Raw genomic sequence first — 57671 nt, 5'->3', positions numbered from 1 at the left:
GCTCCAAAGAGGAATTTACTGGTCTTATATGGTATTCCCTTTTCCTTTGCCTCATCCTCAGTTATCCCAACCGTTGACATTTCTGGAAAAATGAATATACATCCAGGTACATATTCATTTTTATTTTCTTTTTTAAGCCCCATAATCTTCTCAACTGCTGCTATTCCCTGATGTGAGGCTGCATGTGCCAACATGCTGATACCATTAACATCTCCGATGGCATATATCCCTTCAATATTTGTCATGTAATTTTCATCAACCTTAATACCCCTTCTATCAAAGGAAACTCCGATACCCTTAAGGTTTATCTCATCAACAACAGGGGTTCTGCCAGCTGCAATTAAAACACAATCTCCTTCAAAGGATAACTCTCCTTTTTTACCTTCACAATAAATTCTGTATATTTCACTGTCCTTTTCTATTTTGTTTACCTTAGTTGATGTGTAAATATCAATTCCACGTTTTTTCAGGGATACTGAAAGCCTCTTAGTTAAATCGCTGTCTACCTGCGCCAGTATACTTGGCATATATTCAATTACTGTAACCTTTGTACCCATTGCATTGAAAATGCCCGCAAATTCCATTCCAATAACCCCTCCACCAATTATAAGGAGTTTTTCAGGAATTCTTTCAAAATCCAGTATCTCTTCACTTGTAAAAATTCCAGGTAAATCTGCTCCTTCTATTGGAGGCATTGATGGTTTTGAACCCGTTGCGATAATTATATTTTTTGTTTTTATTTCTAATTCCGATCCATCTACAAGGGAAACACCAACAGTTTTACTGTCTATTAACCTTCCCTTGCCATTAATAACCTCAACCCCATTTGCCTTTAATAATTGTGCTATTCCATCTGTAAGCTGTGTAATGACCTTTCTTTTTCTGTTTTGTATCTTATCAACATCTACATCATAACTTGAAACGCCTATTCCAAACTCATCTATATTTTTCAATGTGTTTAAAATTTCAGCATTTCTGTATAAAGTTTTAGTTGGAATACATCCCCTATTAAGACATGTACCACCCAGTTTATCCATTTCGATTAATGTAACCTTAGCTCCAAGTTGTGCTGCTCTTATTGCAGCAACATATCCCCCTGGTCCGCCTCCAATTACAACAATATCCTTTTCCATTGTTACCCCTCCATAAGCCCAGCTGTTTATTCCTTAGACCATTTTAAAATTGGATTTCTTGCTGCCTTTACTTCATCTAGTCTTCTTACAGGCGTATTATAAGGCGCTCCCTTTAGAATTTCTGGTTTTTCCTTTGCTTCAACAGAGATTTTAATCATTGCATCTATAAATCCATCTAATGTTTCCTTACTTTCTGTTTCAGTAGGCTCAACCATGATTGCACTATCAACAATTAAAGGGAAATAAATAGTTGGCGGATGATAACCGTAATCTAAAAGTCTCTTAGCTATATCTAAAGTAGTAACTTCATTAACTTCTTTACCTAACCCTCCTAAAACAAACTCATGTTTACAAATCTCGTTAATTGGAAGGTTATAGTGTTCCTTCAGATTTTTCATAAGATAGTTTGCATTTAATACAGCTATTTCACTGGCTTTCTTCAGGCCTTCAGCACCCATGCTCAATATATACGCATATGCCTTTATCATAACCCCAAAATTGCCGTAAAAGCTTTTTATTTTTCCAATAGAATCAGGCTTGTTATAATTTAAAATATATCTTTCACCATTTTTTTCAATTACAGGCACCGGAAGAAAATCTACTAAATCTTCTCTAACTCCAACCGGACCGCTTCCTGGTCCACCACCACCATGGGGTGTTGAAAAAGTCTTATGAAGATTTAAATGAACTACATCAAATCCCATATCCCCAGGTCTTGCAATTCCCATAATTGCATTCATATTGGCTCCATCGTAATATAACAGTCCTCCAGCTTCATGGACTAAATCAGCTATTTCCTTTATATTCTTTTCAAATAAACCAAGTGTACTAGGGTTAGTTAACATTAGCCCGGCAACTTCATCATCTAATACTGCCTTAAGATTTTCCAAATCTACTGCTCCATCTTTTGTGGATTTAATCTCTATAATTTCAAAACCAACAACAGCAGCACTTGCTGGATTTGTTCCATGGGCTGAATCAGGTACTATTATTTTTTTCCTCTTAAAATCTCCTCTTTTCTCATGGTACTTTTTAATTATCATAAGTCCTGTCATTTCTCCATGTGCTCCAGCAGCAGGTTGTAGGGTAACTGCCTTCATGCCTGAAATTTCTGCAAGCTTACCTGATAAATCATACATAAGCTCCAAAGCACCTTGAACAGTATCTTCACTTTGATATGGATGAAGATTTGTAAATTCAGTTAATGCTGCCATATCCTCATTTATCTTTGGATTATATTTCATTGTACAGGAGCCAAGTGGATAAAAACCATTATCAACACCGTAATTTTTGTTTGATAAAAGTGTAAAGTGTCTAACAACATCACCTTCACTTACCTCTGGAAGTTCAGGACTTTTATCTCTTAAAAATTCTTTAGGGATAAATTCTTCAAGATTTCTTTCTGCTACATCTATTTGAGGAAGGGAATATCCTACTCTGCCTTCCCTTGAAATTTCAAATATCAGCTTATTATACTCCTTCATCTTATCCCCTCCATCAACGCAACTAGTGTATCAATTTCATTCTTTGTACGTTTTTCTGTCACACAAAGCAACATGGAATTTGTATAATCAGGGTAATCCTTTCCTAAATCATAACCCCCGATTATATTATTTTTTAGCAGTTCCTGATTTATTTTTTCAATCTCTGAATTACACTTTACTGCAAATTCTTTAAAGAAGGGTTTATTGAACAAGGGCTTATAAATTCCTGTGTTATTTAATTTATTTAGTGCATAGTGAGCCTTTTGTGTACTCTGAACTGCAACTTCCCTGAGACCTTTTTTACCCATTGTTGTTAAGTAAATCGCTGCTGTCAGTGCATTTATTGCCTGGTTTGAACAGATATTTGAGGTTGCCTTCTGTCTTCTTATATGCTGCTCCCTTGCTTGGAGTGTCAAAACAAAAGCTCTTTTTCCATCTACATCCTCTGTTTGTCCTACAATTCTTCCAGGCAGCTTTCTCATAAGTTTTGATGTTGTAGCCATAAATCCAAGGTATGGTCCCCCGTAATTCAGGCTGCTTCCAAGACCTTGTCCTTCTCCAACAGCTATATCAGCTCCCTGTTCAGCTGGAGATTTTAATAATGCCAAGGAAACAGGATCAACGTTCATAATCAGCATTCCCTTATTTTCATGAACACACTTTTCAATCTCTGTAACATCCTCTATTATTCCAAAGAAATTTGGTGACTGAACAATAACCCCCGCTGTTTTATTGCTAACTACAGCTTTCAGTTTTTCAATATCAGTTACACCGTCATTATCCTCAACTTCAACATATTCAATTCCCCTGAAATATAAATATGTTTTTAATGTCCTTCTAATTTCTGGGTGAACAGTTTTAGAAACAACAATGGAATTCCTTCTTGTATTATCGCATGCCATAAAAGCAGCCTCTGCTGTTGCTGTAGCTCCATCATACATAGAAGCATTAGAAACATCCATGCCTGTCAGGCTACAAATCATGCTTTGATATTCAAAAATTACCTGAAGGGTTCCTTGGCTGATTTCAGGTTGATAAGGTGTATAGGCAGTATAAAACTCTGCCCTTGAAGTTATATGTTTTATTACTGAAGGAATATAATGATCATATGCACCTGCACCTAAAAAACAAATGAGTTCATCTGTTGATTTATTTTTCCTTGCTAAATTCTCTATATGATTTTTAACTTCAATCTCTGACATTGGTCTGTTTAAATTCAGCCTTCTATTGAGCTTGATTGATTCTGGAATATCTTCAAAAAGGTTTTCAATGGAATCTATTCCTATGTTACTTAAAAGTTCTCTCTCATCATCCTGTGTATTAGGAATATATGGATACATATTATTCCTCCTTACTGCAATGTTCTTCATAGTCTTTTGCAGTCATAAGATTGTCTAGTTCAGATTTATCTAACAGTTCAACCTTTATCATCCAGTTTTCAAAAGCATCTTTATTTACAAGTGATGGGTCATCTGAAATTTCTTCATTTACTTCAATGATTCTAGCGCTTACTGGAATATAAATATCAGCTGCAGCCTTTACAGATTCAATTACACCAAAGGCATCCCCTGCATTAAACTGGGCATCAACCTCAGGTAATTCAACAAATACTATATCTCCAAGTGCATGTTGTGCATAATCTGTAATCCCGATATAAGCTTCATTTCCTTCAACTCTTATCCATTCATGGTCATTGGTATAAAGTAAGTTTTCTAAAATTCTCATAAGAAACTCCCCCTTAATAATTTATTTTTTATAATTTTTTGTATAGAATTTTCTACTTACAACTTTAGCCCTTTGAGGCTTATTTCTGATAACTATTTCAACCTCACTCCCTAATTCAGAGTTTTCAATATCAACAATTGCAAGACCTATATTTTTCTTTAATGTTGGTGAAAAATATCCAGTTGTAACAAAGCCAGTTACCTTCCCATTTGCTAACACATCGTATCCATGTCTTGGTATTCCCTTATCTATCATCTCAAAGCCTACTATTTTTCTTTTTAATCCTTCTTCCTTCTGTTTCAACAATGCTCTTTTTCCAATGAAGTTTTCTTTATCTAACTTAACAAAAAAACCATAACCAGCCTCCAGTGGTGTTATTGTTTCTGAAATTTCATTACCATATAGAGGCAAATTAGCCTCAAAACGCAAGGTATCCCTGCATCCTAGACCTGCTGCTTTTAATCCCTCATTTTTGCCTGCATCCATTATTTTTTCCCATATCTTAACAGCATTGTCATTATCCATATATATCTCAAAACCATCTTCTCCTGTATATCCTGTTCTTGATACTAAACAATCAACACCATCAATCTTTACATTTCTTTTGCAGTAGAAAAATTTAATCTCTGATAAATCAAAATCAACTAATTTCTGAAGAATATCCTGTGCCTTAGGACCCTGAAGTGCAATTTCTGCTATATTTGATGAAATGTTATCAAGTTCTACGTTAAAACCCTTCTTATTTTGTACCATCCATTGGAAGTCCTTGTCTACATTGCTGGCATTAACTACCAGGAAATAATGCTCATCATTAAATTTATAAACAAGTAAATCATCTACAACTCCACCATTTTCATAGCACATCATACTGTAGATAACCTGTTGATTTTCTAATTTTGAAATGTCATTTGTTATAAGATTTTGAATGAAATCAAAGGCTTCCTTACCCTTAACCTCAATTTCTCCCATATGAGAAACATCAAAAATACCTGCAGAGTTCCTTACAGCTTCATGTTCTGGAATTATTCCATCGTATTGAACCGGAAGTTCCCACCCAGCAAAATCAATAACTTTGCCGCCATACTTTGAGTAGATTTCATATAGAGGTGTCCTTTTTAAATTTTCCATATTATCCCCCTCATTCCTTTATTTGTTATGTATACTTACAAAAAAGAGATATAATGGCAATAAAAAATAAAGTGCCATTATATCTCTGTATTTTTACCTGAGAGTTTTTACATTTACATGTATTGCTCCTACGGTGCGTAACGTCTTTCCAGAGTTCCATCAGATTACGATCCTTTTGCCTGAAAGCTTTTATAGAAACTTGGCGATTTCTATATTTCTCCATCGGCTATCCTTAAGGATATCTCTCGCAATCGTCATATGGTAATATTTATAACTACAATTAAATAATACCAAATTACTTTGGTCCATTTCAATAGTTAATTCAAAATATTTCTGAAATTTTGCAATTAATCTTTAAGGATTTGTGGAAATTTTGTTTGTTTTGTGATAATTTAGTAGTTGATTAACTTCACATTAGGGGGGCCTTATTATGTTGTATATTGATAGCCAAATTACAAATCCTTATTTTAACCTTGCCTTTGAAGAATATTTTTTAAAAAATTTTTCTGAGGAATGTTTCTTTCTTTGGAGAAACAAACCGGCAGTTATCTTAGGTAAAAATCAAAATGCATATTCTGAAATTAATCTTAATTATGTTAAAGAGAATAATATTCCAGTAGTTAGAAGGATTACCGGTGGCGGCGCCGTTTTTCATGATCTTGGAAACATAAATTTTACCTTTATATCAAATAATCCAACAAATACCTTTGCTGATTTCAGAAGATTTACAGCACCAATTATAGATGCATTAAAAGAACTGTCAATAAACGCTGAACTGTCAGGTAGAAATGACTTAACCATAGATGGACTTAAATTCTCTGGGAATGCCCAATGTAAATTCAAAAATAGAATTATGCACCATGGAACTCTGCTTTTTTCATCAAATATGAAAAATCTTTCTGAAGCTTTAAATCCTAGGCCAATTAAATTTCAAGGCAAAGGTGTTCAATCTGTTGCCAGCAGAATAACGAATATAGATAAGCATCTAAAAACCCCAATGGATGTAACTGAGTTTAAAAGTTTCTTAATGAAATTCGTTATGGCTTCAGATGAAAATGCGGCTCTTCATGAATTAACTGATGAGGAAATAAATAATATAAATAAGCTTATGACAGAAAAATATATGACATGGGAATGGAATTTCGGAAACTCACCTAAGTTTAATCTTACCAACGAAAAGAAGTTTGATGGCGGTATTGTAGAAGTTAACTTAAATGTAGACAAAGGATTCATAAAGAATATTAAATTCTTCGGTGATTTCTTTGGACAAAAGGACATAAAGGAAATAGAGGATGCACTTACTGGTGCTAAACATTCTGAGGAAGATGTCTATAAAATACTAGCAAACTTTGATATTAACAGCTATTTTTCAAATATTACAATTGATAACCTAATCCAGTTGATGTTTTAATCAGATAACCAGATACCAAAACAATAATGTTCATTAGAAAGTGCTTTTAACCTACTTGTTAAGTTAGTTAAAAACATTTTTATTATGTAATGGGACATTTCACTTTTATTTTTACATGTATAAAAAATCCTTATTTTGTCAATAATCTTAAAAAAACAAATAAGGAGTGAATTGAATGCCCAGAGTCGCAAGAGTTAAAGATAACTATTCTATCAATTATATCGTTGTAAAGGGTACCAGCGATGCCCCTCTTTTTAGAGATGAAAATGATATGGTTGAGTATTTGGAGTTATTAAAAAAATATAAGGATGTATACGGATTTAAAATCTATGCTTATTGTATAATGAGAGAATATGGTCATTTTATTATAAATCCCTGTGGAGCTGATATTTCAAACATAATGTCAAGTATCAATATAGGCTATTCAGGAAAATACAATAGAAAATATAACAGACATGGTCACGTATTTTATGAAAGATTCAGAAGTAAGATTGTGAAGGATGACCTTGAACTTAAAGCCTTAACATTATATATACATAACAGTCCCTCCCAGCTTGAAACATATGAGGAACATCCTGAAAAATATGAGTATTCAAGCCTTGGGCTTTATATAGGTGCAAGGGATGATTTTGATTTAGTAGATAAAGAATTTGTAATGGAGTTTATAGGAGAAAGTACAAAGGCTAGAAAAAAATATTTAGAACTTGTTTCCCAATATGATGCAGAAAAGATAATTCAGGAAATGGAAACTTTTAGCAAAATATCTAATGAAAGATATTATGCTAAGGAAGCCAGTGTTCAGATCAACATTGAGGATATTCTTGATTTTATATCAAATCATACAGGTGTCAGCAGATTAAGACTTCATTCTAAATATATTAAAGAATCTAAGGACATCAGAGCAATAACAGCATTTATACTAAAAAATTATTACCATTTAAAAAACGACGAAATATGCAAAATTTTAGGTGATATATCATCTTCAAAGGTTTCAAAAATGTTCTTAGAAGGGCTAAAACTTGTTGAAGAAAATAAAGAATATAACTATCTTGTTGAGGAATTAAGAAAAAAATTTATTATTTAACATAAAGATGTAGATTTTTCTACATCTTTATTTTTATCTCCTCCTGAATTTTTAGATATTTTCAAAAATTATATTAATAATGATTTTACAATTTGCTATAATGTTATAGAAATCAACTGTAAAGGAGTCGACATTATGGATGTTTTAATTGGTATGATATGTTCTTTTATATTGCTTATAACTTCAATTATTAAAGGTGTTTTCATCGGTTATCCACTAATTATCTGTTATTTAATTTTTTTTATCATATCCTACAAAAGAAAATATTCTTTAAAAGAAATAGCTATAATGTCCTATAATGGTGGGAAAAAATCCTTTGTTGTACTTAAAATTTTTGTGCTAATCGGTATCATAACTGCTATCTGGATGTCATCTGGAACTGTACCTGGAATAGTTTATTACGGCATTCGTCTTCTTAATCCCAAATTTTTTATCCTCTATGCTTTTTTAATAAGCTCCTTTGTTTCTTTCTTATTGGGTACATCTCTTGGAACTGTTAGTACTGTGGGTATTGCACTTATAGTTATGGCTAAAAGCGGAAACATAAATGAAAATATGGTAGCAGGTGCTATTATAGCAGGTGCATACTTTGGAGATAGATGCTCTCCAATGTCATCAAGTGCCAATTTAGTAAGTAACTTAACTGAAACAGATATTTTCAATAACATTAAAAATATGTTTAGAACTTCTTATATACCATTTGCAATATCTGTAATATTTTATGCTGTACTTTCATATTTTCAACCTTTAAATTTTTCAGGAAAAAGTATAGATACAGATATTGTTAAAATATTTACTATAAATTGGATTGTAATTCTTCCTGCAGTCGTTATTCTCCTTGCCTCTTTATTAAAAATCAATGTGAAAATATCAATGGTATTAAGTATATTTACTGCAATTATTATCAGTTTATATCTTCAAAATTACAAAATATCAGCCCTTATCAGTTATATGATTATGGGATTCAAATTAGATACAGCTACACCTCTTCAATCCATAATAAAAGGCGGAGGACTAATTTCTATGTGGAAAGCCTCCCTGGTTGTTTTTGTATCCTGCTCCCTTGCGGGAATTTTTGAAGGAACTGATATGCTTAAAAATGTTGAAAAACTTACTTCAAAATCAAGCACCCGTAAGGGTCTGTTTAAAGATACTTTACTTGTTAGTATTATGACTGCAGCCTTTGGTTGCAATCAATCAATTGCTGTAGTTCTTACAAATCAGATAATGGGAAGAACCTATACTAAAAAAAACATTGATAAATATGAACTTGCCCTTGATATAGAAAATACGGCAATAGTTTTAGCTGCACTTATACCTTGGAACATTGCAGCCTTTGTTCCAACATCAACCATGATGGTTGATACTGTCAGATACCTTCCATTTGCTTTTTATTTATATTTACTGCCGCTGACATATCTGATTAAATTGAAATCTCCTGATGAATTAAAAACTTCATACCCTCTATAACAATATATAAGGGCTGTTGCACTAACAGTTGAAATTACTAATGCAACAGCCCTTTTTTGGTGAGAATTCTCCTTTATAATCCAGCAATAATTAACTGTCCCCATATACATATACATTGCTTGTTGCTACTATATTGGCACCTGTATTAAGAATATTTTTATATATAATTTCACCAATTTTAATAGGAGCTTTAACCTTTATATTTTTTAAGACCCTAATACAATCAAAAATTTTATCCTTAGGTATATCCTTATCTGTTTTGACAGCCACCATTTCATCTTTTCCGCCAATAACCTCCAGGGTTGTTGTAATAATCCTGGTTGGGTTTGTACATTCCTTCATTGCATAATCTATTCCTCTTTTACACTGATTTCCTGATACTTTAACAACATTATTATGCTCTATATCAACCTCCAGGCTACAGCCTAAGGGACAGCCGATACAGATAAGTTCCCTTTTATCCATTTAAATCACCTTCTACTTTAATAGTAATATTTTTACACTGTGGATATTTGCTGAACACATCCTTTCTTATGGTTACTGTTTCCATTTCCCCTGGAGTTAAAATTCTCTTTTTAATTTTAATCTCCAACCTCTCATCAAAATAAACACATATATAACTGTCCCTATATAAATTTGATACCCTGAATCTAATATCAATATTATCCTTTACGTTTTCTGGATTTATATATTGAGGAACAGTATATCTGACCCCACATTGGGCATTTACAACAATAGCTTTTTTATTTTTTATCCTGCTACCCTTAATATATTCTGCAGCACTCTTTCCAGCTTTAATACTTTCCATTGTTACATAATCAACTAAATCATGAACATGCAAAACATTTCCGCAGGCAAATATTCCATCAGCTTCAGTTTCCATACTCTCATTTACCTCTGGCCCTGAAGTTACCTTAGAAAGCTTAATACCTGCACATTTTGTTAATTCGTTCTCAGGTATTAGTCCTACTGAAAGTAAGAGGGTATCACATGGAATAAATTCCTCAGTCCCTATTATAGGCTTTCTGTTTTCGTCTACCTTGGCAATCGTTACTCCCTGAAGCCTTTCTTTTCCCTTAATATTAACAACAGTATGACTGAATTTAAGTGGAATATTAAAATCATCCAGACATTGAACAATATTTCTCTTTAAACCTGTTGAATATGGCATAAGCTCAATTACACATTTAACCTTTGCTCCCTCCAGTGTCATTCTCCTTGCCATTATAAGCCCTATATCACCTGAACCTAAGATTACAACCTCTTTACCAGGCATATATCCTTTAATATTAACAAACTTTTGGGCTGTCCCTGCTGAATATATACCTGCACATCTTGAACCTGGTATATTTATGGCTCCTCTTGGTCTTTCCCTGCAACCCATTGCAAGTATTATTGATTTTGCCTTTATTTCAAGAACTCCATCAACACTGTTTACAGCTGTAACTATCTTTTCTTTATTGATATTAATGACCATTGTATTAAGTTTATATGGTATTTTATTTTCCTCTATCCTGTCTATAAATCTCTGGGCATATTCTGGGCCTGTCAGTTCTTCCTTAAATATGTGGAGTCCAAAACCATTGTGGATACACTGATTAAGTATCCCACCAAGTTTATCTTCTCTCTCAATTATCAATATATTATTAATTCCCTCCTCTTTTACACTTAGAGCTGCTGCAAGTCCTGCCGGGCCGCCACCAATTACTAAAACATCAACCTCCATCATAACTTCTCCACCACCTACTCAATTCCATCCTTATTTTTATTAGTTAATAGCCTTGACTCTCCACCAAATTTAGTAACATCAGTTATTGGTATATTCAACTCCCTTGCCAGTATATCAACTATTCTTGATGTACAAAAGCCACCCTGACATCTCCCCATACCACTTCTGGTTCTCCTCTTAACGCCATCCAAAGTTGATGCCCCAAGTGGTCTTTTGATAGAATCAATAACCTCCCCTTCTGTAATCATTTCACATCGACATACAATTTTTCCAAATGCAGGATTATTTTTAATTAAATTTTCCCTTTCCTCATTACTCATTTCTCTAAACTTTGGTATTCCCTTTCTTATTGGGTTATAATCTTCCCTAATATTCGGTTTTATCTTATTTACAACGATATCTTCTATTGTTTTAGCAATGGCTGGTGCTGCTGAAAGTCCTGGTGATTCAATTCCTGCAGCATTTATAAAACCTTTTGCATCCTCAGCCTCACCAATTATAAAATCATTGTTAACAGGATGTGCCCTAAGTCCTGCAAAGGATGATATTATTTTATCCATAGGAAGCTCTCTTAAAGTTCTTTTTCCCATATTGAGAGCGTACTCAAGCCCCTCATTTGTTGTAGTTACATCCTCTTTATCCAAAATATTAAGTGCGGTGGGGCCTATAAGTAAGTTTCCGTCAACTGTTGGGGTAACAAGAACACCTTTTCCCATTTTAGTTGGGATTTGAAATATAGTTCTTGATATTACACCACCAAGAGATTTATCAAATAAGCAGTACTCCCCTTTTCGTGGAATTATCTCAATATTGTTTCTACTCACCATATTGTTTATATTATCAGCAAATATACCTGCTGCATTTATTACCATTCTGGTATGGATTTTGCCCTCAGACGTCTTTATTTCAAATCCATCTGAGACTTTTTTAACATCCATTACCAGGGTATTAAATTTAAACTCAACTCCATTTTCAACTGCATTTTCAGCAAGTGCTATTGTCATTTCATATGGGCAAACAATACCAGCTGTTGGAGCGTATAAAGCAGCTGCAACATCATCTGATAAGTTAGGCTCCATTTTCTTCAGTTCATCTTTATTTATAATTCTAAGCCCTTCTATTCCGTTTTCCTCCCCCTGCTTCAAAAGCCTGTTGAGGATTTCTATTTCATCAATGCTGAAACAAACAACCAAAGAACCAGTTCTCTTAAATGGAAAATCCAGTTCCTTTGATAGTTTATCAAACATTTGATTTCCTAAGGCGTTCATTTTTGCTTCATAGTTCCAGGTTTTGCATCATATCCAGCATGTATTATTGCACTATTCGCCTTGGTAGTACCACATGCCACATCACATTCCTTTTCTAGAAGGCATATTTTAAGTTTATATTTAGAAAGTTCCCTGGCTATTGAGCATCCAATAACGCCTCCACCTATTATTGTTATATCAAACATCTCTTTCCCCCCTTAATATTTTTCAAAAACAAAAAAGCCACTATTTAAGAACTTAATCCTAAATAATGGCTCTCATTTACTCTGCCACAGGTTAAATTTTGTAAAATTTGATTTAATTGTTATAATAATTGTAACACCTTTTATCCGTTAAATCAATAGCAGATATTATTATATTTCTATTTCTTACAGATTCCACAGTTCCAAATTACTTGTAGAAACTGCCATTGCCCCCATTGAAAGACACTCTACAACGTCCTTTTTGGTACTGATAAGTCCCCCTGCTATTACAGGTATGTTAACCTTATCTTCAATGGAAGCGATTATCTTACTAGCAATCCCTGGCATAACTTCAATTGCATCAGGCATTTGTTCCTTTACATTTTTAATACCGCTTTTCAGCGAGAAGGAATCAATTATAAATATTCTTTGAATTGAACAAAGTCCAAGCTGCTTTGCGTATTTGATATTTGATGGCTTTGTTGTAATTATCCCAAAGGGAGAAGCCTCCTTTTTTATAAATTGAATACCAAGGAAATCTCCCCTTATTCCTTCCATCATATCTATATGGACAAATACAAACTTTCTATTTTCCTTTAGTTTGTTGCAAATAGACTTCAAATTTAATATATTTCCGTATAATACAAATACAATTTTGGCTTTACTTTCGCAAACATTTTCCAAATCCTCATCATTTCTTATTGCTGCAATTACAGGGTTTTCAATAAAAATCTCTTCTAATCCCTTCAAATCACTCACCCTTTGTTATTACTTATCTTCCCAATCTAATGCTTTGGTAATTGCCTTTCTCCAGCCATTTATAAGTTTTTTTCTTTTTTCATCCTCCATACGGTTTTCAAGCTTTTTATCTACTGACCAATTTTTAAATATCTCATCTTTATCTTTCCAATATCCTACTGCAAGTCCTGCCAGATATGCTGCTCCAAGTGCTGTTGTTTCAATTACCCTGGGTCTATACACTGGAACCTTCAGAATATCAGCCTGAAACTGCATTAAAAAATTATTACTCGATGCCCCGCCATCAACCTTTAATTCTTTAAGATCTATTCCTGAATCCTCTTCCATTGCCTTTAATACGTCCATAGTCTGATATGCCAGTGATTCAAGTGCAGCCCTTATTATATGTTCCTTTTTTGCTCCCCTAGTTAATCCAACAATTGCTCCTCTGGCATACATATCCCAATGTGGTGCACCAAGTCCAACAAAAGCAGGTACCAGGTATACTCCATTTGTGTCCTCTACAGCCTCTGCATATCTTTCGGTTTCAGCTGCATTTTTTATCATTCTCATTTCATCCCTAAGCCATTGAATAGTTGCTCCTGCCATGAAAATGCTTCCTTCAAGAGCATATTCTACTTTTCCATCTACTCCCCAAGCAATTGTTGTGAGGAGCCCCTTCTTAGATTCAACCGCTTTTTCCCCGGTATTCATAAGCATAAAGCAACCTGTTCCATATGTATTTTTAGCCATTCCCTTAGTGTAGCATCCCTGCCCAAAAAGTGCAGCCTGCTGATCCCCTGCTATACCAGCTATTGGAATATCCGCAGTCTGCCCATCAAAACCTGTATATCCATAAATGCAGCTTGATGGTTTAACTTCAGGAAGCATGGATTTAGGAATATCTAGTTCTTTTAAAAGTTCTTCATCCCACTTAAGCTCATGTATATTAAAAAGCATAGTTCTTGAGGCATTTGAATAGTCCGTAACATGAACCTGTCCACCAGTTAGATTCCATACAAGCCATGTGTCTATATTCCCAAACAGAAGTTCTCCATTTTCTGCCTTCTCCCTTGCTCCCTCAACATTATCAAGTATCCATTTTATTTTTGTCGCTGAAAAATATGCATCTATTATCAAACCAGTTTTTTTCTTTACTATCATCTCTAATCCTCTGCTTTTAAGTTCATCACAAATTCCAGAGGTTCTTCTGCACTGCCATACAATGGCATTGTAGATTGGTTTTCCGTTTTTCTTATCCCAAACAACCGTAGTTTCTCTTTGATTTGTAATACCAACAGCAGCAATCTGGTTTGAAGATATACCTGCCTTAGCTATTGCTTCGTTTGCTACGCCTATCTGTGTCCCCCATATCTCCATTGGATCGTGTTCAACCCAACCAACACATGGATAAATCTGGGAAAATTCTTTTTGTGCCACAGAGCATATATTCCCATTGTGATCAAATATTATTGCCCTTGAACTAGTTGTCCCCTGGTCTAAAGATAAAATATACTTTTCCATATTTCCTCCTTTACCCCTTTAAATAACATAAAATAACCTACTTAAATATTCTTCTTGCAAACTATTTTTCCTCTTTTATAATGACAAAAATAGCCCTGAAATAATTTTACTCCAGGACTATTCTAAAAATAACTTATTTATATTTATTTTGTATATAATTTGAAAATGTAACCTTTTTTACCCTTATAGCTAATCTCATACCAATCTCCATGCTGAGATATTACCTTTACCTTTGTTCCATATCTTAATGCACCAATTTTTCTTGCGGTCTTAGCATATGACGCTCTTACATTTAGTCCTTTTTTAGCTGTAATTGAAACTACCTTAGCCATTTCTTTCTTTTCTGATTCTATCTTTGCTGCTGCAGGTTCAGCTGGAGCTACAGGTTCTTCAACTGGTTTATCAATAGTAGTATCCTCTCCGTCAATTAAATAACCAATTTTTTCTACTGAAAGATTTTTTACAGCCTTAATTTCTTTAATTAACGCTTCTCTGATTGGTTCTCCAGTATCAACAACCTCAATTGCAGCCTTGAAATCATATCCATCTCCACCAGTAGCCATAAAATCATTTGTAACTACTGTATAGTATTTATCCATATCAACCTTAGTTCCATCCATCAGTCTCATAGAGGTAATTCTATTTCCAGCCTCAGCATTCTTATTATAGTAAACTTTTACCCCTGAAACTTGAACCCATCCAATACTTTCATTTAAAATACCATTTTCAATTACTTTCTTTAAATCTGAACCCTTAAGCTTCATTTTTACAAGGGTGTTATCAAATGGCATAACCTCATAAAGTTTGCCTACTGTAATTTGTCCCTGAGGAATTGAAGTTCTTAGTCCTCCCCCATTTGTTACAGCTATTTGTACTCCAGCAGATTTCTTCATTACATCACATGTCCATTCACCAAGTATAGAAGGACCTGAAGTCTTATCATGTGTTAATTCCTTATCAGTTGTCCCTATAACTTCACTTAATATTGGTTCAACTTCCTTGGAATATTTATCGTAGATTGCCTTCACTTCAGGATCTGATGTCAGTGTTGTTTGTTTATAAACATCTATTACAGAAGGTTCAACTCCTGTTACCCTTCCAAACTTATCAAGACCTATACTAAGTTTTGCTAAACTTCTTCCATTATAATAGCCTTGCACTATTGCCTTTCCATTTACCCTTCCTGCAACATTCATGTGTGTATGTCCTGATATAACTGCATCTATGTTATTTACATTATTACATAGCTCGGCAGCTTCACCGGTCACTACGCCATTATTTACAGCTGAACCTAAATGTGTAAGTGCTATTGCAACATCAACCTTACCCTCTGGCAACTCGCCATTTTTTAGTTTGTCAGCCCAAAGTTTTGCAACTTCTGATGGATTTTTAAATTCAATATCCTTTACGTTTTCTGGCTTTGTTTTAAAAGCTGTTTCCGGAGTAGCGAGTCCTATAAATCCAATCTTAACTCCATCTACCTCAACAACTTTATAAGGTTTTGCCCAATCAACAGGTTTGCCTGTCTTCTTATCAACTATATTGGCAGCCAAAAAGTCAAAACCTCCATCCTTTGACCATGAAGCTATTTTATCTATGCCCCAATCAAACTCATGATTTCCCACTGCTGAAGCAATAACCCCCAATGACTTTAACATTTCAGAAACCGGTTTACCATAAAGAAGATTGGACATTGCACTACCTTGATATAAATCTCCTGCAGCAACAACTATAGTACTTGGATTAGCTTGCTTTAACTTCTTTATCTCTCCAGCAAGATTTGCTGCTCCTATGTTTTTACCCTCCTGTTTCAAAGCACCATGAAAGTCGTTAAATGATAGAATGTCTATGTATCTTATTGCTGCTTCCTTTCCAGTTTCTAAATCAGCTGAAAAGGCTTTTTGAGGTGAAAAAACTGCAATAAACATAATAAGACTCATAAACAATGAAATTAGTTTTTTACTTTTACTGTTGTTCCCCAATTTAATTCCTCCTAACCTAAATAATTTTATACCCAACAATATTATACCTTATTATGGTACTTTTAAACAGTATTTCTTTTATTGTAATGATAATAATAATTTTACTTATTTTTTTATTTTATACTATTTATGGTATTTTTCTTAGTTATGCGTTATAATGGAGTTGAATATTTTAATTTAAGGAGAAATGTTATGAGAAAGAATGAAAACATAAATAAATTTATTGTTACAACTATTTTATTACCTGTTCTTATCTTATTATACAACTCCTTTAGCATCTTTATTGAGTATTATCTCGGTACATTTACAGTAATGATTTTGTTTATATTCTTTATTTTAAGCATAGGTATTATATGTTATTCTTTTGTTAATATTCTTGTCTACAAAAATTTAAAATTATTCTTCTTAATTTTACTCTGTAGTTTATCACTTGTATTTCTAAAAAATCAAACCCTTCGATCTATAGGGTTAAACTTAGAGTTTAACTTAAATAAGGACAAAAGATTACAAATAATAGAAATGATTAAAAATAACACCTTTGAAGTTGGTGAAACTGATGGATTCATAGATTTACCAAAAGAATTTAAATCCTTATCAAAATATGATGATGGCAAGGTAGTTGTAGATAAAACTTCAGACTACCTTAAGGTATGTTTCTTTACAAGTGGTGGATTATTTAAAAATCATGATGTAGCTGTTTATTTTTCCGCAGATAAGAACTTAAAAAGAACTGGATTTGAAAAATATGTTTATAATGTCAGCAAAAAAACTGACCATTGGTATGTTGGAAAAATGAATATGGAAAAGTAAAAAATTAAGGAGAACATAAGAAGAGTTCTCCTTGATTTTTTATAAAACAACTATTTCCCTTACATCCAATAATTCTGATATATAATCAATAAATTCATATAATTTGCTTTCACATTGTTCTAAACGAATATCCAGGCTTACAGAAGCATTCTCCTCAACCTTTAGTTCTAACCCAGTTATATTGTATTCTCCAAAGCTTAATACATCTGTAATCCTTGTAATCTCTTCTGCTCCATGGTTTAATTTAGCCAGTATTCTTCCATTCATTGTTGACCTCTCCCCTCAGTTGAAATTGTTATTTTTTTAACATTCATGTTATATACTTATGAATTTTTGAATTAATTATAGATTGCATGCAATATTACATTTGATTTTTTATTTGTTTTTTGACATTCACAACATTTGAAATAAGAATTGCTTCTCACCTGAAAATGAAAGGGATTAAATCTAGATTTTTAATAAAAATAAAAACTTTCGTCCCCATAAATATGATTATCTATAAGGACGAAAGTTTAACTTCCGCGGTTCCACCCTATTTGAAGCAATAAAGCTTCCTCTCATTAAGATCAGCATAAAAACTGCTAATCCGTAACCATATATCGCTGGCATGCGTCCTTACTTACTCGGCAAAACCTTTCCGCAGGAAGCTCGGGAGTGGATATATATATTCCGATTAACATCAGCTCACACCATCCGCTGACTCTCTGAAGATAATCAATGAACATTTTCTCTCCGTCATAGCTTTTCTATGGGATTTTTTTCTTATAAAGATTATAATATCCTTTTGTTACATTGTCAAGAAATTTTTATATTTATTAGCTTCTTTATGTGCTTATGCAAAAGTTCCCTAAGAATTCCTTACTTCTGATTATATCTATTCAACAACTATTTTTCCATCCACTAAATGGACTTTTATATTTGAACCCTCTTTAATTTTATTTTCAAGGAATAGTTCAGCGATTTCATCTTCAATATATTTTTGAATTGTTCTTCTCAAAGGTCTCGCTCCATATTTTTCATCATAACCCTCAGATGCAAGAAAATCCTTGGCTTCCTCAGAGACATCCAATGTCATATTTTTCTCTTTAACCTCATCCCTGACTTCTTTTAACATTAAGTCAACTATTTTTCTGATTTCTTCCTTCGTCAATTGTTTAAATACAATTGTTTCATCAACTCTATTTAAAAACTCTGGTTTAAAAAACTCCTTCAATGCTTCCTTAACCCTTTGCTCAAGTGCAATATAACCCTCCTGAGCAAATCCCATTCCCGATGATTTAAAGTTGGTACCTGCATTTGAAGTCATTATTATTACTGTATTTTCAAAAAATGTTGTTCTTCCCTGACTGTCAGTGAGCCTACCATCCTCAAGTATTTGAAGGAGCATATTAAATACATCTGGATGAGCCTTTTCAATTTCATCCAATAAAATAACTGAGTAAGGTCTTCTTCTTACTTTTTCCGTAAGCTGACCACCTTCATCATAACCTACATATCCTGGAGGAGCCCCAATTAACTTTGATACTGTATGTTTTTCCATATATTCAGACATATCGATACGTATTAAGGCTTCTTCACTGCCAAAAAGTTCTGATGCCAATGCTTTTACCAGTTCAGTCTTTCCAACACCAGTTGGACCTACAAATATAAAGGATGAGGGTTTTCTCTTCCTCCTAAAACCTGAACGATTTCTCCTTATTGCCCTTGAAAGACTTGTGATTGCCTCATGCTGTCCAACTACCCTTCGATGAAGTCTATTCTCAAGGTTTAAAAGTTTTTCTGCTTCACCTTCTGTTATCTTTTGAACAGGAATTCTTGTCCATGCTTCTATAACATAAGCTATATCCTCAATGGTTATTTTTACATCACTACATTCTTTCTCGATAGCTTTTATTTTATCCTCAATTTTAAATTCTTTCATCCTGCAATCTGCTACTTTTTCGTAATCGTTTTTGTCTGCTGCAATCTGTATCTCCTCTTGTAAGATTGCTAATTCCTCCTTCAAGGATTTCAATTCAACAAGACCTTGATTTTTCAAATTGGCTCTTGAACCTGCCTCATCAATTACATCTATAGCTTTATCAGGTAAAAACCTATCTGTGATATATCTTTCTGAGAGATTAACAGCGGCTTCTATTACTTCATCGGATATCTTTACCATATGATAGTCTTCGTAATAATTCTTTATTCCCTTCAGGATTTCAATTGTTTCCTCAACAGTTGGTTCTTCAACAAAAACAGGTTGAAACCTTCTTTCTAAAGCAGAATCCTTCTCTATGTGTTTTCTATACTCCTCTAAGGTTGTTGCACCTATTACCTGAATTTCCCCTCTAGCCAAAGCAGGTTTTAAAATATTGGCTGCATTCATTGCACCCCCTTGAACCTCTCCAGCACCCATTATGTTGTGAACTTCATCTATTACGAGAATCACATTTCCATTTTCTTTAGCTTCTTCTATTATTGACTTCATCCTACCTTCAAACTGTCCCCTGAATTGAGTTCCTGCAACTATTGCCGTAAGATCTAAAAGATAAATCTCTGCATCATAAAGTTTTGCTGGAACCTGTTTTTCAACAATTCTAACAGCTAGCCCCTCAGCAATTGCAGTTTTTCCAACACCAGGCTCTCCTATTAAAATTGGATTATTCTTTGTTCTCCTGTTTAATATTTGAACAACCCTGTCAATCTCTCTGTTTCTGCCTATTATTTTATCAACCTTGTTATTCTTTGCCTTTTCAGTTAAGTTTGTTCCGTAGGTATCCAGAAATTTTTTCTTCTTTCCAAACCATGAAGACTTTGATTTAGTATCTGAATTTTCTTTTACATTCTGTGTATTTGTTTTTTCTTCCCTTTTATTTTCAGGATCTTTTGAGGATGGAAAAATGCCCCCAAGTAATCCTGAAAAAAGATTATTATTATTATTTAGTTCATCAACATCCATATTTTCAAAAAGCTCACTCATTTGCTCTGATAAATTCTCAATTTCATCTTGAGTTATTCCGCTCTGCTCCATAAGCTGATCAATTACAGGTATATTTAATTTCTTTGCACATTCTAAACATAAACCAACCATTTCAGTTTTTCCATTCACAATTTTAGACGTATAAACTACAGCTATGTTTTTATTACAGACAGCACATAATTTCATATCTATCATCTCCAATTTATAAGAAAATTTCTTATGTTGTTATTACAGTATATCATATTTTTGTTAGAATTGTTTTATTTTTAAACTTGTTTAAATTAATTTTAAAAAACATACTGTTTACATCCTGAAAATCAATAATATTCTATGCAAAACACCCCCGGGATGTCCCAGGGGTGAATATTAAACATTTGGAAGATTAATTCCATAAAAGATTTCGCTCATTTCTTTATCCAATCTTTTGATAATATCTTCTTTTTGTTCCTTTGTAAGGTCTTCTTCTTTAATCTCAAATAAATAGTTATCAAGATTTATATCCCTTACCTTCATTTTTGTATGGAATATGTTTGATTGATAAATATTCATGTCAATTAAATTATATCTGTCAATGGTCTGTTGAGCTATAAAGTTTTGTATTGATGTAATCTCATGATCAATATAGTGCTTAGCACCATTTACATCCCTTGTAAACCCTCTGACTCTATAATCAATAGTTATTATGTCAGAATCAAAGCTGTCAATTAAATAATTTAAAGCATTAAGTGGCGAAATCGTTCCGCAAGTAGAGACATCAATGTCAACCCTGAAGGTACTTATATCATTTTGAGGGTGACTCTCTGGATAGGTATGCACTGTTACGTGACTCTTATCTAAATGTCCTACAATATTTTCACGAGTTGGAGTTAGTATTCCTCTGTTACATGATGGATCTAATACATATAAAGGAACCTCTTCCTCTGAAATAAGTAAGGTAACACTAGCTCCCTGTGGATCATAATCCTGTTTTGCAACGTTTAAAACACATGCGCCTATCATTTCAGTTACATTGGTTAAAATCTTTGTAAGTCTGTCTGAATTATATTGTTCATCAATATATTCAATATATTTTTTACGATCTTCCTCTGTCTTTGTATAACAGATATCGTAAATATTAAAACTCAATGTTTTTGTTAAGTTGTTAAATCCATATAGTTTTAGCTTATTATTTACTAACTTTGCCAACTCCATTCCTCATTTCTAATATATTTTCATTAAAAATTATATAACTTATAGATTAATTGTCAATATTATTTTTCAAACTTGACTTCAAGGTTTATATGAAATTACAAAATCCAAAATCTTCATTAAAAATTATCCAGTTTCGCCATTAACTGTATTCTATATGAACTTTTGAACCCTCTCCACCCTGCTTAGCAGGATGAACTAAAAGTTTTACTGGAACCCTGTTTTTCAACTCTTCTACATGGCTTATAATTCCTACAGATAACCTATCACTATGAAGCCTTTCCAAGGAGGTCATAACTGTATCTAAAAGCTCTGCATCAAGGGTTCCGAATCCTTCATCTAAAAAGAAAAACTCTAAAGGTGCATTTCCTCTCAGCTGTATCTGGATGATAAAGCAAGTGCTAAGGAAAGGGATGTTAAAAAAATTTCCCCTCCAGATAATGTATCTGTTGCCCTCCTTGTTCCCCCGTTAAAATCATCTCTCATAATGAAATTTCCTGAAACATCTAACTCTAATGCATATCGACCCTTAGTTATGTCCTTTAATCTTTTTGATGCTTCCATTGCTATATACTTCAACTGACTTAATGCTACAAAGGCAACAAATTTATTTCCCTGAACAAGTTTGTCTATATCCTCCAGCTGCTCCAAAACCTTTGACACTTCATTCCTTTGCTTAATAAGATCATTCACTATCTTAAGGCTGTTCTCTATTTCCTTTAACTGCTGTTTTACCGCTCCTATTTCCATAGTCTTTACATCAAGGATGCTTGATATCTCGTTAACTCTTAATTTAATATCCTCCCATTCATCTTTACTAGTAAGTTTTCCATTTAAGGCAGTATTAATTCTATTAATATTTTCATTAACAGATAGGTATTGATTATCAAAATCTTTTATTATTAGTTCTATCTCTTTTATTTCTTCTCTTGTTTTATAACAACTCTCTACATCTAATATACTGGTAAATTCATTTTCCTTCAATGAGATTTCAAGCTTTTGCTGCTGTTCTTCTAAAATTTTCATTAGAATTGATAGATTTTCTAATAACCCTGCATATCTCTCGTTGATATTCTTATATTCAAAATTTACTTCATCCAACTTGTTCTTAAATTCCACTTCAGTTCTATTAATTGATTCTATTTGTTCTTTAACTTCAGCAATGTATTCAGCTGGAATCCTGCCTTCAGATAAATCTTTTATCTTATCCATCTGAATTTCTATCACCTGCTTTTTTTCTTTTCCTCTCTCTTCAATTTTACCAAGTGCTATGCTTAGTTCTGTGCCCTTTTTTTCTAATAATTCCTTCTCTTTTTCTATCTTTTCCTGTTCTTTTCTTAATAGTTCTCCTTCCTCATTTAGAATTTTTATTTCCTTTTCATTATTTGTTAATTCATCAAGCTTAACCTTTATATCCTCTATCCCTAACTGTAGTTTTAAATCTTCAAGTTGATTATTTCTTATTTCAAAATCTTTCGTAATTATTTCCGTCTCACTCTTTAATATATTAAGCTGAAGTGCATCATTCTTAATACCTTCACTGATTCGTGCTTCTTCCTTTTCCTGCTCTGCCTTTTCTTCTTTTAATTTGATGATGATATTTTCTATTTCTTCTTTGTCTTTATTCCATTTTTCAAGACTTTCCCTTAACTGGTTGAAATTATTTTCTTCTTCAAGTAGCTGATTCTGAAGGAATTGAATATCTATATTAGTAAGTTTATCATTAAATATCTCAATGTCCTTTTTTAATTCATCTTCCTTTGCTTTGTATTGTAAACATTCACTCTGTAATTTTATTAGTTTTAACTCTAGTTCTTTTATTTCTTTTAATAATATGTTTTCTGTATTTTTTTTCTCATTTATAAGACTTTCATCAACACCAGCCGCTGGCATAGGATGTTCCTTAGAGCCACATAGAGGACATGGATTTCCTTCCTTTAGTTCCACTGACAACATTCCTGCAAGATTCTCAACTCTAAGTTTTTCTATTTCATTTTTTAATGCTTCATATTCATTTCCCTTACTAGTAATATCTTCTTTTATTTTGAACAACATTTTTTCATATTCATTTTTTTCTTCACATACAGATTTTAGCTGCGTTTCTATGTCCCTTTTCCTGGCTACATTTTCTACACATTCCTTCAGATTTAGCCTCAACTTCTCAATATATTTATGTTTTTCAAAAATTATTTCATTATTTCCTGGGCAATTCTCCAGCAATACCCTCTGTTTTTCTTCATTTTCTCTTAATTTTTTTGATATTTCACCTATTTTAAGTAATAGCTTGTTATGACTGATTTTTTTTAGCTCTATATCATTAGATAATTGATTAATTTTACTGATTCTATCTGATTTGTCATTAGCTAGCTTAATACATTCCTTTTCTATATCATAAGCGTATAAAAGCCTTTGTCTGAAATCTGGATTGAAGTTAATGTTTTTTACTCTATCATCGATTTCCTTTAATCTATCTGTTTTCTTTTCTTTTAAACTATTTAAATCTTGAATTTTTCTGCTTACACTCTGAAATTCACCATTAGTTTTTCTATATTCTTCTGCTAAAAGCTCCCTTTCAGCCTTTACCTTTTTCAATTCTTCTTCCATGATAATTGCCTGTTGCAGTTTTGTTGATTTTTCTATTAATAAAGGTAATTCCTTTTCCTTTCTATCGTATGCTGCTTTGTACTGCGACTCTATATCCATCTGCTTTTTTTCAATCTGACTTAGTTTCACTTTTAAATTTTCAACTTCAATCGAGCTTTTTTCTATTTTCTTCTTTGTTTCTTTGATATTTTCTATATGAGGCATAACTTCAAGTGCTCTTTGTGCATTCTTTAATGAAATCCTTTTTCCCTTTATCTCCTCTAACATCATGTCTAGTTCTTTTTTCTTTTCCTTGTAACTTTCTAACTCCTGCTGCTTTTCCCAAATTTTCTGGAGATTTTGGAACTCAATGTCAAGTTTTTGTTTTTCTTCCCTAATATATTTTTCTTCTTTAGATAGCTCAGTAAGTTTATTTTTTAATTCAAGATAAAATTCATCATTTACACCATTAAATCTGCTTAACTGTCCCTCTATGTTTTGGAGAACAATGTTTTTTTCATATTTAGCATTCTTTATTTTCTTTACAAGTTTTACTCCATATTTTTCTAAACCAAAAATTCTTTCAAGCATATTTCTCCTATCTTGTCCAGATAGTTTTAAAAAGTCGTTAAACTTTCCCTGAGGTAAAACTACAGAACGTGTAAAGTCCTCAGATGTTAATCCAATTAACTCTACAACTTTTTTACTGACCTCCGTTGTTTTTTCCGCAATTACCTTAATATCTTCACCATTAACTTCACATAACCTGGCTACCTTCGTTGTATATCCATTTTTCTTGATGTCCTTTTTAATACTTCTGTCAATTATATATTTTTTTCTTCCATTTCCACATCCTATTTCAAATTCATAGGTTATATTTGCAGTATCACATTGTGTGTTTATAAATTCACTTGTATTCCTTGGAATTTCTCCATACATCGCCATTGTTATTGCATCAAGAATTGTAGATTTACCACTGCCAGTGGGTCCAAATATTCCAAATAGTCCTCTCTCTGTCAGCTTTGAAAAATCAATCTCCTGAGGTTCAATAAAACTATTAAACCCTGATAATTTAAGCCTCACAGGTTTCAAAGTCTTCACCCTCTTCCTCAACTATCTTTAGAAAAAGCTCCATAAGTTCTTCTGTTGGTTCAAGTCCTCTTGAAGATACATAAAACTCTTTAAAAAGTTCTTCCATAGATTTTTCTTTTAAATCATTATAAATTTCATCTTTTTCATCTTTACCAGATATTATTGGTCTAATCTCAATAATATCCGGTATCAATTCCTTCATCAATTTTATCTCTGATTGCAGTAACACCCTATCTGTCTTTATTTCAAAATATGCCCACAGGTTTCTTCCACTGTTTTCTTTACATTTATCAATAGCATCCTCAATACTTTCACACCTGAAGACTTCTATTGGTTTATAATTTTTAAAATATATTTCTCTCACCTGTGCTTCACTGCCTGGTTTTACATCAACTATATAAGCACCTTTGCTGTAATTTATTTCACTTTTGCTGTATTGAAGTGGTGAACCTGAATAATATGCCTTGACCCTAGATGAAACCTTCTGTTGTTTATGCAAATGCCCCAAGGCAATGTATTGAGCATTTTGTGGAAGGTGATATTCCTCAACTGCAAGGCTTCCTCCAAGCTGTATCGGTCTTTCTGAATCAGATGTTTCTCCTCCAAGAATAAATATATGTGAAACAGCTAAGTTGATTGTATCCTGTCTATATTTTAAAGATAAGTTTTTAAAAATTTCTCCTATTCTTTCTGAATAACTTTTTTGCCTGATTTCCTCATCTAATTCCTGTGTGAAAATTTCATTTAATCTTTTCTCGCTTGGATAAGGTAATGTAATTATTATCGTTCTTTCACCCTTTATATCAAGCTCTATAAATCCTTCTCCTGAATCAATTATTTCAAATCCCCTATACTTACCTGCCTCAGCTGTATTTTTGGGAGTTCCAAGTATTATTACTCCATGTTCATAGGCCAGAGGACTAGCTGCTGACAACCCCTCTGGGTTATCATGATTTCCTGCTATAACAAGAATAACCCTTTGACCATTGTTTGACAGTTTTTTCAGGGTACTGTAGAAAAGCTTTTCTGCCTTGGCAGGTGGATTGCCATTATCATATATATCTCCAGCAATTATTACTAAATCCACTTCTTCTTTCTCTGCAATTTTAATAAAATCTTCAAGAAACTCCTCCTGTTCTTCAAGCCTCGAAAAACCTTCTAAATTTTTTCCAAGATGCCAATCTGAAGTATGTAAAATTCTCATTTCCCCACCCCTTTTTATCCTTAAATTTAACTAAACTTTTTCCTATATCCACATTTTCTACAAAGCTCTTCAACAACTTCACGTCTTGAGAAGCCATCAAATAACTTCCTTGCCCTTTCTCCTTCTATAATATCAGAAAAAGGTTTTTCATGTATGTTTCCAAGATTTATAATTCCATCTCCATCAAGACAACATGGTATGACTGTTCCATCAACAAGAATAGCTGCTTGATTTCTTAAAGCATAACAAAAACCTTTACTAAAATCTTCTTCTGAATCTAAACTCGGCCAATCAAACTCTGCACCTTGATTTAAATAGATTCTGTCAATCAGCTTAATCCCTCTGTCTTGTGGAATTCTTTCCTCAATTCCAAATTCTATATCGAAGGCACATTTAAGTTTATCTATGATATCCTGATTTTTCTTCTGAATTAAATTGATATTATTATCCTCATGTAAATTCCAAAGTCTGAATGCAATTAACATATTTGTTTTTTCAATTGCTTCTTTTGTAAAGGATATTATATTTTCAACATATTCTTCCTTTAATGTCTCATCTCCCTGAAAACTATGTAGTGAAAAATTAATTTGTCTCAATGCAGGCTTATTTAAAAGCTTATTTTTTACATCATTAATTAGTGTTCCATTTGTGGTTATATTCACCTTAAACCCTTTGTCATAACATAAGTCTAAAAATTTATCCAGTTCTGGATGTAGCAGTGGTTCTCCCTTGACATGAAAATATATAAATTTTGTATGATGTTTTATTTGTTCTAAAATCTTGTTAAATGTTTCTAAAGTCATAAATTCTGGTTCTCTGTTTGTTTTAGTACAAAAACTGCAGGATAAATTACAAACATTAGTAATTTCAACGTATATTTTCTTCAGTTTTTTCATTTCATTTACCTCGTAAATTATTTGATTTTTTATGAAACTATCTTACATTTACTAAGTAATTTTTGCAAGGCTTAAATAAACATAGGGGAGCAGTCATTTCATTGTTAAATCAACTACCCCCCATTATTAAAAATCAGATACTTTTTTTACCCAAATAAGCTTCTTGTATTTTGGAATTTGATGCAATTTCCTTTGCCTCTCCCTGAAGTACAATTTTACCCTGTTCTAAAACATAAGCTCTGTCAGCTATTGAAAGTGCTTTATATGCATTTTGTTCAACTAGAAGAATGGTTTTCCCCATCTCTTTTATGTCAAGTATTATGTCGAATATTCTTTGTACTATCATTGGAGCCAGTCCCAATGAAGGCTCATCTAAAAGAATTATTTCCGGATTACTCATCAATCCTCTTCCCATGGCAAGCATTTGTTGTTCTCCTCCAGAAAGTGTTCCCCCAATTTGTTTTTCTCTCTCCTTTAACCTTGGGAAGATGGAATATACTTTTTCTAAATCCTCTAAAATTCCCTTTTTATCTTTCCTTAAATATGCCCCCAACATCAGATTATCTCTTACTGTTAGATTTACAAATACCAGCCTTCCCTCTGGAACTTGACAAATTCCTTTTTTAACAACCCTATACGGATTTTGTATTAATTTTTCCCCCTTATATATTATTTCACCCTCCTTGGGTTTTATAAATCCAGAAATAGTATTAAGAAGTGTAGATTTACCCGCCCCATTAGATCCAATAATCGTTACTATTTCTCCAGGATTCACACTAACAGAAACCCCTTTTAACGCATGAATTCCACCGTAATACACATGCAGATTATTTATTTTCAGCATTCTATCACTCTCCTCCAAGGTATGCTTCTTTTACTAAAGGATTATTTTGTACCTCAAAAGGACTTCCTTCGGCTAATTTACAGCCAAAATTCAAGACTACTATGTTATCGCAGACACCCATAACTAAATCCATATGGTGCTCAATTAGTAGCACAGTTAAATCAAACCTGTCCCTGATTTCCATTATGAGCTCCATCAGTTTCTCGGTCTCATCTGGATTCATTCCTGCAGCAGGCTCATCTAACAATAACAATTTAGGATTAGAAGCAAGAGCCCTTGCTATTTCAAGCCTTCTTTGTAGACCATATGGAAGATTATTGGCAATGAAATTTCTTCTATCGGAAAGACCCATTATTTCCATTAACTCCTCTGCCTGATGCTTAAGCATCTTTTCTTCTTTATAAAATCTCGTCTTTTTATTTAAAAACACAGGTAATCCTCCAAATAAAATTGATTCACCAAGTGAATATGCAGCATTGTTATGACATGCAGTCAAAATATTTTCAAAAACAGTAAGCTTTTTAAATAACCTGATATTTTGAAATGTCCTTGTTATTCCGTATTGGGCGATTTTATATGTATCTTTATTTTCTATATTTATTTCATTAAAAATTATATTGCCTGAAGTAACCTTGTAGACACCAGTAATCAAATTAAATATTGTTGTTTTACCTGCTCCATTTGGTCCTATCAAGCCTGTTATCTCATTTTTCTCAATAGAAAAACTAACATCATTTACCGCCGTAAGTCCCCCAAAGGCTTTAGTAAGGTTATTTACTTCCAGTAATGCCATCAAACTCTCCCCCCATCTTAAGTTTACTAATTTTTCGAAGGTTTTCTCAGTAAATTCTTTATTGCACTAAAACTTAATTCTTTACCACCCATTAATCCCTCTGGTCTTGCTATCATTATAAATACCACTGCTGCACCATATACTACTAATCTCCAATTAGCAAAACTTCTCAATATTTCAGGTAACGCAACAAGAACGATTGCACCTGCAACACTTCCTGTAATACTTCCTAATCCTCCAAAAATTACAATAATTGTTAATTCGGTAGATCTTACTAAACTAAAAATCTTGGGTTGAAGAAAACCTAGATATGTTCCTAGCAGTCCTCCACCAACTCCTGCATAAAAAGCACTTATCATTAGTGATGTCATCTTGTATTTAAATAAGCTTATTCCAACAACCTGTGATGCTAATTCCTCTTCTCTAACTGCAATCATGTTTCTACCGTGTCTGGAATAGATAACATTTCTTATTATTAAAATAGCTATGATATCTATAACTACAACAGTTATAAAATTTGTTTTTAGAGGTAACCCCGGCCATCCTCTTGCTCCTCCAAAGTATTGTACATTTTCTAGAATAAGTCTTATTGCCTCACCAAAACCTAAAGTTGCAATACAAAAATAATCTCCCTTTAATTTTAGAGTTAGCTTTCCTATTAAATAGCTTACAAATGAAGCTGTAAATCCACCTATTAGCAGCGAAGGTATAAAGGGTATTTTAAGTTTAGTCATCATAACTGCTGTTGTATATCCTCCTATTGCCATAAACCCTGCATGTCCAAATGAAAACAGCCCTGTAAACCCTGTAAGTAAAGATAAACCTAGTACTGGAAGCATATATATTCCAGCAAGCGTTAATATTCCCTTAAGATAATACCAGCTTAAATCCATATTACTCCCTCCCCCTCCTATGCCTTATCCTCAGTTACCTTACCCATAAGTCCCATAGGCCTTATAACTAAGACTAATATTAAAAGTGCAAAGGCAATTAAATCTCTGTACTGTGATGATATATATCCTGAAGTAATAGTTTCAATTACTCCAAGTAATATGGAACCTATAACTGCACCCTGAACACTGCCTAATCCTCCAAATACAGCTGCAATAAATGATTTCAAAGTGATGTTTCCTATCTGGGGATAAACCGTGTACTTCATTCCAAAGAGTACTCCAGCAATGCCTGCTAATACCCCTCCCACAGCAAAAATTAATATTATTATTCTGTCTGTATTTATTCCCATAAGGCACTGCCTTTCATATTAAAGGCTGTTGCCTGAATCGCCTTTCCTGTCTTTGTAAAATCGATTAAATATATCAAAGCTGCAACACAAAACATAGATATTAAAAACATTGTTAGATCTATTCTGCCAATTGCCATCTTTCCTAATCTAATTGGTTCTAATGAAAAAACCTTAGGATATGTTCTAAAGGTTGGTCCTATTGTTGCAATGACTATGTTTTCTAAGAAAATAGATACTCCCATTGCTGATATAATGAAATATAAAAATGGTGCCTTACGATTTCGCAGTGGCTTGTACGCAATTCTTTCAACAATAACTGCAAGTATTCCAGTACAAATACCTGATATTAAAAATGCTGGAATAAAGGATAGCTTATACAATGTCATAAAGAAAAAACCAAAATAAGCACCAAACATTATTACGCCACCATGGGCAAAATTAGAAAAATTCATAATACTATATACCAAAGAATATCCCACAGCCATCAAGGCATATACACTTCCAATAGATAAACCATTTATCAGCTGTTGTAAAAAGTTAGTCATTTTTCTACCTCCCATTCATTTAAAATAGATAATTAGGGGGAATACTCCCCCTTTGTTATTGAACTCTATATTTTTGCTGGAATATATACTTACCATTTTCTATCTTAATTATAGCTGCATCCTTATTTTCAGGATTATGTGTGTCTTTTCCTATTACTATTAGCCCTGTTATTCCCTTAATGTTTGTAGTTTCCAATGCTTCTTTTATCTTTTCAGTATCAAAGCTATTAGCTCTCTTAATAGCATCTGCTAACATTAAACTTGCATCATATGCAAGGAATGCATTGAGTTCTGGCTCCTTGCCTACCTTATTTTTATATTTTGTTTTAAAATCCTTTACTTCTGGATCATCAAAATCAAGATGATTTACAAAAAATGAACCCTCAACAGCATCCTTTGCCATTGATAAAAGCTGCTCTGATGGCCATCCGTCACCGCCCATAAAGGTTGCTTTAATACCAAGCTCCCTTGCCTGCTTTGTGGTCAGGGCTACCTCTTTAAAGAAATATGGCAGGAATACTATATCTGGATTAGCTGCTTTGATTTTAGTAAGCTGTGGTCTAAAGTCTACATCACCACTCTTAAAGCCTTCCTTCGCCACAATATTGCCGCCTTTTTTCTTAAATGTTTCTTCAAAATACTGAGTGAGCCCCTGTGAATAATCATCACCAACATCGTAAAGTACGGCAGCTGTTTTTGCCTTTAATACGTCTATTGCAAAACCAGCAGCAACTGCACCTTGATATGGGTCTATAAAGCAAACCCTGAAGTTATAGGGTTTAACCTTCCCATCAACTACAGTAACCTTTGGATTTGTTGCAACTGTTGCTATATCTGGAACCTTCATTTCTTCCAAAACTGATGATATTGGTATAGCCTGGCCGCTGGCATTAGGTCCAATTATTCCTATAACTTTATCCTGTCCTGTAAGTCTTTTAACTGCATTTACAGCTTCAGTTCCGTCTCCTCTAGTATCATAAGTTATAACCTCAACCTTTTTACCTAAAAGGCCTCCATTATTATTTATATCTTCAAAGAACATCTTTACTGCCTGTGATTCAGATTGACCCCATACAGCCTGATCTCCAGAAAGTGAACCTATCCATCCAATTTTTACAGTTTCACCTGTTGAAGAATTTTTATTATCTTTGCCGCACCCTGAAAGAGCAAATGATACAGTCATTAGCAAACATAACAAACATACTAAAAGTCTTTTTTTCATAATTATCTATCCCCCTTAGCATTTTTTATGTTAAATACTATGATGAATCTCTGAAATTTATTTGTAATTTTTGTTAATAATTTGATTTATAGTGAAAAGGAACAGTTAGTTGATGCCTAAATTGAGCATCTACGACTGTTCCATAATTTTAAACATTCATAATCCAGATAAAATAATTCAAAATTCCGGCAAAGGTAAGCCAAATTAGATAAGGAAGCATCAGAAGTCCAGCCTTTTTATCGATTTTATAGAAATTAATTGATGTAAAGGCAACTAATACCCAAAGCACTAGTAGCAAAAAGAATGCACTTCCGTAATTTCCTTGTTTAAAAAATACAAAGGGCCATATGAAATTAATAACAAGCTGTATGGCATAAAGCCATAAAGCATATGCTGCCTGGCTATTATATCTTTTCATCCTCCATATTCTATAACTCGCCACCCCCATAAGAATATATAATAAAGTCCAAACGACGCTGAAAACCCAACCTGGAGGTGTAAACCCTGGTTTTAAATAATCTACCTTTGAATAGGCCATTGATAAATATCCAACTAAAAGACCTCCTATTAAAGGTATTGCCACAGCTGTAACAACCTTCTTTGCTTCTCTTAAATTAATAACCTTAATTATTTTTGACATTCTTTCACTCCTTACAATGTATATGTAATACTTTTATGAGACAAACTCCTTTAATATGATAAAAATGTTTTCCCTATCCCTCATATGTTAGATATACCTTTAAATAACTTATTCGGTAAATTCTTTTTATTTAATTTTTGTAAAATTATGATATTATAATATATTGGAGATAAATTATGTTTTTATTTAATTTAATTGTTTTTTAAATTATAATATTTATAGAGTAAATTGCTTAATGAAATTAGCATAAAATTATAGCAATTTAAGGAGGAACATCAATGGAAGTCGCAGGAAAGTTTTTAGAACAATACTCTAAAGAAAGGGATTATTATGAAAGGGCAGCAAAGCTTTGTGCTGAAATTTGCGAAAACGAATTTGAGCGTTCAGGTATAAGGGCTATCGTAACATTCAGAGCTAAACGCCCTGACAAACTTAAGGAAAAGGTAATAAAAAGAAGTGAGAAAAAGGACTATAAAGATATTGTGGATATTTATAATGATATTGTGGATCTGGCAGGAGTACGAATAGCATTATACTTTCCAGGCGACCTTGAAACAATTGATAAATTTATTAGAACAAATTTTAACATAAAATCAATAAGACAGTTCCCTGAAGCAGGAAATGACTCTTATAGTAAAAAAGAATACATTAAATATAAAAAAGTATTCTCAGGATATCATGCAACCCATTATAGGGTGACCTTAAAACCAGAAAACTGTACCGATGGAGATGTTAAATACTGTGATGCAACAATAGAAATACAAGTGGCATCAGTCCTTATGCATGCCTGGGCTGAAGTAGAACATGATTTAGTATACAAACCGTCAAGTGGGGAAATTTCTAGATGAATACGAGATACTTGATGAGCTCAATGGTCTTATTTTATCTGGAGAAATGGCACTTAGAAGGCTGCAGAAAGCGGTTAAAGAAAGGGTATCAAAACAGGAGGAAGCCTTTTCTAATCACTATGAATTAGCTGCTTTTCTTTATGATAAAGTATCCTCTAAAACAAATAACACTGATGAGATTATAATGGGAAGAGCTGACATGCTTTTTAAATTCCTGAAATATTCTAATTTAAACAAACCTCAGACACTTAATAAATATATAAACGAAATAGAATTTCACTTAGAAAAGGATACTGTTGTTGATGAGATAATAGATAAAATACTTGAAAATGACATTTCTCTTTTCAAAGTTTTTCTTAAAGCCAAAAGTGAAATGACAACAAGAAATCCATATAGCGATACTATGGAAGAAACTTTGGGATACGAAAATAAAAAAGCCCTTGGATATTTCATAGATAACTGGCTTGCCTTTCAATCCGTTATTAGAAGCTATATTAAAAAATTTCATCCTGAAATAGGGGATAATGTACTTATCACTCCAAAGCTTCTTATGAATTTATTTAATGATGAGGATATAGTAAATAGAGCAAAGATTATACAAAATCTTCGCATTGAAATTGTTCATGGTTTGAAACTTCCTGATGAAAAACATATTGCAGAAGCAATAAAAGCAATAGAGGATATTATGAGCATACTTTATTCAAAATTCAGCAAAGAAGAAATAGAAGAATTGAGAAATAAATTTAAAGAAATATGCTTAAATCTATAAAAGAGCAGTGGCATTAGCATTTTTTAGTTGCTAATGCCACTGCTCTTTTTACATATTATCAACAATATTCCTAATCCATTTTTTTTGAAACAATTCGTGGGATTCTTACTATATTCAATAAAAAATATTTATTAAGATTTTTGTTTGAAATATTTTCCTTATTAAACTTTTATAGTATTATATATTTAAATAATTTTCAGGTGGTGAGGAGATGTTAAATGTAAATTTTAGTGAACCCTATGACAATTACGATAATACAGTAACGAAATATGATATTGATGTACTCAACAACTTTCTTGAAAAAGCTAAAATCACAAGTTCATCAAAAATTTTGGATATTGGTTGTGGTACTGGCAATTATGCAATTGAGATTAAAAAAATAACGAATTGTGAAACCTATGGTCTTGATATTTCCGAAGCAGTGATATCTAAAGCTTTAGAAAAAGATAAAACTGTTAATTGGATCCTCTGTGATGCACTTCATACTCCCTTTGAAAATAATTTTTTTGATTTTATTTACATGACAGATGTGATTCACCATATTTTAAATATTGATAAATTATTTATTGAAATAAATAGAATACTTAAAAACAAGGGTAAAATTTGCATAAATACCCAATCCCACAGACAAATTGATCTTAGATTCAATTCAGAATTTTTTCCTGAATCGGCAATACTTGATAAAATGAGATATCCCGATGTTGAAAAGATTATTCTCACAGCACAAAGATATGGTCTCAGTTTTATCAAAGAAGACATAATAGGACAAGATAATGAAATTATACTAGACAGCAAATATCTAGATTCAGTTGAAAAAAGGCAGTATCCTATGTTCCATCTAATATCGGATAAATGTTATCATTACGGAATTGCTGAAATAAGAACCCAGCTTTTAAATGGACCTATAATTAGAAAAACTTCTGGTACAACTTCTATATGGTTTACAAAATAAAATTTTTATAATTAATAGCTAAACAATTGTATTTCAAAAGGCTCATTATCATATAAAAATCCCATAATTCTGTAATATCAGACTTAATAATTCCAATGGATGACAATAAGCTGACAGTACAGAATATGGGATTTTTTAAACCTTAAGCGGCTTCAATTTCAAAAATCTCATTAGACTTATTTTCAAAACTAAGCTTCAATAATATTGGAGTAACAATAGTTGTTATAACTACTACCATTAAAGTAGGTATAAATAATGACTTTGGTATTATACCATTTTGCATACCAAGTGTAGTTGTTATTAAAGCAACCTCTCCCCTTGAAACCATTCCAACGGCAATTTGAAGTGATTCCCTTTTATTAAAGCCAAAGATTTTAGCTCCTATGCCACATCCTATTATTTTACTAAAAAAAGCCGTTGCTACCATAACCAAGGTAAATAAAATTATTCCTATATTTACAGCTTTAAAATCTGCTATTAATCCAACATGGGCAAAAAATATAGGTGTTAAAAAATATGAAGATATTGCTTCAGCCTTTTTCTCAATTACACTTTTATTCTTAACAGAAGAATGTACAAGCCCGAAAACATATGAACCAGTAATATCTGCAATACCAAGTTCCTCTGAAATCAACGCAAATAATAATGCTCCTGCTATTGCTAATACAATCCATGAACTGCTGTTTTTTCTTTTCTCCGTAAATTTATTAATGACCTTTGGCAGGTAAGCAACAGCTAACACTGAACCTATACAGAAAATAATAACCTTTGCTATTACAACTGCTATTTGCATTGTAGTTCCTGCTGCAACTGCTTTACTTGTGTGGGATGTTTGAAACATTACTAATACAAAGGATATTATTATCAATCCTAAAATGTCATCAATTACTGCAGCACCAATAATATTCATACCTGCCCTGGTATTTAACTTTCCAAGCTCATTTAAAGTCTGTACTGTTATGCTTACACTTGTTGCAGTCAATATAACACCAATGTATAAATTAGTCCAAAAATCACCTGAAAACAGATATGCTGTTCCTATTCCTGTTAATAAAGGAACAATTACTCCACCCACAGCTATAATTGCGGAAGACATACCTGCTTTTTTAAATTCTTCTAAGTTAGTTTCAAGACCTGCTAAAAACATAAGCATAACAACACCTAGTTCAGCTAAAAGCTTAATCTCCTCATTTTCTTTTGCAATTCCTAAAACAGAAGGCCCGATAATTATTCCTGCTATCAGTGCCCCTAAAACCCTTGGCATTTTCATCCTGTTACTTATGGTTCCACCAATTGTTGTTGCAATTAAAATGATAGCAATTTCCAATAACATTTCATGCATAATACCCTACTTCTCCTTTACTGTAATTTTTTATTTAGACATAATAAAAGGGCAGAAAGTCCATGTTCAAATGGACTTCCCACCCTAGAAGCCAAGTTACTTGAAAACGATAAAATATCGTCCAACCGTTAATTCATAATATTCAATTTCAATTTAATTATATCAATTTTTCGATTTTTTTCAATATATTTTGCAATTTTATTTACATGATTTTGCATTTTTCTTAAAATAATCTATTTTTTGTTACTTATTGTATTGTTTAGTAGTTTGTGCAAAACTAAAATAAATAGCTGTAAAAATAAATATTTAACATCTTCATTTTTTCTAATTTAATACGATATCAATTATAGCTATTGAATATTTAAATTGGCTCCACAGTTAATTATAAAAGGGTGATAATTTTGATTAAGGAAAAGCTCATAAAAGTGAATGATGAGTATGTTGTTATGGATTTTGATAAAATCTTTAAATTATATAAAGGCATGATTCATAATCTTTGTAATAAGTGGAAACACATTTTGGAATATGGAGATTTGTTTCAGGTTGCATCCTTTGGTTTACTTAAAGCCTTTAACGATTATGATTTGACCAAGGGCTGTGAGTTTTCCACCTTAGCATACACATATATTAAAAACGAAATAAGAATGTTCTACAGAGAGGCAAAAAAATCCTTTGGCTATATATCCTTAAATGAGCAAATGAGCTCTAATGACAGGGAGGAATATATAAATAATTTAAGAGAAGAGAGCTTTGAGGATTATATTCTTGAAGAAATCTCTAAAAAGCAGGACTTAGATAGAATTTACAAAGGATTCAGGCACTTAACAGAGCGTCAGAAGGATATTTTAACTAAATATTACCTTGATGGCTTATCTATGCCTCAAATTGCAAATCTTTTGGGGTTTCATGTCAGCTATGTGCATAAAGTGATTACCAACTCTTTAACGAAGTTAAGGAGAATATACAATGAAGAAGTCAACAAAAGCTGCAGTTAATTATACCAAAAGGACTGTATTAGATTTATATATTGAAAATCTAACACAGTCCTTTTTAATTTTAATATCTGATTATTCCACCATTGTAAAATAAATATATATATTTTTCTTTAACTCTTTTTCCTGTTATTTTTTCTAATGCCCTTGCATAAAGCTGAATCTGCACCCTGTATTTTTCTGTTATTTTTTCAACATTATCTTCAGTAACAAAGTCTGTCTTATAGTCTATCAATACTAAACCATCATCCTCTTCGAAATAGCAGTCTATAATACCTTGGACAGCTATCATCTCTTCATTGCAGTAAATTGGTAAATCTTTATATATTTCAGTACTCTTAAGCTCTATATGGAAGGGTATTTCTCTTCTTACCTTCATAGATGTTGTAATTCTTTTGCCAATGTCAGATTTAAAGAAATCCTCTATTCTTTTTATATAAACTGTTTCTGCCTGTAACTCTGTCAAAATCTCATTATCTACCATTTCCATTATCTGATTCTTAATTTCCTGATGGCTGTAAACCCTTAACAAATCAAGCTTTTGCATAACAAGGTGCATTATTGTACCCCTCTCTGCTGCTGTCATGGCTTCCTTTCCTTCTAAGAATGCAGGCTTTTTCAGAAACTCTCTATCAAAAATTGATGTTGAATCCTCATCAGAAGATTCTGCGTTCAATATTCTTTTAACTTCAGTAACAGACAGCTTTGCTGGAAGATTTGATGCAGACATATATGGATATTGAAAATTTAACCTGTTGTTTATTTCATCTGCAAATTCACTACTGGATTTCTCAATGTCAATTTCCTCAAGCTCCTTAATAATATTCATTTCCTCTATTATTTCTTCTTTTTCAATTTTAAGAATATCATCTCTATACCAGAGCTTTATTTCCCATCTTGATATTTCACCTGCATCAATAACACTTTCATCAATACCTGATCTGTCCCTTAATATCATGCAGTCCCTGTGATTAATAACAGCTGGACATATCCAATCAAGAAAGGTCTTTGCCTTCAAAACCTCTGATTCAGGAAGTTTATCTAAACTGCCTATACTTTGCCCCCAACTGATTGCTGTTTTATCTATATCACTGACTGAGCCTGTAATAATCAGCTTTTCCTTTGCCCTTGTAAATGCAACGTACAAAATTCTCATTTCCTCAGATAGTGTTTCCAGCCTTATCTTTTTCTTTATTGCTTCCTTTACAATACTTGGATAAGCAATTCTTTTTCTGTAATCCACAAAATCCGGTCCAAGTCCAAGTTTATGATGATATAATATGCTCTTTCTTAAATCCTGCATATTAAACTGCTTACCCATACCTGCACATATAACTACCGGAAATTCAAGTCCCTTACTTTTATGAATACTCATTATTCTAACTACATTTTCATTTTCACCAAGTATCTTAGCACTGCCCATATCACCGCTGCTTACCCTTAACTTGTTTATAAAATTAATGAAATTGAAAAGTCCCTTAAAACTTGTTTGTTCATACTGTTTAGCTCTTTCAAAAAGCACCCTTAAATTAGCCTGTCTTTGAACTCCTCCAACCATTGCTCCTACATAGCCATAGTAACCTGTTTCCTTATACAGATACCAAATAAATTCATCTGTTGACATATGGAGAGCCTTATCCTGCCACCTTTTAAGAGATGCAAGAAATTCTTGTGCCTTTCTGCCATTTCATTTTTACCCTTGGCTATTTTATGTAGTGCTTCATAAAAGGTACTTTCCTGTTCTTCTATTCTAATTGATATCATTTCCTCAGGAGTAAATGAGAAAATAGGAGATTTTAGTACCGCAAGTAGTGGAATATCCTGCATAGGATTATCTATAACCTGAAGGAGAGATATTATTGTCTTTATTTCCGTAGTTTCAAAATATCCAACCCCTGTATCTGCAAATGTGGGAATACCTGCCTTTGTAAGTTCCTCTAAAAATACAGGTGCCCAATTGCTTGTTGCACGTAGGAGTATTACTATATCCCTGAATTCCAAATCTCTATAATCTTTTATATGCTTATCAAAAACCTTGAATTTTTTTCCATCAAACTCTCTCATAAGTTCTTTAATTTTTCTTGCTATCATCCTTGCCTCAAGTTGTATATTATCTATAGGTTCTTCTTCAGAATTATCCTCAGACCCTTCCTCCTGATTTTCACTGACCTCACCTGAAATCTTCTTCTCTATTAAGTGTATTTCAACTGGTCCTCCAACAACAGCTGAATCCTCTTCATTTTCTTTAAAATTTGCACCTAGATTAAGTCGTTCAGTGTCAGTATAATCCAATTCTCCAATCCTTGCTGACATAATCTTTTTAAATATATAATTAGTTCCCTCAATAACCTCTAATCTGCTTCTGAAATTCTTAAAAAGCATTATTTTTTTTGAGTTGCCAACCCCATCTGTTGAGTATTTATTGTATTTTTCAAGAAAAAGTTCAGGCTTGGCCTGTCTGAATCTATAAATACTCTGCTTAACGTCACCAACCATAAATCTATTGGGGATATTTTTTTTAGCAATAGTTTCTAATAAAACCTCCTGAACAAGGTTACTATCCTGATATTCATCAATTAAAATTTCATCAAATTTTTCCCTGTATCCAATGGCAATATCTGAAGGATTAATATTCCCCTCTTCATCAACCTCTGTTAAAATCTGCAGTGCAAAGTGTTCAATATCGTTAAAATCTATGATTCCCTTTTCCTTCTTTTTTTCCATATACTTTTTATCAAATTCAATAACAAGACTGCATAGACATTTCATCAAAGGATAAAGTGTTTTGATTTCATTCTCCAACATTTCACTATTTTTGTTTAATATATCCTCTTTTAGCCTTCCTATTTTCTTTTTTACCTCGTCTCTTATTTTAACAACAGCCTCTTTTGCAAAGGTATCTGCATTTTTCACACTTTTTAATCTGTCAAACTTCAGCTCCTGCAAACTGACATAAAGACTTTCCCATGAAGTTTCACATGAATTTAATAAATCCTGTATCCCCATTAGCTCTAATTGGAAATTAGGAAGATATGCCTCAAGTCCCTCTGTAGCTTTTATCATTCCCACTGCTTTTTTCATCATACTTTCAAGCCCTGTAAGCTCAATCTTTATACTGTCCAGTAAAACCCTTGCCCAATCTGAACTTCCAAATCTAAAGTCATCATTAATATTAAACTTTTCAGAAACTTCACTAAGCCATTTTTCCGGCCATGGTGAAGCCTTTGCAAATTCATATAAATTTAATACCATATCAGAAAGTGCGGAATCGTCCCTGCTTCCTCCATAACATTCAACAAGATTTAAGAATTCCTGATTATCTTCTTTTGCATAATATTCTTCAAAAAGCTCCTCTATTGCCTCCTGCTTTAAAAGAACAGTTTCTGTATCGTCTCCTATTCTAAAGTTAGGATCCATATCTAGCCTATGGAAGTTGTTTCTAATAATATCAAGACAAAAGGAATGAATCGTCGTTATACTTGCCCTGTTTAACAAAGTCAGCTGGGTTTGGAGTCTCTTAGATTCAGGGTTTTTATCAAGTGCTTCAGAAATTGCATCTCCTATTCTTTCCCTCATCTCAGAAGCAGCTGCATTGGTAAAAGTTACAACAAGCAATCTATCTATATCTACGGGCCTATCTTCGTTAGTTATCCTTTTTATTATCCTCTCTACCAAGACAGCTGTCTTTCCTGCTCCTGCAGCTGCAGCAACTAAAAGGTTACAATCCCTTGTATCTATTGCAAGCTGCTGCTCTAAAGTCCACTTGTTTTCACTCATTGCTTTCCACCCCCTGTTTAAAGAGTTTCCAAATCTCATCCTCATCTTTATCGTTAATTATTCTGTAATCATTATCCTTTATACTGCTGTCAAATTGACATATAGAGGTAAATCTGCAATATTCACATGGAGTTTGTTTTTTCTTTTTGTATGGTCTAATCATAATATTTCCCTTAATCATATCCTCACAAATTTCCTTAATTTTTGTTTTAACATAACTTCGAAGAATTAAGAACTCTTCTTCTGTTGCCCCCTGTGTTCTGCTGCCAAGATTTCCATCCTTATTTACACTGGCAGGAATTATTAAAGATGTACCATTTATTGACTTATCCATCTCCCTTATAATATCCGCATCTTTTAAAACAAAGCCTCTCATTTTCAGCTTTTTTAGTATTTCCTTTTCAATTTCTTCATCTTCCATATTACCCTTTGTTTTAATTATTGGATCATCTATTTTAAAATATAAAATTCCAGCAGGATTCAACTTTATACTTCCTTCCTGTGCACTTTCCAGTATGGCATCAAGATAGATAAGAAGCTGCAGTTGTAATCCGTAGTATATCTCTGTAAGGTTTAAATTTTTATTTCCTGATTTATAGTCAACAATTCTTATATATCCTTCTCCATTCTTTTCCATTAAATCTACTCTGTCAATTCTGCCAATAAGGTTTATTTCCTCACCTGTAGGAAGCTCTATTTTTATTGGAGGATATTTTTCTCCATTTCCAAAGCCTATCTCGTGTCCTATAGGTTCAAAGGAACTCCTTTTTATATGTTCTGCTATAATCCATACAGCACTTGATAAGATTCTTTTTAATCTCTCTGCAAGATATTTATATCTGGGAGAACTATTTAATATAAAACCTGGTATCTTCTCAATCATGTTATCTACAATAATTGAAACAGCATCCTTAACCCAGTCTTTCTCAATCTCCCTCCATGTAAGTCCTTCCTTTTCAAGGGCAGCTGAAAATTCATCCAGTACATTATGCATAAATGTTCCTATATCTGGTGCAGTAAAACCATATATCTTTCTTTCCCTTGCTTTAAGACCATATTGAATAAAGTAAGCAAATGGACATTCTGAGTATTTTTCCAGTCTTGATATGTTTAAATATATTTTGTTTCCATACAATTCCCTTAGCTTTTCATTATTTACCTTAGTAACTTGATTAGTATAATACAATCCTTCTAAAATCCTTTTTGTTTTGTCCTTCCAATCATCTTGTTTTACATACCATCTGTATGCATCTAACCACATAGGATCTATCGCCTTTGTATCTTCCCACCTTTTTATAGCTGTTATCATTTCATTAAAAGTTGGAACTGCTGTTGAAATTAAATTCAAATTTTCTTCTGAAGTATCAGACTTAACTATATTGCTTTTCTGCTTAACCCTTGGGAAAATTTTTTTAACCCTTGAGATTATAATTGAAGGCCTCATTGTCCTGCCTTCATGATCTGCAATAGGATAACTTATTCTCAGTTTCTTTCTTGAAGAAGTCAATGAGGTGTATATTAAAAACTGCTCTTCAAATGCCTTTGTCCTTGCATCATGGTCAAGCTCAATGCCTATTTCCCTAAGTGCTTCTCTATCACTGTCATTTAAAATTCCCTCATCTGTTATTGCAGCTGGAAATACACCATCATTTACACCTAATATATATAAAACCTTGGAATTGTGACTCTTCATTCTGTCAACAGAAGTAACAAGTACCTGATCTATGGCTGGGGGAACAAGTCCTATCTCATATTCATCAAATCCAATTGAAAGAACCTTTATAAACTTGTCTATTGTAAGCTCTTCATCACCTAAAACTTCTACCATCTGATCAAGTACATTAACCACTATATCCCAGACCTGAGAGTATTGGTTTGCTATATCAAGCTCCTTATTTTCCTTAAAGTAATTTATAAGCTCTGTAATTTTCTCCGGAACTCTGATTTTAACTAAGAACTCATATAGAGTTGTGCATATTTCCGTTACTGTATGCTTACCAGATAGCTTTTTATGAAATTCAGCAAGGGGTTTTGTAATTATATTTTTAATTCCGTTAACCCTTTTAATGGTCTCCCTTTCGTAATCTGACATATCAGCCTTATCAAACCTATAATCAAGTCTATACTCCCATTCCTCTTCAAACCATTTTAATCCCTTAATTCCATTGGCTAAAACATAATTTTCGAGAAGATTTATATCGTTTCTATCAATTTCTATAAGTCCTGTTTTAAGATATCTGAAAACAGATTCATATGACCATTTTTTTGAATATATATCAAGGGCTGAATTTATCAGCACTATAATTGGGTTATTCTTTATATCCCTTTTTTGACTTATAAAATATGGAATATTGTACTCAGAAAATATTGCCCCAATTAAATTTTCATATCTGTCCATATCCCTTGCAGCAATCGTTATATCGGAAAATCTTAGATTGTTTTTTCTTATAAACCTTACTATATCCCTTGCAGTTTCTTCAACTTCACTGTATATATTAACTGCTGTAAAAATTTCTATATCTTCTGTTTTCTCAGGATACTCCTTGTATGGGAAGGAATAAATATATCCTTCTAAATGCTGTAGTTCCTGACTTTCTTTAAATCTGACGGGATTGCCATCATTAAGGTTGACAGGCTCTTCATATGCTGTATTGTTATCCTGACATATTTTTAATAGTTTTTCTTCAGTATTTTTTACGGGAGCAAATACTTCCGTTCTATCAATGCCCATTCCTTTGCATAAAGTATCTGTTGTAAGGGTTACATTTACCCTGTAGGATTTTTTCAATAACATTTCTATAACCTTGTACTGTTGAGGAGTGAATCCACTGAATCCATCTATCCATATTTCAGCTCCATTAAACTGAGTTGACTTCTCAAGTTTTTTATATAACATGGTCATTTCATCTTCTGAATCTATGTATTTCTCATGAAGTTTTTCCTCAAATTCAGAAAATATTAAAGTTATATCCTCTAATTTTTCTTTCAACAGAGAATTTTCCACATTCTCTATGGCTTGTTTTAAAAAATCTGGTGATATTTCAAATCTTTTCAGTTCAGTTATCATGTCTGAAATAATATCAACAAATCCCTGTTGATTTGAAGACTTCGAAAATATTTTCAGTTCTTTCTTGACTCTCTCAATTACTCTATAAATAAGCATTGCACGTCCACAGGATTTCATATGTTTGTGGGTAAGTCCTCCAACCTCTGAGAATACTCTGTTTGCCAAAGTTTTAAAGCTAAGCACCTGTGCTCTCATATTAATATCTTTATCTATTGTCTTTAAGAGAAGTTTTTCCGTCTCAAAGGTAAACATTTCTGGAACCAGAAGTATAAGTGGTCTATTGTCATCATCCTTTAATCTATCCTTAATATCTTTTAAGCAAAAGCTAGTCTTCCCACTTCCAGCCCTTCCATAAATAAAACGAATACTCAAAAAATCACCGCCTTTAAGGGTAGTAGTCATATTTATTTTATCATATCAGAAATTTCGTTGTAATGCATTTGTACAAATGTTTAGAGGGAAGCAATGTAGTATATTTTATGCAAAACATATAAGTAACACATTTTACTTATATTATGTTAAAATAATACTAATCAAATAAAACGAGGTGATTTATATGTTAACTCGTAATGCTCAAGTAAGTTATGAAGAATATCTTAAGCTAAAAGAAACCACAGATGATATTATTGAGTATATCGATGGGATTGTTTATATGACTCCATCTCCATCAAGAGCTCATCAAAAAATTTCTATAAAATTAGGGTCAGAACTTTATAACTTTCTTAAAGGAAAAGAATGCGAAGTTTATGCTGCTCCATTTGATATAAAACTAAAAAAAGATAATGATGAAAAAATTTCCAAAACTGTTATTCCTGATTTAAGTGTTATTTGTGATAAATCTGGTTTTACCGAGAATGGCTATGAAGGTGTGCCTGATTTGATCATTGAGATTTTAAGTCCTTCAAATCAGTCACATGATTTAGTATTTAAACTAAATTTATATATGGAATATGGGGTTAAAGAGTATTGGATAGTTAATCCAATGCTTAAAACTGTTCAAATATATATACTAACAGACGAAAAGCAATATTACCAAGCTGATGTTAAAAGAGAAACTGGATATCTTGAATCCACTGTTTTAAAGGGTTTTAAGATTAATGTTCAGGATATCTTTGATTAATCGAGTAGTAGGAACAGTCAAATGAGCATTAATGCTCATTTGACTGTTTTTAGTTAAATTGTGCTTTAAAAAGCTTTGGATAAATAGTTTTCTATCCAAAGCCTTTTGTTTTATTTATAGAATCCAAACTTTAATATTTTTATATACTCATCTAAATCCTTTAATATAACCTCCCTATCCATTGTCCATTTTCCGTCCTTGTCGGTATTCTCTTTTACATACTGCTCACCGTATTTTTCAAGGCTCCAGAATAAAATCTGCATGGCTTTTTTGAGGTCTATATCCGTTTTAAATTTTGAATAATCAAGGCCCTTATAAAACATTGAATATGAGTTTGCTGTTGCTACTTCATTTCTTTTTTGTATTTCTTCCCTTAATTCCTCTGGAACATCTGTATATAATTGTTTGAAAAATTCAAATATAACGGGATTATCTTTGTTAAGTTCAATCTTTGCAACCATCCATTTTTTTAATCTTTCAAAAATATCTGGTTCATTTACATCAGCATATTTATTAAACAATTCCAAAAGAACTGGGGTATAGTAATCATATAAATACAGATACAATCCCTTTTTATTTTTAAAATAATGAAAAAGCAATCCCTTGGATATTCCTGCTTTTTCAACTATTCTGTTTGTAGAAGCTTTTTCATAGCCATAAAGTGCAAACTCCTCTAAGCATATGTTTAATATATTCTCCTGTTTATCCTTTGGTATCTTTTCAAAACTGCTGTACAATTTTTTGTCCCACCTATTCTCTCTGTATCTTTAGACTTTCCGACATGGATATAGCAAAAATCCTTTTTTTAGATATAAACTTAGAAATTAAAAATGTTATATATATTATAACAAACCCTGCAACCATATATCCTGGGTTTATCATTAAGGGAAAGGCTATATTCATCTTCTTAGTAGCTTCTCTAAAAAGTGCCTGCATTGATGAAAGTAAAAGGGGAATAGATATTAAATATCCAATTATTACAGGAAGTATAGTACCATCAAGTACAAGTGAGTTAATCCACTTGTTCTCATAACCAATTACCTTTAGCATTGAGATACTTATTTTGTTTTCCTCTACTATCAGAGAAGTAATTATATATATTACAATTAAGGCTATTATAAAAGCTATTATACTTATCCCTGCAAGTACATACTTCATTGGTTTTATCATTGTATCAAATGCTTTGATTGTGTCTTCCTGACTTTCTATTTTAAATAAGTTCTTCTCATCTATAGGCAACCTGTATTTGCTATAGATTCCTATAAAGCTTCCCTTTTCAAGTTTTAGCATCTCATTGAATTCATCAATGGCATATAGATTGCCATTGTTGTATACAACTCTGCTACTTCATCTATTTTCACTTCATAATTTTTATTATTATATTTATTTGTAACTACAAGTGTTTCCCCTGGCTTTACTCCAATACTCTCAGCTAAAGCCTTTGAAATTATAGTTCTATCTACCTTTAACTTTTCACCATTTTTGTTTTCTAAATTTATCAACTCACCCTCGGGTTTTAAACCGTATATTGCAAAGTTTATTTCCCTGTCTTTTATCATAAAAGGTGAAAGGTTATATTCTTCCCCACCATAAACGTTGTTTATTTCCATCTTTTTTAGAATATAGTTATACTCATATTTAAAAGTACCTTTTATTCCCTTGTTAATAATGTAATCCATTGAATTTTGCTCCATAAAACCAAATAATAGAAACATCGATGCAAGTGTTACTCCTAAAACCATAACTATTGTTCGAGGTACATTTCTTGTAATCTCTCTTATTCGGTACTTGGTTTTAAATTTAAATCTATTAAGCTTTAACTTTCTTTCTATTTTTCCAACCTTTACATTACTTGAATATCCCCTCATTAATCTTACTGGAGTAAGTTTCAATGCTTTCAATGTAACAAAAATAACTGTTGGAACCAGGAAAATCAGTGGAATAATGGGACTTGTAACTATATAATAAATATCATATATCCTTCCCATTGTAGGAACATTAAAATATATTAGCATGTATTCTAATATGGGTTTTAAGCTTACTACCCCAAGTAAAGTCCCTATTATACCACCTGTTAAAGCTATAATTATTGGATACATTATATAATGTTTTAATATTTCGCTTTTTTTATATCCTAAGGCATATAGGGTGCCTATCTGTATAAATTCACTTTTTATCATTCTCCAGATAACAACTGCAAGTAAAAGACATGTTAAAACAATGATTATTATAGGTAATTTTATACCCATATCAATTGCCGCGTTCAATTTCCCATCTACTATTGTAAACCTTGTATTCTCTTCTTTATTCTGCCAATATAATATCCCATTATTTTCAGACAAATATTCCTTTATATCTGCTGACTTTTCCGAATTATATTTTATGTTATAAAAGTTATATCCTTTCCCTATTTTTTCAGCACTCTCCTTTGAAATAACAGCAATTCCAAAGGCCTTAGGATCTGAAATTAAATCTGTTTCTGATTTGATCGCATACATATAATCCGGTAATGCAAAAAAACCTGTAACTTTAAATTCCATATCGTATATTTTTAGTTTATCTCCAATTTTTATATTCTGAGCCTTTGCAAAGGCTGGGTCTATTATTATATCCTGGTTACTTACTATTCCTTCCCCTTCTGTAATATATGGTATGTTAACTTTTTTGTTATTACTGAAAACTCTTACGGTAACATCTCTATTTAAATTGTAATCAAATGTTTTTCCATCTTCAATTAAAACATTAAATCTACTCTCTAAAACACTTATATCATCAATAGGTTTTTGAAGTATAAGCTTAGCATCTTCTAATACACTGTTTTCAATAAACCTCTCTTCATTTGCTCTGACTCCTCTTAAAGAAACATTATATATAACAAAAAGTAAGCAACTGAACATAACCAATAATATTGAACCAATATATTGAGCCTTGTTCCTCATAATGACCCTTTTAATTCTTTTATTAAGTGCCATTACCACTCAACCCCTTCTGCTGAAATCTTGTTTTTATTAATCTGAATATCCGTTATTTCCCCACTTCTTAATCTTACAACCTTATCCGCCATATCTGCTATTGGAGCATTGTGGGTAACTATTAAAACAGTTGTATTAAATTCTTTATTTATTCTTTCAATCAATTTTAATATTTCCTTTGAAGTGGTAAAATCAAGTGCACCTGTTGGTTCATCACACAATAATAACTCTGGATTTTTTGCAATTGCCCTGGCAATGGACACCCTTTGTTGTTCTCCGCCGCTAAGTTCAGAGGGAAACTTATTTTTCTTATCAAGCATATCAACTGCCTCTAGAACTTTTTTTACATCTAAGGGGTTTTTACTTATATTTGTAGCTACTTCAACGTTTTCCTCTACCGTTAAATTGGGAATTAGATTATAAAACTGAAAAACAAAGCCTACATTATCCCTTCGATATTTTGTTAACTCTTTGTCATTGAAGTCTGTAATCTTACTATCTCCCACATATAACGTTCCTTCATCTGCCTTTTCTATTCCTCCTATAATATTTAATAAAGTGGACTTGCCAGAACCTGAAGGTCCAAGAAATGTTGCAATTTCTCCCTTGTTAATATCCAGGTTTATATTCTTTAATGCCCAAAAATAATTTTCAGCAATCTTAAATTTTTTTCCCACTTTATTCAGTTTAATCATATTAAAACCTCCATAATTATATTGACCATGTGGTCAATATAATTATACCTCATATTGCGTTCTATGTAAATATTGGAATATGACAAAAAAAGAAGGAGCTGAATGCTCCCATACTTTTTTGTTTTTATTCTTTTAAATAAGACTTCCACATTAAATTATAATACTTATATATATGATTATGGATTAGTAACATATTCTTGAAAGAATATATTATCCGTCCCATCTAATATGCGAAACTTAAATTCCAATATAAATTAAATAAAACCCTAGAAAAATAACTGCCACTGCAAGTATAGTCTTTAAAACTTTGCCGATAACCCTTGTTTTTTCTGAATTATTTATTGATTCTATAAAACTGATAGAGGTACCAGCAATTAAAATCAAAGTACAATGCCCGATAGAATACAATAGCAGCATTATAATACCAAGTAAAATATTTCCTTTACCTGCAACAAATGCTAAAATTGCCACTAATACCGGTGTAGAGCATGGGGATGACAACACTCCTCCCAGAATACCCAGGAAAAAAGCTCCAAACAATCCTTTTCTTCTATTTGGCAACTTACAAAAGTTATTTCCAAATTCAATAACTCCTAACAACTGAAGGGCAACTATTAGCATAATTATGCCTAGAATTATATACCACCATTTTCCTGTTCCTGTCATAAGTTTCCCAAGTATTGCTGATAATGCTCCAAAGGTGGTGAAAGTTATGACAAGTCCAAGACAGAAAATTAAAGAATATTTAAAAGCCAGTTTTTTATCCTTATTTGCGTAGCCACCCACATATCCTATAACCAATGGAATTGAAGAAAGAACACAAGGACTAAAAGAAGAGACAACACCTGCTATAAGTGACATAAATAAAGCAAGCCAAATATTATTTGATATTATATTACCAAAATTATTTAATATCTCTCCCATATTATTTAACTCCCATCTCATTAAATATCTTTATTATTTCTTCTCTGGCGAAAATTCCTTCATGTCTAAAATATTCCTTCCCCTCTTTATCTAAAAAATCTGAGTTGGGATCAATCTTATGTTATATTTTTCGGCTAACTCAATATTTTCATATACATCAATTATTCTAACTTCAGCTTTCCCCTCATAATCTTTTTTAATTTCTTCTATTATCGGTTTCATTTGTTTACACGGATAACAGGTATCAGAGCTGAATTCTAATAAAACAGGCATGTTTTTAAATTCGGTTTGTGCAATTTTTTGTTGGCTATTATTTATTTGGTATTTTTTGTATCCCCAAATTCCTGCAATAATAATTATCAACATACTAATAACAAAAATTCTTAATACTTTTTTCATTCTACCCCTCCATTTTTAATGAATTTAACATAAATTATATATATTATAAACTTCTAATATTTCAATTTCAATATTTTGAATATTTATGTATTATTTGTAAATATTGTTAATGCGTCTCCTGATTCTAGATTTTCATAACAAAAAGATGGATAAAAACCACCTTAATTCTTTATAAAATAAAAAGTTAAGGAATTCATTTGGCTTTTTATCCATCTTTACTCTTTTAATTTTTATTTTCCAAAATATCTGTTTAAAAGGCCTCTAAAAGCTGAACCGTGTCTTGCTTCATCTTTACACATTTCATGAACAGTATCATGTATTGCATCATAGTTTAATTGTTTTGCTTTCTTTGCTAAATCTAACTTTCCTTGACATGCACCATGTTCTGCCTGTACCCTCATTTCAAGGTTTTTCTTTGTACTTGAAGTAACAACTTCACCTAGTAATTCAGCAAATTTAGCCGCATGATCTGCTTCTTCAAAGGCAATTCTTCTATATGCCTCTGCAATTTCGGGATATCCTTCCCTATCTGCCTGACGGCTCATAGCAAGATACATTCCAACCTCAGTACATTCTCCCATGAAATTTGCCTTAAGACCTTCTATTATCTCTGGATCTATATCCTTAGCAATTCCAATTCTATGTTCATCTGCCCATGCAAGTCCTTCTACCTCATTCATTACAGTAAATTTTTCGGCTGGAGCACCGCATTGTGGACAATTTACCGGTGCAGCCTCCCCTTCATGAGCATAACCACAAATTGTACAAACGAATTTTTTCATTTTTTATTCCTCCCCTAAATTCAAATTTATTTATTTTGCAAATTTAATTCTAATCTTTACTATATATTAGCATAAACTCTTTTGAATTACAATAATTATTTGTAGAAAATAATTATTATTTATATTCTAGTTAAATTTATAAATTAAAAACTCATAACCCCTCGAAAAGAAAAAAACCCTGCAATAACATAGTTATTGCAGAGTCAGCTACAACCGAAAAGCTCCTACACTACTCATTAGACTTAATTTCCACTTCATAGTTAATTTTATATAACTTTCCATCACATGTCAATAACTGTAAAGTTATATTTTTTGTAACATTTTTATATTGAAGGTTTTTGAAATTATTTCTATTTTTATTATATTTAGGTGTATAATAATATATATAAGTTGTAAGGGGGAGGCCCAATGAGTTTTAAAAACAGATCCATTAAAAAGTTTATTCCTATTCTTCTGTTATCTTTCCTATTTTTCGGTTGTTATAACAAAAGCATAAATACTTCCACTAATGAACAACAAATATTTGACATACTAGAAAACAATATAAGCTCAGATAGAATTTTAGATAATATCAAAGAATTATCCTCTAAAAAATATGACGGCAGATTTACAGGATCAGTTGGTAATAAACTTGCATCGGATTTCATTGCTTCATATTTTAAAGAAATAGGCTTAAAATCTCCTGATGGTATAGATGATTATAAACAGTATTATCAACAATCTGTACTTAACTTAAATAGTGAACCTATATTAAAAATAATTGATGCCAATGGAAAGACTTTAAAACAATATAAGTACTTAAAGGATTTTTCAATTATTCCATACAGAAATTCCAGAATAAATGGAACCATTTCTGCCAATGGCTTTTATATAAATGATACAGATGTTCTAAATGAAGAAAATCGAAGCTTAACTGATAAAATTATTTTAGTTCCAGAAAATTTAAGAAACGAACTTCTATCAGGATACTCCTTTCAGAATATTTTATCATCTTCAACGAATATAAAGGCAGCTATTTTTGAATATGATTTAAATAATCCAAAAAACGAAGTTAAACATTTCACTAAAAATGTGTCCCTTCCAACTCCGACAGTCTATGATAACGAATACGGTCTTATATACACCACATGTATACCATCAGTATTTAAAGAAATTCTTAATTACTGTAATTCTGGAAATTCCATCTATCTTAAAGTAGATTATTCCTTGAGCAAGGTTAAAATTCCAAACGTAATAGGTTTAATACCTGGAAATGATACTGAGAAAGAGAAAGAATATATTATTATTTCTGCTCACTTTGATCACCTTGGAAATAATAAAAATGGAACATATAATCCTGGAGCATTAGACAATGCCTCTGGGGTGGCATCTCTTATGGAAATAGCCAGAACTATTAAAGAAAGTAAAATTAAACCTAAAAAAAGCATTATGTTTATAGCATTTAATGGTGAGGAGGAGGGCCTTGTTGGTTCAACATATTTTGTTTCTTCTCCACTCTGCCCTCCTGAAGATAGTGTGGTTATTAATCTGGATATGATAGGACATAAAAACGACAACCCTCTGACCTTTTATTACAGTAGGCCTACAAAACTTTTGAAGGAATTATGTAACTATGCTGATTTACTTGGCATAAAATTTATCAATGATGTAGGTGATCGAAGTGATCACGCCCCCTTTGAATCAAAGGATATTCAATCCGTTACCTGTATTGAATGGGAAACCAGTGAATATCACAGCTATTTAGATACCCCTGGTAAAATCGACAAAAATGATGCAAAAAAAGTTGTTGAACTTATTCTTTACTATATCAGTAAGAATGCTTTTTAAATCAATTAGCAGTCATATCACCCTCTAGAAAAGCTATAAGTGATATGGCTGCCACTTCTTTTTAAGGTTCCTGGCAGCATCAGCAATATTTTCTTTACTTAATATAGCAGATATTACTGCTACTCCGTCTACTCCCGTTTCCATTGCTTTAACTATATTCCTCTGGTTTATACCTCCTATTGCAACAACAGGGATTTTAACCTCTTTTTTTATGTTTCTTAATAAATCAAGGGAAACTATTCTGGCATCATTTTTATTGCTTGTTGGAAAGACAGCTCCTACCCCAATATAATCTGCTCCATCCCTTTGTGCCTTAAGTGCTTCCTCCATTGTCGCAGCTGAAACGCCTAATATTTTATCTGGTCCTAATAATTGCCGTACTACTTCAGTGGGCATATCACTTTGCCCGACATGAAGACCATCAGCATTTATTGCAAGAGCTATATCAAGCCTGTCATTTATAATAAGTGGGACTTTATATTTATCTGTTACTTCCTTAATTTTTATGGCAATGTTATAAAAGTTTTTTGTTGAAGTGTTTTTTTCTCTTATCTGAACAATAGTTACCCCTCCAATTAACGCTTCCTCTACGCAGCTTATTATGTTTCTATTTCCAATAACCTCTCTGTCTGTTACAAGATAAAGACTATAATCTATATTATTTTTCATACAACCTGCTTCCTTCCATTATCATTTCTTCATTTTGAAATACCAACAGAATCAATTATTATTGGTATTAGATTAATGTCCAATACAAATCATAAACATATGAAATTAAATAAATTTAATTCAAATTGTTGCAAACCTAATTGTTAGCTAAAGTATGAAAAAGCCCCATGAAAGGATTTTAAAAAGGCATATTTCATGAGCTTTAGCAATTCTTAAGTTTTTGACTTTAAAAAAGTCCGTAAATCGGCACAGGACGTGCCGAGCCGAGGGGCCATCAGGACGATGGCATCCCGAGGGTAGGACTTTTTTAAACAAAGAAAAGTTTAGAATTGATTGGCAAAATGAAGGGATGCCAAGAAATCCTTCATGGGGCTAATCAATATATAACTTTTTATCAGCCTGAAATTAAATAAATCTAATTTTCTATTATTCTCCAATATTAACACCTGCCCTTTTGTATAAAGAATAAAAATGGTTTACAGGCCCTACTCCCTTTCCTATTGGAAAGGAGTGTCTAATGGCAACTGTTATATATTCCTTAGCAAGTTTTACTGCATCATAAATTGTGTAGCCAAGTGCCAGGTTAGATGCTATTGCTGATGACAGGGTACAGCCTGTTCCATGTGTGTTATTTGTTTGTATCCTTTCAGTTTCAAAATGTTTCATATTTTTTCCATCATACAAGACGTCAATTGCATCTATTTCAAGATGTCCTCCCTTTATAAGAACATTCCTTGGGCCCATACCAGAAATTATTTCTGCCGCTTTTTCCATGTCTGATATATCTCTTATTTTCATATTTGCAATTACCTCAGCCTCTGGAATATTAGGTGTAATTATTTTTGCAAGGGGAAGTAATCTATTTATTAAAGCTTCCTTTGCATCTTTTTTTAGCAGATGAAATCCACTTTTTGATACCATTACAGGGTCTAGAACTATGTTTTCTGCTTTATATTTGATTAGCTCATCAGCTATAGCATTAATAGTTTCTATTTGCGAAACCATTCCAATTTTAACTGCGCTTACCATGATATCTTCAAATATAACCTGTATTTGTTTAGAAATTATTTCCCCAGAAATATCCTGAACTCCAAAAACCCCTTGGGTATTCTGGGCAGTTACTGCTGTAATTACACTCATTCCAAAAACACCATGGGCAGAAAAAGTTTTTAAATCAGCCTGTATTCCAGCTCCACCACAGCTATCTGAGCCTGCAATTGTTAAAACATTTTTCATTTCAATACCTCCATTCTAATAGTAAGTTTTAATACTTGAACATCTAAAAAACATAATAAAAAAACACGAACCCATAGGATTCGTGCAAAAAACTAAACAAATTATCTTATTTCAGTCCACTTTCCTACGCTGGTATTATCCAGATCAGGTTAAAGGGTCAAAGATTTCTCAGGATCTTAATCTCAGCTGGCCTCATCCAGCCCCCCTAGTGATTAAACACAATATTCAATTTCAATTTAATGATAACATACTCTTTGCAAAAATCAATAAAAGATTTTTCAAAAAACATAAGCAATTAAATATAAAAGTCTATGCAGTTCCCCTCTTTATTAGCTGGGGTTTAAAATAAATTTCCTTTTTTTCTACATCCACATTATTTATTATATCTATTAAAAGCCTGCAAGATTCTCGCCCCATTTCATATATTGGCTGCCCTATAGTAGTAAGTTCTGGCTCTACAAATTCTGATATCTGGATATTATCAAAGCCCATTATGCTTATATCATCTGGCACTTTATATCCATTTCTTAGAAGAACTTTCATGCCACCTACTGCCATCGCATCGTTACTGTAGAAAATAGCATCTATTTTTTCAATTTCGTTTATTATTTTCTCCGTAACATTCTTACCGCCCTGCATCGTGAAATCGCTTTCATAAACAAAATTTTCATTATAAATTCCATACTTTTCCATAGTCAACTTATAACCAGATAATCTCTGCTTTGCTATTTCAATATCTCCTGGTCCTTTAACAAAAACAATATTTCTTTTACCATTTTCATATAAATATTCTACACCCTGTACAACTCCCAATTGATTCTCGCAATAAACACCATATAAATTCTCAAAACCTTCAACATGTCTATCTAACAATACAAATGGAATGCTGTTTTCCTGAAGAAGCTCAATCCCCCTGGTATTGTGACCTCCTACTGCAAATATTACCCCATCTACAAGCTTACTTATTAAAAGTTCTACATATTTTTCTTCCTTTTCAGTTTCGTTGTCCGAATTACATAGTATAACGTTATACCCAAATATGTTTGCTGAGTCTTCAACAGCCCTTGAAACTTCCGAGAAATACGGATTTGTTATGTCAGGAACTATTATTCCTATAGTACTTGATTTTTTTGTACTAAGACTTCTAGCCACTGAATTAGGAATGTAATTCATTTCCTTAGCAATGTTCAATATCCTGTTTTTTGTCTCTTCACTTATATTTTCATCCTTTTTATTTAAAACCATTGAAACAGTCGCCTTCGAAACCCCTGCAATCCTTGCAATATCGCTCATTGTTATTTTTTTCATTTTATCCGTCCTCCGTTACCAGCCATGTACCTTCTCTGTTATTAATTAGATTATAACATATATTTACTAAATACCAATTAATAACATTAATTTATTATATAACAAAATGCTTGTTTTATTATTTTTAAAGGCATGCAACTTAGCATGCCTTTAAGATATGTGTGTAATATGGAATTATTGCTTACTTCTTAATTATCTTAAGTTCTACAGGAATTGACTTTTCAACTGTTTCTCCCTTAAGAACCTTAACAGCATTTTCTACTGCTAAACTTCCCATTAAATCTGGTTGTTGAGCTATTGTTGCTGCCATTTCTCCATTGTTTACAGCTGTAACTGCATCATCATTACCATCAAAACCAACAACTATTACCTTTTTGTTTGCAGCCTTTAAAGCCTTTACTGCTCCTAATGCCATTTCATCGTTGTGAGCAAAAACAGCATCAAAATCTGGAGTTGCCTGTATTATATTTTCCATAACATTTAGTCCTTTTTGTCTGTCGAAATCTGCTGCCTGACTTGCAACTACTTTAACATCTGTTTTACCATCAACTGCGTCATGGAAACCCTTACCTCTGTCTCTTGTTGCTGATGCCCCAGGTATACCTTGAAGTTCAACCATTTTTGCTTTTCCACCAAGTTGTTCAAGTATAAATTCCCCTGCCATCTTTCCACCTGCAACGTTATCTGATGCAATGTGAGCTACAACTTCCACACCGTTGGCTTGTCTATCTACAGTTATTACTGGAATATTGTTATCCTTAGCAACTGTAATTGAGTTAGCAACTGCATCACTGTCAGTTGGGTTGATTATCAGTAAACCAATTCCTTGTTGTACAAGGTCTTCTACATTTGATCTTTCCTTAGCTGCATCGTTTTGTGAATCTAATACTACAATTTCATAGCCAAGTTCCTTAGCCTTTTTCTCTGCTCCCTCTTTCATTGAAACGAAGAAAGGATTGTTTAGAGTTGATAGAACCATACCTATCTTCTTGCTTCCCTCAGCAGTCTTCTTGTTGCAACCTGCAAACATTCCAACAACAAAGATTAAAGCAAGAACTGTTGCTAAAAGTTTTGTAAGTTTTTTCATGATTTTGCCCCCTTTTTAATAATGG

Annotated in this window: 45 protein-coding genes, 4 pseudogenes, 2 riboswitches and 2 other annotated features (1 of these 53 running past the window's edge); of the genes and pseudogenes, 10 read left to right on the top strand and 39 right to left on the bottom strand. The window is 32.5% G+C overall.

The window, feature by feature from the left end:
* The 5 genes in view from lpdA to gcvT are tightly spaced (at most 26 nt apart) and all read right to left on the bottom strand, a layout consistent with a single transcriptional unit that may run on beyond the window.
* On the bottom strand, positions 1 to 1133 hold the 5' portion of the coding sequence (lpdA, locus tag Q428_RS06145) for a dihydrolipoyl dehydrogenase (RefSeq protein ID WP_035379178.1). Its footprint begins 268 nt before the window's first position; only the first 1133 of its 1401 coding nucleotides appear in the window; the start codon lies at positions 1131 to 1133; its stop codon lies beyond the left edge, outside the window.
* Between the two features lie 26 nt (positions 1134 to 1159).
* Complete coding sequence (gene gcvPB, locus Q428_RS06140) at positions 1160 to 2617, bottom strand: aminomethyl-transferring glycine dehydrogenase subunit GcvPB (protein ID WP_035379177.1); 1458 nt, start codon at positions 2615 to 2617, stop codon at positions 1160 to 1162.
* Positions 2614 to 3957, bottom strand: a complete 1344-nt coding sequence (gene gcvPA / locus Q428_RS06135; RefSeq protein WP_035379175.1) for an aminomethyl-transferring glycine dehydrogenase subunit GcvPA — start codon at positions 3955 to 3957, stop codon at positions 2614 to 2616. Before gcvPA ends, gcvPB begins: the two co-directional genes overlap by 4 nt.
* Before the next feature lies 1 nt (position 3958).
* On the bottom strand, positions 3959 to 4342 hold the full coding sequence (gcvH, locus tag Q428_RS06130; RefSeq protein ID WP_035379173.1) for a glycine cleavage system protein GcvH: 384 nt from the start codon (positions 4340 to 4342) through the stop codon (positions 3959 to 3961).
* A 21-nt stretch (positions 4343 to 4363) separates the two neighbouring features.
* Positions 4364 to 5470, bottom strand: coding sequence for a glycine cleavage system aminomethyltransferase GcvT (gene gcvT, locus Q428_RS06125; protein WP_035379171.1), 1107 nt, complete (start codon positions 5468 to 5470; stop codon positions 4364 to 4366).
* A gap of 75 nt (positions 5471 to 5545) precedes the next feature.
* A riboswitch (glycine riboswitch) is annotated at positions 5546 to 5632 on the bottom strand.
* Between the two features lie 268 nt (positions 5633 to 5900).
* On the opposite strand from gcvT, the gene lplA reads away from it, so the two are divergent.
* The 3 genes from lplA (at position 5901) to Q428_RS06110 (ending at position 9435) form a co-directional block, all read left to right on the top strand.
* Positions 5901 to 6881, top strand: a complete 981-nt coding sequence (gene lplA / locus Q428_RS06120; RefSeq protein ID WP_035379169.1) for a lipoate--protein ligase — start codon at positions 5901 to 5903, stop codon at positions 6879 to 6881.
* A 175-nt stretch (positions 6882 to 7056) separates the two neighbouring features.
* Positions 7057 to 7965, top strand: a complete 909-nt coding sequence (locus Q428_RS06115; protein ID WP_035379167.1) for a transposase — start codon at positions 7057 to 7059, stop codon at positions 7963 to 7965.
* A gap of 135 nt (positions 7966 to 8100) precedes the next feature.
* Positions 8101 to 9435 carry a Na+/H+ antiporter NhaC family protein gene (locus Q428_RS06110; protein WP_035379165.1) on the top strand — a complete coding sequence of 445 codons (1335 nt, stop codon included), beginning with the start codon at positions 8101 to 8103 and terminating at the stop codon, positions 9433 to 9435.
* Positions 9436 to 9525: 90 nt separating this feature from the next.
* Here Q428_RS06110 and Q428_RS06105 read toward each other — a convergent pair whose 3' ends face one another.
* The 6 genes and pseudogenes from Q428_RS06105 to Q428_RS06080 all read right to left on the bottom strand — a co-directional run bounded on the left by Q428_RS06105 (position 9526) and on the right by Q428_RS06080 (position 16858).
* The gene (locus Q428_RS06105; protein WP_035379163.1) at positions 9526 to 9900 is read right to left on the bottom strand and encodes a DUF1667 domain-containing protein; all 375 of its coding nucleotides are present in this window, start codon (positions 9898 to 9900) and stop codon (positions 9526 to 9528) included.
* Entirely contained in the window at positions 9893 to 11164 is a 1272-nt protein-coding gene (locus tag Q428_RS06100) for an NAD(P)/FAD-dependent oxidoreductase (RefSeq protein ID WP_035379161.1), read from the bottom strand. The genes Q428_RS06105 and Q428_RS06100 overlap by 8 nt, the downstream gene beginning before the upstream one ends.
* A 14-nt stretch (positions 11165 to 11178) precedes the next feature.
* Positions 11179 to 12617: pseudogene (locus Q428_RS06095) on the bottom strand (FAD-dependent oxidoreductase).
* Between the two features lie 183 nt (positions 12618 to 12800).
* On the bottom strand, positions 12801 to 13364 hold the full coding sequence (locus tag Q428_RS06090) for a glycerol-3-phosphate responsive antiterminator (protein WP_035379159.1): 564 nt from the start codon (positions 13362 to 13364) through the stop codon (positions 12801 to 12803).
* A gap of 18 nt (positions 13365 to 13382) precedes the next feature.
* A complete protein-coding gene (gene glpK, locus Q428_RS06085; protein WP_035379157.1) occupies positions 13383 to 14876 on the bottom strand; it encodes a glycerol kinase GlpK in 1494 nt (497 codons plus the stop codon).
* A 143-nt stretch (positions 14877 to 15019) separates the two neighbouring features.
* Positions 15020 to 16858 carry a 5'-nucleotidase C-terminal domain-containing protein gene (locus tag Q428_RS06080; protein ID WP_051515002.1) on the bottom strand — a complete coding sequence of 613 codons (1839 nt, stop codon included), beginning with the start codon at positions 16856 to 16858 and terminating at the stop codon, positions 15020 to 15022.
* A gap of 192 nt (positions 16859 to 17050) precedes the next feature.
* Between Q428_RS06080 and Q428_RS06075 the strand changes: the two genes are divergently transcribed.
* Positions 17051 to 17668 (top strand): hypothetical protein, encoded by a 618-nt coding sequence (locus Q428_RS06075; protein ID WP_035379156.1) that lies wholly within the window; start codon positions 17051 to 17053, stop codon positions 17666 to 17668.
* 39 nt (positions 17669 to 17707) lie between these two features.
* Here Q428_RS06075 and Q428_RS06070 read toward each other — a convergent pair whose 3' ends face one another.
* From Q428_RS06070 to Q428_RS06015, 14 genes and pseudogenes are all read right to left on the bottom strand, one after another.
* On the bottom strand, positions 17708 to 17935 hold the full coding sequence (locus Q428_RS06070) for a hypothetical protein (RefSeq protein ID WP_035379154.1): 228 nt from the start codon (positions 17933 to 17935) through the stop codon (positions 17708 to 17710).
* A gap of 230 nt (positions 17936 to 18165) precedes the next feature.
* Positions 18166 to 18416, bottom strand: a binding site (T-box leader).
* 126 nt (positions 18417 to 18542) lie between these two features.
* Positions 18543 to 20816, bottom strand: coding sequence for an ATP-dependent Clp protease ATP-binding subunit (locus tag Q428_RS06065; protein ID WP_035379153.1), 2274 nt, complete (start codon positions 20814 to 20816; stop codon positions 18543 to 18545).
* Positions 20817 to 20996: 180 nt separating this feature from the next.
* Positions 20997 to 21821 (bottom strand): adenosylmethionine decarboxylase, encoded by an 825-nt coding sequence (gene speD, locus Q428_RS06060; RefSeq protein WP_035379151.1) that lies wholly within the window; start codon positions 21819 to 21821, stop codon positions 20997 to 20999.
* Between the two features lie 139 nt (positions 21822 to 21960).
* A pseudogene (locus Q428_RS16725) lies at positions 21961 to 22463 on the bottom strand (SbcC/MukB-like Walker B domain-containing protein); the annotation flags it as partial.
* 2298 nt (positions 22464 to 24761) lie between these two features.
* Positions 24762 to 25484, bottom strand: a pseudogene (locus tag Q428_RS16720) (AAA family ATPase); the annotation flags it as partial.
* Positions 25474 to 26697 (bottom strand): exonuclease SbcCD subunit D, encoded by a 1224-nt coding sequence (locus tag Q428_RS06050; RefSeq protein ID WP_035379148.1) that lies wholly within the window; start codon positions 26695 to 26697, stop codon positions 25474 to 25476. The pseudogene Q428_RS16720 and the gene Q428_RS06050, both read right to left, overlap by 11 nt.
* 26 nt (positions 26698 to 26723) lie before the next feature.
* Positions 26724 to 27593: a radical SAM/SPASM domain-containing protein gene (locus Q428_RS06045; RefSeq protein ID WP_035379146.1), complete on the bottom strand. Its 870-nt coding sequence runs from the start codon at positions 27591 to 27593 to the stop codon at positions 26724 to 26726.
* A 133-nt stretch (positions 27594 to 27726) separates the two neighbouring features.
* On the bottom strand, positions 27727 to 28437 hold the full coding sequence (locus Q428_RS06040; RefSeq protein ID WP_035379144.1) for an ABC transporter ATP-binding protein: 711 nt from the start codon (positions 28435 to 28437) through the stop codon (positions 27727 to 27729).
* A 4-nt stretch (positions 28438 to 28441) separates the two neighbouring features.
* Entirely contained in the window at positions 28442 to 29230 is a 789-nt protein-coding gene (locus tag Q428_RS06035) for an ABC transporter ATP-binding protein (protein WP_035379142.1), read from the bottom strand.
* A gap of 26 nt (positions 29231 to 29256) precedes the next feature.
* On the bottom strand, positions 29257 to 30123 hold the full coding sequence (locus Q428_RS06030) for a branched-chain amino acid ABC transporter permease (protein ID WP_035379140.1): 867 nt from the start codon (positions 30121 to 30123) through the stop codon (positions 29257 to 29259).
* Positions 30124 to 30140: 17 nt separating this feature from the next.
* A complete protein-coding gene (locus Q428_RS16325) occupies positions 30141 to 30473 on the bottom strand; it encodes a branched-chain amino acid ABC transporter permease (RefSeq protein WP_278244876.1) in 333 nt (110 codons plus the stop codon).
* A complete protein-coding gene (locus Q428_RS16320; protein WP_278244875.1) occupies positions 30464 to 31018 on the bottom strand; it encodes a branched-chain amino acid ABC transporter permease in 555 nt (184 codons plus the stop codon). The genes Q428_RS16325 and Q428_RS16320 overlap by 10 nt, the downstream gene beginning before the upstream one ends.
* A 55-nt stretch (positions 31019 to 31073) precedes the next feature.
* The gene (locus Q428_RS06020; RefSeq protein WP_035379138.1) at positions 31074 to 32240 is read right to left on the bottom strand and encodes an ABC transporter substrate-binding protein; all 1167 of its coding nucleotides are present in this window, start codon (positions 32238 to 32240) and stop codon (positions 31074 to 31076) included.
* 148 nt (positions 32241 to 32388) lie between these two features.
* The gene (locus Q428_RS06015) at positions 32389 to 32880 is read right to left on the bottom strand and encodes a TspO/MBR family protein (protein ID WP_035379136.1); all 492 of its coding nucleotides are present in this window, start codon (positions 32878 to 32880) and stop codon (positions 32389 to 32391) included.
* Positions 32881 to 33158: 278 nt separating this feature from the next.
* On the opposite strand from Q428_RS06015, the gene Q428_RS14450 reads away from it, so the two are divergent.
* From Q428_RS14450 to Q428_RS06005, 3 genes are all read left to right on the top strand, one after another.
* Positions 33159 to 33728 carry a GTP pyrophosphokinase gene (locus Q428_RS14450; RefSeq protein ID WP_051515000.1) on the top strand — a complete coding sequence of 190 codons (570 nt, stop codon included), beginning with the start codon at positions 33159 to 33161 and terminating at the stop codon, positions 33726 to 33728.
* A complete protein-coding gene (locus Q428_RS14445) occupies positions 33709 to 34497 on the top strand; it encodes a hypothetical protein (RefSeq protein ID WP_051514999.1) in 789 nt (262 codons plus the stop codon). Before Q428_RS14450 ends, Q428_RS14445 begins: the two co-directional genes overlap by 20 nt.
* Before the next feature lie 211 nt (positions 34498 to 34708).
* Positions 34709 to 35449 carry a class I SAM-dependent methyltransferase gene (locus Q428_RS06005; protein ID WP_035379134.1) on the top strand — a complete coding sequence of 247 codons (741 nt, stop codon included), beginning with the start codon at positions 34709 to 34711 and terminating at the stop codon, positions 35447 to 35449.
* Positions 35450 to 35591: 142 nt separating this feature from the next.
* On the opposite strand, the gene Q428_RS06000 is transcribed toward Q428_RS06005, so the two are convergent.
* Positions 35592 to 36791, bottom strand: a complete 1200-nt coding sequence (locus tag Q428_RS06000; protein ID WP_035379132.1) for a cation:proton antiporter — start codon at positions 36789 to 36791, stop codon at positions 35592 to 35594.
* A 73-nt stretch (positions 36792 to 36864) separates the two neighbouring features.
* Positions 36865 to 36918: a sequence feature (sodium ion sensor (DUF1646 type); this cis-regulatory element may regulate processes involved in with the transportation of sodium ions), on the bottom strand.
* 274 nt (positions 36919 to 37192) lie between these two features.
* Between Q428_RS06000 and Q428_RS05995 the strand changes: the two genes are divergently transcribed.
* Complete coding sequence (locus Q428_RS05995) at positions 37193 to 37786, top strand: sigma-70 family RNA polymerase sigma factor (protein WP_035379131.1); 594 nt, start codon at positions 37193 to 37195, stop codon at positions 37784 to 37786.
* A gap of 61 nt (positions 37787 to 37847) precedes the next feature.
* Here the strand turns inward: Q428_RS05995 and addA are convergent.
* Together addA and addB are read right to left on the bottom strand one after the other, a co-directional pair.
* A pseudogene (addA, locus tag Q428_RS05990) lies at positions 37848 to 41560 on the bottom strand (helicase-exonuclease AddAB subunit AddA).
* Positions 41553 to 44999, bottom strand: a complete 3447-nt coding sequence (addB, locus tag Q428_RS05985; protein WP_035379129.1) for a helicase-exonuclease AddAB subunit AddB — start codon at positions 44997 to 44999, stop codon at positions 41553 to 41555. Before addB ends, addA begins: the two are co-directional and overlap by 8 nt.
* Positions 45000 to 45183: 184 nt before the next feature.
* On the opposite strand from addB, the gene Q428_RS05980 reads away from it, so the two are divergent.
* Positions 45184 to 45747 carry a Uma2 family endonuclease gene (locus Q428_RS05980; RefSeq protein ID WP_035379127.1) on the top strand — a complete coding sequence of 188 codons (564 nt, stop codon included), beginning with the start codon at positions 45184 to 45186 and terminating at the stop codon, positions 45745 to 45747.
* 110 nt (positions 45748 to 45857) lie between these two features.
* Here Q428_RS05980 and Q428_RS05975 read toward each other — a convergent pair whose 3' ends face one another.
* The 7 genes from Q428_RS05975 to Q428_RS05950 all read right to left on the bottom strand — a co-directional run bounded on the left by Q428_RS05975 (position 45858) and on the right by Q428_RS05950 (position 51519).
* Positions 45858 to 46484, bottom strand: coding sequence for a TetR/AcrR family transcriptional regulator (locus Q428_RS05975; protein ID WP_035379125.1), 627 nt, complete (start codon positions 46482 to 46484; stop codon positions 45858 to 45860).
* A gap of 13 nt (positions 46485 to 46497) precedes the next feature.
* Entirely contained in the window at positions 46498 to 47037 is a 540-nt protein-coding gene (locus Q428_RS14440) for an FtsX-like permease family protein (protein ID WP_051514998.1), read from the bottom strand.
* Positions 47031 to 48719 (bottom strand): ABC transporter permease, encoded by a 1689-nt coding sequence (locus Q428_RS05970; protein ID WP_051514997.1) that lies wholly within the window; start codon positions 48717 to 48719, stop codon positions 47031 to 47033. Before Q428_RS05970 ends, Q428_RS14440 begins: the two co-directional genes overlap by 7 nt.
* Positions 48719 to 49414 (bottom strand): ABC transporter ATP-binding protein, encoded by a 696-nt coding sequence (locus tag Q428_RS05965; RefSeq protein WP_035379123.1) that lies wholly within the window; start codon positions 49412 to 49414, stop codon positions 48719 to 48721. The genes Q428_RS05970 and Q428_RS05965 overlap by 1 nt, the downstream gene beginning before the upstream one ends.
* A gap of 237 nt (positions 49415 to 49651) precedes the next feature.
* Positions 49652 to 50338: a cytochrome c biogenesis CcdA family protein gene (locus tag Q428_RS05960; RefSeq protein WP_035379121.1), complete on the bottom strand. Its 687-nt coding sequence runs from the start codon at positions 50336 to 50338 to the stop codon at positions 49652 to 49654.
* A gap of 90 nt (positions 50339 to 50428) precedes the next feature.
* Positions 50429 to 50737, bottom strand: coding sequence for a thioredoxin family protein (locus Q428_RS05955; protein WP_051514996.1), 309 nt, complete (start codon positions 50735 to 50737; stop codon positions 50429 to 50431).
* A 230-nt stretch (positions 50738 to 50967) separates the two neighbouring features.
* Complete coding sequence (locus Q428_RS05950) at positions 50968 to 51519, bottom strand: NADH peroxidase (RefSeq protein WP_035379119.1); 552 nt, start codon at positions 51517 to 51519, stop codon at positions 50968 to 50970.
* Between the two features lie 408 nt (positions 51520 to 51927).
* On the opposite strand from Q428_RS05950, the gene Q428_RS05945 reads away from it, so the two are divergent.
* Positions 51928 to 53346: a M28 family metallopeptidase gene (locus Q428_RS05945; RefSeq protein ID WP_035379117.1), complete on the top strand. Its 1419-nt coding sequence runs from the start codon at positions 51928 to 51930 to the stop codon at positions 53344 to 53346.
* Between the two features lie 33 nt (positions 53347 to 53379).
* Here Q428_RS05945 and thiE read toward each other — a convergent pair whose 3' ends face one another.
* From thiE to rbsB, 4 genes are all read right to left on the bottom strand, one after another.
* Positions 53380 to 54015 carry a thiamine phosphate synthase gene (gene thiE / locus Q428_RS05940; RefSeq protein ID WP_035379116.1) on the bottom strand — a complete coding sequence of 212 codons (636 nt, stop codon included), beginning with the start codon at positions 54013 to 54015 and terminating at the stop codon, positions 53380 to 53382.
* 426 nt (positions 54016 to 54441) lie between these two features.
* Positions 54442 to 55251 carry a bifunctional hydroxymethylpyrimidine kinase/phosphomethylpyrimidine kinase gene (gene thiD / locus Q428_RS05935; protein WP_035379115.1) on the bottom strand — a complete coding sequence of 270 codons (810 nt, stop codon included), beginning with the start codon at positions 55249 to 55251 and terminating at the stop codon, positions 54442 to 54444.
* 104 nt (positions 55252 to 55355) lie between these two features.
* Positions 55356 to 55468: riboswitch (TPP riboswitch) on the bottom strand.
* 92 nt (positions 55469 to 55560) lie between these two features.
* Entirely contained in the window at positions 55561 to 56559 is a 999-nt protein-coding gene (locus tag Q428_RS05930; RefSeq protein ID WP_035379113.1) for a LacI family DNA-binding transcriptional regulator, read from the bottom strand.
* A gap of 181 nt (positions 56560 to 56740) precedes the next feature.
* On the bottom strand, positions 56741 to 57646 hold the full coding sequence (gene rbsB, locus Q428_RS05925; RefSeq protein ID WP_035379112.1) for a ribose ABC transporter substrate-binding protein RbsB: 906 nt from the start codon (positions 57644 to 57646) through the stop codon (positions 56741 to 56743).
* Positions 57647 to 57671: the final 25 nt, after the last annotated feature.

The sequence above is a fragment of the Fervidicella metallireducens AeB genome, assembly GCF_000601455.1.
In the GTDB taxonomy this organism is placed as follows: Bacteria; Bacillota; Clostridia; order Clostridiales; family Caloramatoraceae; genus Fervidicella; species Fervidicella metallireducens.
The sequence above is the reverse complement of the archived record's forward strand: the minus strand, read 5'-3'. Positions and strand labels throughout refer to the sequence as shown.

Excerpts from the sequence above, each read along its gene's own strand:
- gcvPB (WP_035379177.1), bottom strand. The coding sequence starts at position 2,617 with ATGAAGGAGTATAATAAGCTGATATTTGAAATTTCAAGGGAAGGCAGA.
- gcvPA (WP_035379175.1), bottom strand. The coding sequence starts at position 3,957 with ATGTATCCATATATTCCTAATACACAGGATGATGAGAGAGAACTTTTA.
- gcvH (WP_035379173.1), bottom strand. The coding sequence starts at position 4,342 with ATGAGAATTTTAGAAAACTTACTTTATACCAATGACCATGAATGGATA.
- gcvT (WP_035379171.1), bottom strand. The coding sequence starts at position 5,470 with ATGGAAAATTTAAAAAGGACACCTCTATATGAAATCTACTCAAAGTAT.
- lplA (WP_035379169.1), top strand. The coding sequence starts at position 5,901 with ATGTTGTATATTGATAGCCAAATTACAAATCCTTATTTTAACCTTGCC.
- Q428_RS06115 (WP_035379167.1), top strand. The coding sequence starts at position 7,057 with ATGCCCAGAGTCGCAAGAGTTAAAGATAACTATTCTATCAATTATATC.
- Q428_RS06110 (WP_035379165.1), top strand. The coding sequence starts at position 8,101 with ATGGATGTTTTAATTGGTATGATATGTTCTTTTATATTGCTTATAACT.
- Q428_RS06105 (WP_035379163.1), bottom strand. The coding sequence starts at position 9,900 with ATGGATAAAAGGGAACTTATCTGTATCGGCTGTCCCTTAGGCTGTAGC.
- Q428_RS06100 (WP_035379161.1), bottom strand. The coding sequence starts at position 11,164 with ATGATGGAGGTTGATGTTTTAGTAATTGGTGGCGGCCCGGCAGGACTT.
- glpK (WP_035379157.1), bottom strand. The coding sequence starts at position 14,876 with ATGGAAAAGTATATTTTATCTTTAGACCAGGGGACAACTAGTTCAAGG.
- Q428_RS06075 (WP_035379156.1), top strand. The coding sequence starts at position 17,051 with ATGAGAAAGAATGAAAACATAAATAAATTTATTGTTACAACTATTTTA.
- Q428_RS06070 (WP_035379154.1), bottom strand. The coding sequence starts at position 17,935 with ATGAATGGAAGAATACTGGCTAAATTAAACCATGGAGCAGAAGAGATT.
- Q428_RS06065 (WP_035379153.1), bottom strand. The coding sequence starts at position 20,816 with ATGAAATTATGTGCTGTCTGTAATAAAAACATAGCTGTAGTTTATACG.
- speD (WP_035379151.1), bottom strand. The coding sequence starts at position 21,821 with ATGGAGTTGGCAAAGTTAGTAAATAATAAGCTAAAACTATATGGATTT.
- Q428_RS06050 (WP_035379148.1), bottom strand. The coding sequence starts at position 26,697 with ATGAGAATTTTACATACTTCAGATTGGCATCTTGGAAAAAATTTAGAA.
- Q428_RS06045 (WP_035379146.1), bottom strand. The coding sequence starts at position 27,593 with ATGAAAAAACTGAAGAAAATATACGTTGAAATTACTAATGTTTGTAAT.
- Q428_RS06040 (WP_035379144.1), bottom strand. The coding sequence starts at position 28,437 with ATGCTGAAAATAAATAATCTGCATGTGTATTACGGTGGAATTCATGCG.
- Q428_RS06035 (WP_035379142.1), bottom strand. The coding sequence starts at position 29,230 with ATGGCATTACTGGAAGTAAATAACCTTACTAAAGCCTTTGGGGGACTT.
- Q428_RS06030 (WP_035379140.1), bottom strand. The coding sequence starts at position 30,123 with ATGGATTTAAGCTGGTATTATCTTAAGGGAATATTAACGCTTGCTGGA.
- Q428_RS16325 (WP_278244876.1), bottom strand. The coding sequence starts at position 30,473 with ATGGGAATAAATACAGACAGAATAATAATATTAATTTTTGCTGTGGGA.
- Q428_RS16320 (WP_278244875.1), bottom strand. The coding sequence starts at position 31,018 with ATGACTAACTTTTTACAACAGCTGATAAATGGTTTATCTATTGGAAGT.
- Q428_RS06020 (WP_035379138.1), bottom strand. The coding sequence starts at position 32,240 with ATGAAAAAAAGACTTTTAGTATGTTTGTTATGTTTGCTAATGACTGTA.
- Q428_RS06015 (WP_035379136.1), bottom strand. The coding sequence starts at position 32,880 with ATGTCAAAAATAATTAAGGTTATTAATTTAAGAGAAGCAAAGAAGGTT.
- Q428_RS14450 (WP_051515000.1), top strand. The coding sequence starts at position 33,159 with ATGGAAGTCGCAGGAAAGTTTTTAGAACAATACTCTAAAGAAAGGGAT.
- Q428_RS06005 (WP_035379134.1), top strand. The coding sequence starts at position 34,709 with ATGTTAAATGTAAATTTTAGTGAACCCTATGACAATTACGATAATACA.
- Q428_RS06000 (WP_035379132.1), bottom strand. The coding sequence starts at position 36,791 with ATGCATGAAATGTTATTGGAAATTGCTATCATTTTAATTGCAACAACA.
- Q428_RS05980 (WP_035379127.1), top strand. The coding sequence starts at position 45,184 with ATGTTAACTCGTAATGCTCAAGTAAGTTATGAAGAATATCTTAAGCTA.
- Q428_RS14440 (WP_051514998.1), bottom strand. The coding sequence starts at position 47,037 with ATGCTAAAACTTGAAAAGGGAAGCTTTATAGGAATCTATAGCAAATAC.
- Q428_RS05970 (WP_051514997.1), bottom strand. The coding sequence starts at position 48,719 with ATGGCACTTAATAAAAGAATTAAAAGGGTCATTATGAGGAACAAGGCT.
- Q428_RS05965 (WP_035379123.1), bottom strand. The coding sequence starts at position 49,414 with ATGATTAAACTGAATAAAGTGGGAAAAAAATTTAAGATTGCTGAAAAT.
- Q428_RS05960 (WP_035379121.1), bottom strand. The coding sequence starts at position 50,338 with ATGGGAGAGATATTAAATAATTTTGGTAATATAATATCAAATAATATT.
- Q428_RS05955 (WP_051514996.1), bottom strand. The coding sequence starts at position 50,737 with ATGAAAAAAGTATTAAGAATTTTTGTTATTAGTATGTTGATAATTATT.
- Q428_RS05950 (WP_035379119.1), bottom strand. The coding sequence starts at position 51,519 with ATGAAAAAATTCGTTTGTACAATTTGTGGTTATGCTCATGAAGGGGAG.
- Q428_RS05945 (WP_035379117.1), top strand. The coding sequence starts at position 51,928 with ATGAGTTTTAAAAACAGATCCATTAAAAAGTTTATTCCTATTCTTCTG.
- thiE (WP_035379116.1), bottom strand. The coding sequence starts at position 54,015 with ATGAAAAATAATATAGATTATAGTCTTTATCTTGTAACAGACAGAGAG.
- thiD (WP_035379115.1), bottom strand. The coding sequence starts at position 55,251 with ATGAAAAATGTTTTAACAATTGCAGGCTCAGATAGCTGTGGTGGAGCT.
- Q428_RS05930 (WP_035379113.1), bottom strand. The coding sequence starts at position 56,559 with ATGAAAAAAATAACAATGAGCGATATTGCAAGGATTGCAGGGGTTTCG.
- rbsB (WP_035379112.1), bottom strand. The coding sequence starts at position 57,646 with ATGAAAAAACTTACAAAACTTTTAGCAACAGTTCTTGCTTTAATCTTT.